The sequence below is a fragment of the Rhizobium sp. PvP014 genome, from assembly GCF_017876855.1.
Taxonomy (GTDB): Bacteria; Pseudomonadota; Alphaproteobacteria; order Rhizobiales; family Rhizobiaceae; genus Neorhizobium; species Neorhizobium soli.
In genome coordinates this window covers 946,126-1,003,796 of sequence record NZ_JAGIOT010000001.1, presented here as the reverse complement: position 1 = coordinate 1,003,796, position 57,671 = coordinate 946,126, and the positions used below count along the sequence as shown (strand labels likewise).

Sequence of the window (57,671 nt, the reverse complement as noted above, 5' to 3'; positions counted from 1 at the left end):
GACGCCAGCATCGTCTTCACCCAGGCCAACGCGGATCCGGGCAATCGTGAGATTAACAAGGCTATAGAGTCTTTCGTCGCAGACAGGTTGGAGCGTCGTCGTCTCGTCTCCTCGCTGGGCTTTGTGCGCTATCTCTCGCTTGCCGAGATGGCTGATGCGGTCATAGGAAATTCGTCCAGCGGCATCATCGAGGTTCCCAGCCTAGGCGTTCCAACAGTCAACATCGGACCGCGCCAAAAAGGTCGGCTGCGGGCGCCGAGCATCATCGACGTCGCTGCCGACAGCGCCTCGATTGCTGAGGGCATACGGCTTTCACTCACGACGGAAATGAAAGCTACCGCAGCGAGGAAGGAAAACCCGCTAGGCGATGGCAATGCTGGAGGCCGAATCGCAGATATCCTATGTGCAGTCGAATTCGGGCAGTTCAAGGCGAAAACCTTTGTTGACTTGCCTTACTGCTGAAGCCTCTCCGACGTATGAGAGGCAAAAAAATTTGTTTTTCGGAAAATGCACCTTGGGGCGTCAAGCCCGAACTAATCGCTAAAAACGGGAGTTAAGCGTCAATGAATTTAGCAGGTAAGAAGATACTCGTCACGGGAGCCGACGGCTTCATCGGCTCTCACCTGACCGAGCATTTAATGAAGGCTGGCTACGATGTTCGCGCATTCGTCTGTTACAACAGCTTTAACTCTTGGGGCTGGATAGACACTTTCGAGCCTGAGTTGCAGAAGTCGCTGGACATTTTCTCCGGCGATATTCGTGACACGAACGGCGTACGAAACGCGATGCGCGATTGTGACGTCGTGCTGCACCTCGCTGCGCTAATTGCAATTCCATTTTCCTATCACTCCCCCGATACCTATATTGAAACAAATATCAAAGGCACACTGAACGTCGTACAGGCCGCACGTGATCTCGGCGTTTCTAAGGTCGTCCACACTTCAACGAGCGAAACATACGGCACCGCGCGCTTCGTTCCGATCACGGAAGAGCACCCGCTTCAAGGACAGTCTCCTTATTCCGCCTCGAAGATCGGCGCGGACATGATTGCGATGTCCTTCCATTCATCGTTCGAAACGCCGGTCGCGACAATCCGTCCATTCAACACCTACGGCCCCCGCCAGTCCGCCCGCGCCGTGATTCCTACCATCATCTCGCAAATCGCATCCGGCGCCACCTCGATCATGCTCGGCGACCTAGCTCCAACTCGCGACTTCAATTATGTTTCCGATACAGTCGCGGGCTTCGTCGCGGTCGCGGAAAGCGACGCGTCCGTAGGACAGGTGATTAATATCGGATCTAACTTCGAGATCTCCATAGGGGAAACGGCGCGTTCCATTGCAGGGCAGATGGGCAAAGAAATCGAGATCCTGCAGGATCCAAAACGGCTGCGCCCTGCCGGTAGCGAGGTAGAGCGGCTGTGGGCAAGCAACGAGAAGGCGCGGCGACTGACCGGCTGGGTTCCGCAATTCGGCGGCCTCGAAGGGTTCGAGAAGGGCCTGACAAAGACTATCGACTGGTTCAGCGACAAGTCCAACTTGGCCCGTTACAAGACCAATGTCTATAACATCTAAGGTATCTGCGATGACACTACGCAACATTCCCCTCGCAGTTCCCAATGTTGGCCTCTTAGAAGAGGCCAACATTGTAGATGCCGTGCGCTCCGGGTGGGTTTCGACGGTCGGACCGGCGGTGGTCGCGTTCGAGAAGCTTTTGGCAAAGGTGTCCGGCGTAAACGCCTGCGCGGCGATCGCGGGAGGAACTATGGCGCTGCACATGGCCCTGCGTGCCATCAATGTCGGCCGCGACGACATCGTGATTATCCCAAGCTACTCGTTCATTGCCACGGCCAATGCCGTTTCGCATGCCGGTGCGCAAGCTTACATGGTCGATGTTTCCCCAGATAGCTGGACCATGGATCCCGAAGCCCTGCGGGCCGCTTTCGAAGTAGATTGCGAACAGCGCGCCGATAAAAGCGGCTTGGTTCTTAAGGCAACAGGGCAGCGCATAGCGGCCGTTATGCCCGTCTATACCAACGGCAATCCTGCGGATATGGATAAGATCATGGCAGTTGCGCGACAGTTCGGTGTCCCGGTGATTGCAGACGCTGCGGCCTCGATCGGCGCGCTGTACAAGGGGCGGCCGCTCGGCGGGGAAGCTGATCTAACGTGCTATTCCTTCAACGGAAACAAGACGATCACCACGGGCGGCGGAGGTGCGGTCGTCGGACAGGACGATAAACTGGTCGCGCGTGTAAAGCACCTGTCGTCGACAGCCCGCGTCGGCACCGGCTACGACCATGACGAGGTCGGCTTCAACTATCGTCTGACCAATCTCCAGGCAGCCTTCGGCCTTGCTCAGATGGAGAGGCTACCGGAATTCCAGAATGCCAAGCAGAAGATTTCGGATTATTACGCGAAGCGGTTCCGCAACGTTGCCGGGATTTCCCTTTTCCCGCAGCCGGCATGGGCAAGCAGGTCGATCTGGTTCACCGGCATCGTGCTTGACGCTGACGGCCCGCTCACCGTAGTTGAGCTGGTAAAAAAACTTAATGAAGGCGGCATAGGCGTGCGGACCTTCTGGAAGCCGCTTCACCGGCAGCGACCGTATATAAACGCCGCCCACGGACCGCTTCCGGTGACGGAGGCGTTGTGGGAACGGGTCCTGCCGCTTCCATGCTCGACGGATCTTTCGAACGACGACATGGAATATGTCGCCGACCAAGTCATTCTTCACCTATCTAAGGCTTGTGGTTAATTGCGGACACTGGCGATCATCCCTGCGCGCGGCGGCTCTGTGCGGCTACCGCGCAAGAACATACTCAACTTCATGGGCAAGCCTCTCATCCAGTGGACGGTCGAGGCCGCACTGGAAAGCGGGGTTATCGATAAGGTCGTCGTTAACACTGACGACCAGGAGATTGCCGACGCCGGCCTGAAGGCTGGAGCTGAAATTCCTTTCCTGAGGCCGCCGCATCTCGCCACAACCGGGGCGACGACCTTCGACGTCGTGAAGCACGCGCTGGAGACGCTAGACGTTGCGCCAGATTACGTCATACTGCTTCAGCCGACCTCCCCTTTGAGAAACGCCAACGATATCCGCGAGGCCTTTTCGCTGGTCGATCGTAGGAACGCACCAGCAGTCGTTTCTGTGTCGAAACACGAGATGCATTGGTCGGTGTTTCGTAACGTCGATGAGCAGGGCGCTTTATATATCCCGACGGAATTGCAGAGCGGGGGTCCCACTCACTGCTTAAACGGCGCAATTTATATTGAGCGGCGGGAGCCTTTCCTTCGAACGCAAAGCTTCACGCCGCCCGGAACGCTGGCGTACGTCATGCCGCAGGAGAGATCCGTAGATATAGATACTGCGATCGACTTTAAGCTGGCGGAGGCTTTGGCTCTGGATATGAAGCATCGTACGGATTGACCGCAAGCCCCATGCTCCGATTGCCATTACCGGCGGTCATTGGTGGACGTGGGGTCTAACCGCCGCGTTGAAGGGCCTCTGCGATCCGGGTCGAAACGCCAGGGCTTAGTGCCACCTCGTTGATCTCTCGGTAGTCGCTTAACGCACCAGAAAGCGCACAGGAACAGGAATCCTGGAAGCGGGCCGCGGCATCCTGCTCTTCAGGATCTACCCACAAACCTGGATAAGGCCCGTTGGAAAAGGCGTCTTCCAGATGCCGCCGCGCCGCGACGAGGATTGCCGGGATTTTCAACGCCTGCGCTAGGATGGCGATATTGCTAGTCGCAGTGATGACGACAGAGGCATGAGTTAACGATTCAGCGCCCGGCTCGACAAGACTTGCGCCACGACCGGGAAGATGGTTGGACACTTCGAAAAGCCAGGCCCGGAAAGCCGCCTGATCCTCACTATGCGGTCCGATCTGGACCTCCGCCTCGGAAGGCAGCATTGAAGCAAGCGCCATTATCTGGCGCATTTCGCGATCAGATGGCTGGGTGGCGATTAGAATTCGTGGAACAGGGAGTACCGAGTGTTTAATCTCCTCGGCGCGCGCTTCGATGAGCATCGATCCGCAGGCGTGAACGCGCGAGCGCGATCCTGCCGACCGCAGTATCGCGGTCTGTCCCGCGTCAAGCACGACGTGGTCATCAGGCTCAAAGACAGGATATCGCCTGAGCCGCGTGATGAGCATGGTCTCGATGGCCACGGTTCGCCCCCCGCCCGCCTGCGCTCCGGAGAGCGCAAACAGGACAGGCAGGCGACCCATGTTGACCGCGATCGTGGCTGTATCTGGACTCCTTCGGGCAACTACCTGGAACAGGCTGGCAATTCTGTTGAGATGCGCAAGCATACCTCCGTCGAAGATGGCGGCAGCCAGCGCGACCGACAGCGATGCAGACCGGTGAAGGCCTGCGCTCCTTAGTCTTCCGTAAAGGGAGGCCACCTTCATCGGGCTCAACTTGGCGATGATTTCTGGATTGCTGTAAGGCGGAACCTTGAGTGTCTCTTGGCCAAGTTTCGTTGAAAGCTCGCCTTTCAGCCGAACGATTGCGCGATTAGCGAAAGGCCGACCTCGCGCGTCGGCCTCTGCGAAGGTCAGAGACGCTAATTCGGGCCACCTCTTTACTGGTTTGGATGATTTCGCAGGGACTGCAGGTGAAGGAGCTCTCAGGGAATAGTCGAGAGCACGGTTTAAAAATCCGCGGAGGCAATAGGCGTTGAACAGTTTGTTAAGAGGAATATAGACACGCGTGATCCCCATCCGCTCAACGAGTTCGCCGATCTCGACATAAGTCCGCAGCCTTGGCGCTATAGCATGCATCATACCGAAAATAGCTTGCTGCTCGTAGTCGGTAGGCGTTAGGCCTGCGGTATTAGCACGCAAATCCACGGCCATGTTCCATGCAAGTTCGTGAACGACCTTGTCTGAATCCAGGGAGAGCATCCGCCGCCTTCCGAGGATGAAACAGGCCTCTGCCGGGTACCCAGCAGAAATGAGTCTGGCAGAACGAGGCGTGTCTGATAGGGCCTGGAATTCGGCGTCGAGCCGGGCGGGGGGGCGGATGAGGGCCCCGCCCAAAAGCTCCGCATCCACGCAAAGACGGGGGCCGCTCTGTGACGAGCGAACCACGACATGAAAAGGGCCGGCGAAGCCAATTCCCCAATTCTTTTCCCGCCTGCTCTGCATCTAAACGCCCCTCTTTGACTTCGCGGATATTCGCTAGTTTCAGAGTTTAGGCAAGCTAGGATGGGCGGCAACAAAAATTTCACCATCGCGGGGGCGATCAGTCTTCAGTGCAAACGTCCACCTTGCTCGAAGGCCAAAGAGAGATGGAGCCGACTTTCGGGACACGCCCGTTCCGGGGCGACTGCTGGCTTCAATCGAATGGTTGCGTGTTTTGCTGTCGCAAAGGTCGGCCGTCAACTATATTGCCTCGAATCGGCTGCGCACGGCCCTGGTCCAAACTATATCTGCATGCGGGCCGGCATATCGACGACATTACGATCAATCTCGTCTAATTTGAAATCGGTTAAAATCGTCTGTAGACGCGGCCGCTGCTTGGTGTCCACTGCCTCTTGCGCACGGCGCAATTCTGGCTCTGTGCCGATGTCGATCCACGATTCCATCAGTGGGAACAGGTTGACCTTGGCGCCGAGTGAAACCAGATGCTGGATGAGTGTCGGCATGTCGATTTTGATGCCGATTTCCAGTTTGTTGAACACGCTGGGCGATAAAACATAAATCGCTGCATTGATGGCGTAGGAGAATGTCGGCTTCTCACGCATTATGAAGCTACCGTATTCGTTCGTTTCGATCACGCCATATGCAAGCGTCACAGGATGCCGCTTTACAGTCACCGTGATGTCCGCTCCAGAGGCGTTATGGTTGTCGATCAGTCGATGGAATTGCAGATCGGTGAAGATGTCGCCGTTGACCACGATAAGAGGTGATTCGATGTCTTTAGTGATCAAAGACAGGCAGCCGCCGGTCCCGAGCGGCTTATCTTCATGGACGTAACGCACAGACACACCGAACGAGCTCCCATCTCCAAAGTGGTCGATCAGAGCATCTTTGCAGTAATGCACGGACATGAAGATGTCACGGATGCCGCTATCGCGAAGATTTTCGAGAAGATGTTGAGCTATTGGCCGGTCGCCTATAGCCAGCATTGGCTTCGGCATGTTCTTGGTCAATTCTCCGAGCCGCCGCCCGAAGCCGCCTGCCATGATCATTCCTTGCGCAGCGACGGGTTCTGCAAAAGACCTACTCTGCAGATAGGTGCCCAATACGCAACCGCCGCTATCCAGCCTAGGGACGAGCTCGACACGCGATGACTTCCTGACGTCTGGAAATTGAAGGTGCAACGGCGAGGCTCCTACGGCCATGATGCTCAGCGCATCGGCGACGATGAACTTCTTTGAGTCATGCTCCCAGATGAACTGCCGCCAAGCGTCGCAACAGATGTCAGCCAGCATGCGGCCGTTCTCATCTGTAATGATAGCGTTCTGAAACGGAGCGGAGAGGAAATAATGAGTGACCGCTTCGCACAGAACACTCTTTAAAAATACACCAATCATCACGTATGTCCCTGTCCGCGCCAAAAAAGGCAGACCAACTGTTATAAACAGTATAACGTTAACTAAAGAAGTGATATGGAGGTCTACGCGTAGAAGCAAGTAGATTTGCAACCCGTCAGATGCAAAACTTGCGAATGCATTCGAGCGGGCCGTATTTTCGGCAGCGACTCATAAATTACAGAAAAGCTCCGACCGTAGAGTGAAACTGACCATCGTTCTATATCGCGAGAGGTTACCTGCACATGAACTTCTGACAAACAGGCGAGAAATCACACCTGACCTGAGCTCCAATTTTCCGGCGGCTTTCGGGGACCAGAGCAGTGGAGGTACAATGTCGTCGCCTCAATAGATATGGCTGCGTTCAGCGCCGCGGCGACGTTCTGCGGTCGATCTAGAAGTTCCCCTTTCTCATTCCGCTTCGAGCTGAACAGCATCGCCCTTTCGATTAATAACCGGCCCAGCGGATGCTGAAAAAAAGCCGCCTTTAGCAGACTTGGATCGAAGCACCTTTGACACCTGCTGCATGCTTTCCGCAACCGGAAGGCTCTTTAGAACCTCAGTGCCTCTTGCGTCCGTCACGGTGATCCCAAAAAAGAGGCGGCACCCGGAAACCGTCTCGTTGATATGCACAACTTTTGCCATATCAACTGCAACCTTAGCGCCGTTTGATGTCGTGAATGTGACCCACATTGTTATAATCCCTCACTGGAAGTTAATGCGTTGCTTCTTATGGCACATTTCCGGAGAAGATGAATACAAATGATATGTTTTAGATAACAGGCAAGGTTACCGCAGAAAGCGCGTCTGAGTGACCGCCGTGATCGCGATGCGCAGCAGCGCCGGGAGGCTGTTGCGAAGCTCTTTGCACAGCAAGTTCCCGGAGCTCATCGTCAAGTGCATCTTTTGCGGCAATCATGATAGCTCGCTCGAATTCGTCGGGCATAACCACAGGCCCGCTCAGGTGTCTCAACCTCGAGGCTGTCGCCGCACGCAAAAAGCTGCTGAAGGCGGTCTGGTCGGCTACCTCGCCCCTGAGGGCCTTTGTGCAGGTGAGGACCGCCTCTTTGTAGGCAGAGTCACGAAAGCCCGGCCACCGCTCGATTAAATATGAGGCAGCATCGCGTGTCGTTGTGATGCGAGCAAAATGGCGGGTCTGTCCGCCCAGCTCGATCGTGACGGTGCTGGTCCAAGTACCGAATGCCATTCCCGCTCTCTAGGTTAACCTGAAGGGCAATATGACGCCGCGCTTGAGCGGAGCTTATCTTGGATAATTGAGACCCGAGGCCATCACTGCTAATCTGCCACTGAGAGAAAAAGGCTTTGCTGTCTCAGACGCTGAATTGAAGGAATTTGGGCTTTGATGATTTTAGAATACTGGTCAACACCTATGACTATACGGCAGCGCTAAAACGACGATAGCTGCTTTCCCCAGGCTAATTTCTGCTTCAGAGCACCCCAAGGTCGATTCGACGTGACCGAAGATCAACGGTTCCGGTGATGCTGTTCAACACTCCACGCCTTTGTCGGTCAACCGATAGGGTTCGTCCGAAGTGCACAGGGCTAAGCTTGCCAGTCCAAGAACGCAGATCGCGTGTTTCGAGGTCAGCCGCCGCGGCAACTGACCCGCGAGCATGCGCAGTGTCTCGATCTCGTCGGGGTCAGGTCGGGCATGAATACCTCTGCAGCTTAAGGTCGATAGGCCAGGCATGCAGTTCTGTCAATCAACATTGGAGTTGCATCATGAGCGACATCGTGAAAGCGGTGTAGCGCGCATTTTCTGTGCGTGGGTATGACCTTGGACCGGCCTCCGCCGACGGCGTTCCAGGGCGCAAGACGACGGGTGCCATCGCCGATTTCCAGCTCGTCGAAAAGCTGCCGATTAAGTATCTCGGCACGATTGGCCCGATCACATCAAAGGCTCTGGGCAATGCGTCTTGTCGTGGCTGACGACGAAGACGTGTCCGCCCCCATCGCGAAACTTGACGCCGACCACGCCCATGAGCGGCTTGGCCTTCGGCACATCAAGGCCGAACTTCAGCCAGTTCAAGGCCCAGTACGGGTTGGCGATCATCGGTTCTTTGAGAAGCGATAACGCGATGCAGGTCTCAAGGAAATCGCCGCACCAGGGCAGCTTCGCCGGATCTCCGAGCGCATGGCCGTCGCTCTTCAGGAAGGCCTTGAGCGACGCATTTTCGCGCGTCTCGTTGAGACCCAACTTCGTTTGAGCAAGCGAATCCACGGCGGCTGCAGTTCTGCTTAGGAGCCCCGATTTTCACGCGCTGGGCGTCAACCAGTCCAATTCGGTCTGCACCGTTAGGATCGCAAAGTCCGAGGTGAAGGGCCTCCGCGTTCCCTCCACCAATCCGATGCCATTGGCGGCGATGCAGCTCACGGCGTTTGCTGGTCCGAGGTCAGGAGCGGAAGCCTGATCACATCTTTGCAGCATGTGGCCGGGGCCTGGCGGGTATTGCCGAATTGCAGCCCTTGCTCATCATGGCGGACTTGGCCTGCACCTGTCCCTTCGAGACGGAAACCTGCGCTTCCTTGTCGCCCCGGAACGTCGAAGACACCGGGACGCCAAGCATGAAGACGCCGACGGCATCGCCGGTTGCGGCGTCGTTTGCCGCTTGGAAACAGCAGCAAGCGACGTCTGCTATTTGAGCATGAAGACATGCGCACTGCTCTGGCAGGTGGTTCAGCCTCGTCGTGCTGCTGGTCTCGACCATCGGCCCGGTGCTGGTGACATTGATTGCAGCCCGGCTCATCGCCGTCCTGAAGGTCGCCGACGAAATGCAGAAACTGGAAATCGAGGCCAGGTTGCGCGACGCGTTGCACCAGTCGGCCGTCAATGGCCTGAAGCTCGCCCTGAGGCGAAGCCGGATCACCGCCGTCGCCTCCAATATCGTCACCCGCGATATGGTCAGCGAGGCCATGACCTAAGTGAAGAGTAAGAACCGGGAAGAGCTGGCGAATCTCGGCGTCGGCACGGATGCCCTGAAAGACATCGTCCAGTCGAAGGCGACCGACCTGCTGGGCCTGGGCGCCAAGGTGAGCCCTTGACGCCGGTCGGTTCAAATGTGGTCTAAATTATCTTAGCGGAACCTGACGATGGTCTTCGGCTAAAAAAACGGGGCATCGAGAGGCAGATGTCTGCATCAGAATGAACCTCTGGAGAACCTTAGAGCTTTGATACGGCTTAAATCAGCACTGACTTCTTGCCAGCCTGTTGGCCGTTGTCCTCGTACCTGATCCGGCCACTCGCATAAGCCATCCTTATCGACATAGCCGATCCATCTGCCGTTGATCATACCCTTGAAGATCAGCAAGACAAGGCGTCCCGGTTGCAGTTTTTCGATTGGATCAAATGCCATGCATGCACTCACGTTCCAGCTGATTGATCCTATTGCTGTACGGCGACTACCTTGCGTCGGTATGGGCAAGCACCTGCTAAACTTAACCTCTGACGATGACGTATGCACGCCGCCGGTGCGTTAGGCTTGATTTTGGAACTCTGCAAGAGTTGGGAGTGGGTCAGCTCGTTGGTATCATTCCAACGTCTTGCCCGTGATGCGCGTTACTGACGTGATAAGGTTCGAGATGCCCGACGACTGGTTCTGCTCGTCATCAAGCTTACACCGAGAGCGTGGCTTTTCCGCGCGGCATGGGCAGCTGTGCCAAGGCTACACCCGGCCTGTCCGGGTGATCCGAGATTTCCTTTTCTGGTCGCACATTCACTCCCGCTTTGTCCCAGTCTGTCCGCCGTCTTCAGGTTGAGGAACGCGGCGAGGGTGCTGGCGAGGTGCTCATCAAGCAGAACCATCGGTTGGCCCCTGAGGTTCACAGCCACAGCAGTGGCCGCATCAATCACCGACCAAGAGCCGTCTTCCTGCTCGACGGCTAAATAATGACGCTCCGCGGCCTGTTTTGACTCCATCATCTCAAACTGGGGTGAGAGTGATAAGTTCTGCGCCACCACCGAAGCAACTACCTGGCCTGCTAAACTACCTTCTTGCGCGCGACGGACGTCACCTACCTGGGACACATCAGACGTCGGGTGGAGACTGCATTCAGTCGGAACGCCAACGTGCCGGCCTTGCCTCCTTCGCATCGTAGTTGCGGCGCTACTATCGAAATGACGCATTGAAAGGACAGTGGCTATAATGCCGAGAACAACCGAAATGCCCAACGGGAACGGCACGTTCGATCCATAGCACAGTAGGCCCGTCGCTCGAAACGGGTGGAGAACCAGGGAAGGACATCGTTGAGCTGCGTTTAAACACGAACACGGGGTTCCAGAGTGTCAACGCCAGTCTGACTCCATTGTCAAACGAGCTGCGCAGCAAGAAAGACGCAATGGCCGGTGATCTGGGCCGCAGCCGGGGTCTGCTTCACCATCCTCGCGACCAGCGGCGCATTTTTCTACAACAGGCTGAGCAAGGCCCGGGATCGCTTGGATGCTACGGTGATGAACAACGCAGTGGCCTGCAGTCAACTCCAGACGAACCGGCCTACCTTGGGCATCAACGAATGCGTGGAACTTGGTGGCCATGCCGCCTCGAGGACCCCCCATGCAAAAAACGACGACAGATGTGGCCGCATTACGTCTAAACAAGCCCACCTTGCCAGCCACCCGTCGAGCCGTCATCTCAGCATTCGCCATGCCAATGATGCAGATCGATGTCCGCACTGCCAAGGTCAAATTCCGACTGCAAAACCAATTCTGTTAAAGTAGTGCTAGGACGCGGACTCATTGGCTGACGCGATCTATATTCAGATAGCTGTAAGCTTGAGTGCGGCCAAAGTAATCGTCCGCGCGTCAGTCGTATCGTGTCGCCAGGCCGCGCAATTGGGGACATGGCCTAGGGCGGCGCAGGAACGTCTCCGGAAGCATCCGTAGGCCCCGCCAATTAAATCTTTCGGGAAAAAATACCTTGCATCGCGATGATTCTGGAGTAGCGACAGCGTTTAATTTAGGTTATTCGCATGATCAATACGTTAAATTTTGAATTACAATTCAGCGACGCCTGGCTTTACCGCTATATTTAATAGTGTTAGAGAGGGCGAGTAAAATCAGCGTAAGACAATTTTATACACTGCGTTGGTATATGGACAGTGGTATCGCCCTGAATGTCGAGTTGGTGGATCGCAAGTCGTCCGTATGCGGAATTTTCCGGCCTCTCAAAGTTTTGAGCGAGAGAAGGAAAAGGTTCTGTCGTAAATGAGAATTCGGCTTGCGACCATGCTTGTTTCGTTAGCGGCCATGCTCGGAGTCGCTGGATGTCAGGTAAATCCCAGCCACGGACCGATGGCGACAAGCATTCTCGCAGATGCGGCATCGTCGGAATCCCACATTCCAAACTATCACCTCGTGGACCTTTCGGAGCGCGTCGGGACCATTCTTGCAAACGCGCCGACTCACAGTCTGCGCGACCGGTTCGGAGTCAAGCCACCCCCTCCTCGCCAGCTGCTAGGCATCGGAGATTCGCTCTCCATCTCGATTTTCGAGAGCGCGCCGGGCGGCCTTTTTTCGCCGCCGGAGCAATCGATTACCTCGGGGTCGCGCCAGGAGGTTCTACCCAATCAGGTTATCGATCAGTCTGGCTACATTAATGTCCCTTATGGTGGGGAGGTCCTCGCCGCTGGCAGCACGCCATCCCAGGTCGCCAAGCGAATCGAGAAAGCGTTAACGGGCCGCGCGATCGAACCAAAGGCGATGGTGACTGCCGTGGAGACCACCGCGAATACCGCGACCGTTCTAGGCGAGGTGGGCAATCCAGGTCGAATCAAGCTAAGCATGGGCGGCGATCGCATATTGACCGTGCTTGCCGAGTCGAGCATGCGCACGTCCGAGACAGAAGCGGTCGTTCGGCTGGTCCGACGCGGTACCGTCCAGACAGTGCCGCTCGTTACGATCGTCAACGTGCCTAGCGAAAATATCTATGTCTACCCCGGCGATATGATCTTTGTCCTTAAGGAGCCGCAAGTCTTTAACACCATGGGCGCCATGGCAAAGCCGGGGCAATATCCTATCGGCTTCTCCAAGCAGACTGTTGCCGGCGCCATTTCGGTTTCGGGCGGGTTGCTTGATTCGACAGCGGATGCTGGTGGCGTCTTCCTTTTCCGCTTCGAGTCGCCAGAAACTGCGCGATTGCTGCTGCCACCAGGCACTGCGCTGAAGCATACCCCTTCCGGCGTCCCGATAGTATACCGTGTGAAATTTTCCGATCCACAGTCGTTTTTCTGGCTTCAACAGATGAAGATCCGCAATAACGACCTGATTTATGCTGCCAACGCACTGACCGCAGAGTTGCAAAAGTTCATCGGCCTCATCTCCAAGACCTATGCGGTGGGTCTGAGAGTTTTATAGGTGCGGGTAGAATTCGGATTTTAGCCTTGCTCCGGACTTATGTCTTCCGCAAAGCAGATGCACAAAGTATGGGTAAGCGTTTGGAAGCCGGCCGCGGGGGATGAGGCTATGGTTTTGTCGGCGGACGGTTAGCGACCTGCACCTATATGGGGATATGAAGTCGTCCCAGTTGGCAAGGCGCGAAGAGGATAAGAAGACATTGCATGGTTGGAATGAGTGGAATACGAGTTTGGCTGATTGGTGCTGGTCCAATGGCCGCGCTGCATGCCGCCGTTTTGGCCCGCATTGGTGTGGATGTGACGGTCGTCGCGACTAGCCCGACACGAGTGGAGCCCCTTGCTGAAAAATATAACATGCGTGTGTATGCAAAAGGGCTCGCGTCGGCCATCGATGAACTGCGCCGACCAGATGCGGCCATTGTCGCGCTTCCGGTCGACAAGCTGGCGGCAGCTGCAACCAGCCTAGCAGCGACCGGCATCAAGCGGATACTACTGGAAAAGCCGGGCTGTTTAACGGCGACAGAAATGGAAGGCGTTGTCGAGGCGGCCGAGCGGAGCGGTTCCCTTGTCGTCATAGCCTATAACCGCCGTTTTTTCGCCTCAGTGATTGAGGCGCGCCGGAGGATCGCGGCGGCAGACAGGATATTATCCGTCAGCTTCGAGTTCTGTGAGGACGCAGACCGAGTGGCCGCGCTCCCAACAGCGTCTCACATCAAAGAGAACTGGGTTCTCGCCAACAGCAGCCACGTGATCGACCTCGCTTTCCACCTGTGCGGAGAGCCGTCAAGATGGAGTCAGGAGACGACAGGCAGTCTTGACTGGCATAGCCGCGGAGCCGACTTCCGTGGCCTTGGGGAAACCGAGCTCGGCGCGAGGTTTTCCTATTTCGCCGACTGGCGCGGACCCGGTCGTTGGGGCATAGAGATCGTTTTGCCGAACGAGCGCCTTATCCTCCGGCCGATGGAAAAGCTCGCTGTCATGCCTAGAGGAAGCTTCGAGGCCCTTCCCGTAGAGATCGACGATACGTTAGACCGAGAATTCAAGGCGGGCCTCTATCTCCAACTGATGGGCTTCTTAGACACCGACATCGATGCGAATTTACCGACGGCGCAACAAAAATTGCTGTCGATTAGGAATGTTTACAATCGTATTGCGAACTACAAGGATGGGGCAGGATAATGGCTAGAATTGCTGTCATTGGCGCAGGTCGAATGGGCTACCGGTTTCTCGATGCGATCCGGGCGTCAGGCAATGAGATTGCGATGATCTTTGACCCACTAGAGACGCCTTTTGCAGTGACAAGCGATCCGGAACTTGCTCGTTTGCACACGCGAAACTTGGACGACGTCGTTTTCGGTAAGGCCGATGTGACGGTTATCTGCACCACAGCCGATGCCCACGTCGATCTCGCCTGCAAGCTCGTCCATGCCGGCAAGAAGCGTATCATTGTGGAGAAGCCGTTGAGCCAGAGCCTCTCGGATGCCGAGGATCTGCAGGCGCTTGCACGCAGAACAGGGGCGCGAATTATCGTCAATCATGGCCGACGCTACTGCGAGAACACCAAGACACTTAAGTCACTAGACAGCAGCCCCGATATGGGCAGTCTTCGTTGCATCGTCATAAAGATCGGAGGTGGATCGTTTGGTTGCACAGGCACCCATTGGATCGACCTATGCAACAACCTCTTTAGGCAGATGCCGGAAAAGGTATTCGCCGTGATGAGCCACAAAACGCCCGACAACAATCGCGGTAGCGAGTTTTTCGATCCGGGCGGCACTGCAATCCTATGCTACGCGGATGGCAAACGCGCGATCATCGATCTCGGAGACGACGTAGGCATCGTAGCTGGCGCAGATTTTATCTTCGAGCGCGGCGTCGTTTCGTGGAAGACGGAAGGTGGCGAGTGGTCCTGTCTCCACCGCCGCTCCGAAGACCGCGAAAAACCACTTACCTTCTACGGACTGCCGCTTGTAGCGGGCGATTTCGACTCCGTGCCGCCAAGCCTTATCGACTACGCGGTTGCCACCATTCGCGACGCCTTGTCTGATGAACCGGCCACCAGCGAAATTGACAATGCTGTTCAGACAATGGAAGTTTACGCCGCCGTTCGATGGTCCGCCTCAGAAGGCAGGCCGGTCACCTTTCCGCTAGAAGCGGAAGCAAAACAGCAAGTATATCGGATTCCATAGGCCGGTTATGGCTGTTACACGAGTAAAGCCGGACAGAAAATCAATTCAACAGTCTGATATTGAGCGTATGAGCGACAAGATTTCAAACTTAGGGGAGGATATAAAAGTTAGTCGCTTGCCGTGGGCGCGCATCTTGTTTCTGTTGCTAACCGTCATCCCAACGTCAGCGATTTTTTTCTATTCGCTGATGACGACGGCGCCGCTCTACAAATCAGAGGCACAATTCACCGTCGTGGATCGCCAACAGAACGCCGGCGCAAATTTTGGCGGGATCATGGCGTCGATCGGAATAGTGAGCGGCGGCGAGCCGAACTCGATGTATTCGCTTAGGCGTTTCATCCAGTCGCCCGATGCACTAAACCAACTGGATAACTCGCTCGGCTTTCGCAAATACTACTCTGCCCCGTATGGCGACTGGCTGACACGCCTCAGCGCGGACGCCAACAGTGACGAGGAGTTCGATTATTACAGTGAGCTGATCACGCTTCATGTCTCTACAACAGAGAGCATTATGACCCTTGAGGTATGGGCTTTCGATCCGGAGATTGCCCAGAAAATCGCGCAGGATCTGATTTCGATGTCGGAGGACTTCGTCAATCGGATGAACAATCGGGCTTTGGAGGATCAGGTCGCCTTTCGCAAGAAGGAACTCCTAAGCGCGCAGGAGCGGCTGCTGAAGGCCCGTATCGCGGTTACGGCCTGGCGGAACGCCAACGGCGCCGTCGACCCTATGGATCAAGTTAAGATGATTCAGGAACTTATCAACGGTACCGAAGGCGAACTCACGAAAGTTCGCGCGGACATTAGCCAGCTCACAGCGGCCGATAACGCAGAGCGTTACCGGCCGCGCATTTCGGTCCTGCAGGAACGGGAAGCGAGTTTGGTACGCCAGATCACAAATACTCGCGAGCGTCTCGCGGGGACTACGGGCGACACCGTCGCCAATCACCTTGCAGACTATGAGAGGCTTCAGGTAGAGACGGACTTTTCGCAGAAGAGCCTTGAAATTTCTATGGCAGCCCTTGAGAATGCCCGCCAAGAAGCTGTTCAGAAACAGAAATATCTCAATTTGATATCTAGTCCCACATTGCCGACTGATCGGATATTCCCTCTTCCCGGTTTCCATACACTGCTCGTCTTCGTCACTTCGTTGCTGCTTTTTGGGATCGCCATGCTGCTGCATTCAATTATCCGCGATTACAGGAGTGTCTAATCGATGAGATGTGGCGCCTCCGCCAAGATGTCCCGTTTATGGGACTCTTTTCGACGTGCCAGCATGCTGGTCGGATCGGTTCTCGTGGCGCTGTTTGCCACAATAGGGGCATCGGAAAGCGCTCAGCGCTGCAGGTCGAAACAGCCCACTTATCCCGTGCGTATGCTCCATGGCCTCGAGACTCAACGTTTCGATGACAATACGCTCGTTATCTATCCCGGCTCGGCCGTCGACAATACCGGATGCGCAATCCTTAACGTTTATCGTTCGATTAAGGTCGACATTGATAGGACCGGGATCGGTGGACGCGACAATGTCGTCACGCCCAATGACGTGAGAGCGGGTAAGGACGCCTTGCAAACGAACGGATTCGGCGGGTTTAACGCCAGTTATGCGAACGGAACGTTTGCCGGGAAGCCGCTCGGCGGATGGTACTATATAGTACTTGCCAAGGAGAGGGGAGAAGGGGCATCCGTGGAGGCCATTCTCACGAGACAACAAAGCTCACAACGCACCGACGGTGCCGGTTCGGCGGGCGTTCCGGAAAATTTTCCCTACCGTCGCACGCTGCCGATATCCTTTTATTACGATCCGCAAAGTGGTTTTCGGCCGATGTATTGCTATGGCTGGCCGAAATCCGTGTGCAACTGGACCCGGATTAAGCCGAGCGAGCGATACCTGATCGCCCGGAGTGAGTCGGCGACGACACCACAGACGATTGACGCGAGCAAATGGGTGCCTGGTTACGGTCGCATCCTACGCCTGGAAATCGTGCTTCATGCCGCCGATCAGGGCGGCGGAGCCTATGTGAGCACTTTGGTAGGTACTGGAGGAGAATTTAAGGCCGGCTACGTCAACCGGGCTGGTGATCGATCAGTCCTTCAGTTGGAGCTCGCCACGACCAGCAAGCAGACATTTGTTATACGCACTGACCCAGGAGTAATCGCGGAAATTTTCGCCGTTGGTTTCTCGATCGAACAGCCGAGCTAAGTTCATGAAAAAATTTATGCACCTCTTCCTTCGTCCGCGCTTACTGTGGCTTTCTCTCGCCTATGTTTCCGGTGTTAAGAAATCGCGCCTCTTCACAGTTAAGCCGAGGCCGAACGCGCCTTACCGGGCCATTGTCATCGGGTTGGATGAAGACTACTGGGCTCATTTCGACGCGGCATATCCGGAATTTGAGAAACTTTTCGCACGTGAAGATGTGCTGCTCTCTGAACTTCGTCTAGCGTTCACGTATGGCGACACAGCCGCAATTGTGTTCCACAGGACAAACAGGCGCAAGCTTGCTGCCTCGGTCGATGGCACAAATACCGTTGTTTTCGAGGGCACTGCAGCGCCTGTTCCGGTCCTGGCGAAAAACGGTGAGTATGCCTACGGATTTGCCCTGGACAGTGCCGGCAAGTGGCTTGCACCCAGACGGCCTACAGAGTTTTCCATCATTTTGGAGAACTTCAATTTCGAGGGACGCCAGGCTTTCTTGGATGAAGCAAGCCTGATCGTCAAAGCATTGAAGATAGAGCCTCCGGCCTCTGAAAAATGCCTAGTTATCACCCATAACAATGATGCGGAGGAGGTCCGGCAGCAAATCAACTCGGAGTTGCTCGAAGTCGCAAAGGCGACAGTTGCCGATGTTCCGCATTCTCTTTTCAGCTCCTCCGACGATGAATGGTGGAAGCCGGAAGTGCAGGGGGCCTTTATCGAGCTAATTCAAAACTGCACAACTGTCGTGACCCATAGCTCTCCGCTTGGAATGATCGCCTTGTTGGCGGGTCGCACAGTAAAAGTGACAGGTAGGCCAGTTTGGGCCGGGTTCGGGCTGGAGGGAGAAAATTCCAGCGTCTATCGCCGACGAAGCCTGACGATGACCGAATTTGCAGCGTTACTTATGTTCGTTTTATCGCGTTACGTAGACGATAGCGGCAATGTTGTTGACCCACTAGACGGGTGGGAACTTCCAATGGCGGCAAAGCCTTCAAAAGGAATTAGTTTGCCCAGTGGTTAAGGAAATTTCCATCCGCGAAGCAAGGAGGTCGGATTTCTTTGCAGAGAAGAGCAATCCCGAAAATCTAACGCTAAAGGTTATTTTTGACCACGTCAAAGTTCCGGGCAACCGGCGCGAAGAGTTAGCCGACGTCATTGATATCCACTTGTGGCAGCGTCAGAATATTCTAATTCTGGTGGAGGCGGATCAGGAATCCGCCGGTCAGATATTCCGGCACTGGCCGGTATCGGGTAACGCCGATGAAAGTGAATTGCTGGAAGCGCAGCCCGCAGTGCACGGCGCCTTAGATGCGGCTGACGACGCTCCGTTTTCTTTGACACTGCACGGGGCCGCAGAGCCTCATAGGTTTCGACCCAGCTTCTGGGATGTTTTCGGCAGTTGGCGAAGCCCGACGGATAGGTCCATCGCTTTCTGGCTGGACCATCAAGATCACAAGAACAAGAGATCGGAGCGAAAACGCGACGCGGTCGAAGCGCTGATCGCGGTCTGCATGCCTGCGGCTCTCGGTTCCACGGAGACAAAGAAGCAAATCTCCGACAATGAAGACGAGATCCTTAACGATCCTAAAATCCCCGAAGATGCGCGTCCCTGGCGTCTGCTATCGGCGATTAGGGGCGTAATCCAATTTACCCGATGCAGAAAGGAAAGTGCGGCTTCCAATCCCAACCGGTTCCGGCCGGCCTTTGCCGATTTCTTCGCGCCCCGACGGGACCCCGCTGACCAGTCTATTGCTTTCTGGCTCGAGCATTGCGGCTACCATCGCAGACATGCCGACCGTGCCTACCCTGCCGTCGACGCTATGATTAAGACGCGCATTTCGTTGGTCCGCAGCGCCTCAAGAACGGTTGATCATCCTGTGGGCGACGTTCCTGCGGGTGTGGCCGACAGGGATGAAGAGTTCACGCATCAATTCTTTCCCCACGTAGGGCAGGCTTTCCCTGATACTACCCATCCCGCCTTGGCTCGAGATCAGTCCGCAGACCTTGAGTTCAGAATGTTTCGACCCAGCTTCTGGGATGTTTTCGGCAGTTGGCGAAGCCCGACGGATAGGTCCATCGCTTTCTGGCTGGACCATCAAGATCACAAGAACAAGAGATCGGAGCGAAAACGCGACGCGGTCGAAGCGCTGATCGCGGTCTGCATGCCTGCGGCTCTCGGTTCCACGGAGACAAAGAAGCAAATCTCCGACAATGAAGACGAGATCCTTAACGATCCTAAAATCCCCGAAGATGCGCGTCCCTGGCGTCTGCTATCGGCGATTAGGGGCGTAATCCAATTTACCCGATGCAGAAAGGAAAGTGCGGCTTCCAATCCCAACCGGTTCCGGCCGGCCTTTGCCGATTTCTTCGCGCCCCGACGGGACCCCGCTGACCAGTCTATTGCTTTCTGGCTCGAGCATTGCGGCTACCATCGCAGACATGCCGACCGTGCCTACCCTGCCGTCGACGCTATGATTAAGACGCGCATTTCGTTGGTCCGCAGCGCCTCAAGAACGGTTGATCATCCTGTGGGCGACGTTCCTGCGGGTGTGGCCGACAGGGATGAAGAGTTCACGCATCAATTCTTTCCCCACGTAGGGCAGGCTTTCCCTGATACTACCCATCCCGCCTTGGCTCGAGATCAGTCCGCAGACCTTGAGTTCAGAATGTTTCGACCCAGCTTCTGGGATGTTTTCGGCAGTTGGCGAAGCCCGACGGATAGGTCCATCGCTTTCTGGCTGGACCATCAAGATCACAAGAACAAGAGATCGGAGCGAAAACGCGACGCGGTCGAAGCGCTGATCGCGGTCTGCATGCCTGCGGCTCTCGGTTCCACGGAGACAAAGAAGCAAATCTCCGACAATGAAGACGAGATCCTTAACGATCCTAAAATCCCCGAAGATGCGCGTCCCTGGCGTCTGCTATCGGCGATTAGGGGCGTAATCCAATTTACCCGATGCAGAAAGGAAAGTGCGGCTTCCAATCCCAACCGGTTCCGGCCGGCCTTTGCCGATTTCTTCGCGCCCCGACGGGACCCCGCTGACCAGTCTATTGCTTTCTGGCTCGAGCATTGCGGCTACCATCGCAGACATGCCGACCGTGCCTACCCTGCCGTCGACGCTATGATTAAGACGCGCATTTCGTTGGTCCGCAGCGCCTCAAGAACGGTTGATCATCCTGTGGGCGACGTTCCTGCGGGTGTGGCCGACAGGGATGAAGAGTTCACGCATCAATTCTTTCCCCACGTAGGGCAGGCTTTCCCTAATACTACCCATCCCGCCTTGGCTCGAGATCAGTCCGCAGACCTTGAGTTCAGAATGTTTCGACCCAGCTTCCGGGATGTTTTCGGCAGTTGGCGAAGCCCGACGGATAGGTCCATCGCTTTCTGGCTGGACCATCAAGAGCACAAGAACAAGAGATCGGAGCGAAAACGCGACGCGGTCGAAGCGCTGATCAGAACGCAAATCTCTGCAGTCCGTGCTACCGAGTACTTCCTAGCAAAAGGGACCGCCCCAGGCAAAACCGACGAAAGCCGGACCAGTCCATTCCCTTTCCTGCGCCTTCGGTCGGCAGCTTACCTCGATACCGGCACCCAACCTTGGACCAAGGGCGACAACTCATGCAAATCGCGACTGACCAATTGGAAAGGGCTTTATGCCAGGGCGCTCGCCGGACGAAAGCGTTTCAGAATCCGGAGGATGCGACTAGGGGACTTCGGACGGGGGGAAACGTCCGGTTCGATATGGTTCTTGCAGAGGCTGCTGGACCATATGTTGCAGGAGCCAACGGCGGCGCTGTCCCCCTGGGGCAGGTATTTCGAGGGGCATAAAATTGGCCAACTGAGCATCTTAGAGGCAAAGGCGCGGGCAACGCGTGCGCCCGAGCATGCGGCCTTGATCGTCTTGGGCCTAACCTACGATGCGTTGTTGACCGGCGATTTACGGATGCTTTCCAGAGCGTTACCAATATTAGCAGGTCTGGCTCTCCATGCTGATTTCGTGGCTGCGCTTAACCTTGCAAGAAAGAATAGATCGCGTCAATACATTGAACTGATGGCTCTGGACGTGTTTGTTAAGGCGCTTACTGTCCAGGACTACGACGTCGATCTTGGAGCATATTCCGATGTAACCGTACATGGCCTGCCGTTGCTGTCGCTTGTGACGTATAGGCCGCGGGGGTGGGCACCCATTCCGGCCACGAGGCGGCTAGTTGCCGAGGGAAAAGTACCTCTGTCGATCCTCAGCCAAGGCAGTGCCAAGGACGATCTGGAAATCATAACGATTGGCCCAACGCTGATCACCGGCGACAACTCTGAGGCGTTCGATCACTGCTCGGCGTCAGGCCGCATCGGTTGCGTCGTTGACGCAAAGGCGCTGAGGATAGCCCAATACAGTGCGGATGAGGAGGCATTTAGCAAGCAAACGGCTAATGTTGCCAGCGCCCTCATCGCAGGCATCAAGGACCTCCTCGGTTCAAGCGAAGCGCGGACGTGGGTAAAGGCTCTGGAACTGCCTGTCGACGACCTTGTCTTCAAAGCTGCCTCCGAATTCTGGGGCGTAGTCTGCCACATTCGCAATAGCCCTGAAGATGGGCTCACGATCGTGACTGCGAGAAACAATCTACAGGCCGCGTTCTTCACGGCTCTTAAAGCGGGCGCTCATCCCAAGGCCGTGAGAATAGCTTCGCTCAATGGAGGCTTCAAGCCATCAGCGAACGACAGGGAATTGATCCGTCAGATCGCCGATATATTCTTTCACGACCCAGAGCCTATGGATCATGCATCCGCGCGCCTCGCCGTCTTCAAGGCTTTGGACAAGGGACTGGAAATAGCATTGCCGGCCGTCGCTGCCGGATCTGCGATGATTACAGGTCGCTTGCTCGACCGAAACTACAGTACCGACATCAAAGAGCTTGGCCGGGAGCTCCGCAAGAGTAATCGTGTGTTCTTCCTTCCAACGGTACGGCAACCGCTCTCGGACCAGATATCCAGCATCGTAGACTTCACGGTCGCCGACTGGCATGACGACATCATCAAGCAACCTGCTGACAGCCAATTTAATCCCATGGACAAGCTCCGGCCGCAACGGTGGCCTGCAATGCTGCCCTATCTCGTCGAGTTCGCGGTCCGCAACAATCTTCTGGATCTTGCCGGAATGGCGTTGCTTGTCGCGGCTGGGAAGAGGCTCGACGACTTCTTTCGTTCTAACATCTACAACTACATGCAAGCCGGGGCCGAAGCCGCGACAAGCGTGAGCACCATTGCGCCCGCCTTCGTTGTACTTCTCCCCGGCCGGGATTTTATTTCTCAAGTTGCCTGCTTGGTCGGCCGAGAGAAGGGTGTCCCGAGTTTCGATGTACAGACCGTTTTTGTTGGTCCCCGCTCGCGCTACAAGCCCACCATGGCGGACATACAGTTCACGATCGAAACGCAATCACAGGAACTCTTCACTAGCTATTTCGGTCTGCCTATCGAAAAGATAATGCTCTCCGGTTGTTCCAAAGTCGGCGTGGTGCAGGATGCGGCACGCCAGCTGGATCGAGGGCAAGTTCGACGCTCTGCACGAATGGAAGACAAGTTCTTGCTGGTGTTTGCCGGGTCGCCCTTCCTTGAGGAGGATCAAGCCATCATCTCGACCATAGCCGATCTGGCGGCCACCCTATCAGAGGTCCATCTCGGGATTCGACTGCATCCTACGGCCGACAAGAATTTTCCGGAGTTCTGCTCCGAGCTGAGCAAGGCTAATTCGTCAGTGTCGGTCTTGAACTCTCTCGACCTACCCGAGACGCTCACTGTAGCAGATATCTTAATCACGCGCTTTTCAAACGTTGGTCTCGAGGCGGCCCTCGCAGGGCGCGATGTCATTGCCTGCAATTTCAACAGCGCCGCGCCGCCTATTAGCTTGGATCACATGGGGGTCGCAACCATAGCCAGATCGCCGGAAGAGTTGTGCAGCTGTATCGAAGATTTCCGCATACGAGGAACGCGATGGAATGCACTGCAAGAAAGCAGGAGAACTTACCTGGGAAAAAACGCTCATTTTTTCGCAGGCGCACCGGCCGCTAATATGAGCAGGCTGATCGCCGATCACTTGCGATCTTTTCGACGCTGAAGCAATATTTTTCAGCATGTGGACCCGACTGACCGATCTTCTCGCGGAGGAAGGCACGATCCTAAACACGTCCCGTCACGGTCGGAAAGTTTACGTTGCAGCAAAACTCTTGGCTTAATTCCACTTCTATGTGGGGATTGACCAAGTGGCTGGAATTTAGGGCGTTTTGTTGCCGCCGTTGCAGCGTGGGGATAGAATGTCGATCGTCTTCACATCCTGCCGGGTCAACTTCGATGGACGATATCCGATTCGACGAGATTTTCACGAGCCACTCGTTGATGCCTCGATCATGCAGTCCGTCGAATTGGTCGGCCGTCCAATTCCGGCTTCGCAATGCAGTTGTCGAAGCGCTGACCGCCGTCCGCTCGCAGGTTCTCGCCGAGCGGCGCATCTTGCCCCAACCGAATGAGAAAGCCGGAAGTCTGGCTTACTGTATAGTTAACGGACTCCTCCGGTGGAAAAGTCACGGCCGCTACTTTCGCTTATGCCACCTTCAGATGTTGCAACGGACGACGTTGCCTGCTCACTGACCGGCGAAGGCGTCGAAAGGTCGTCCAGAATTTCCTGCTTTACCTACTTCGGGTTTTCCTATCGTGGACCATATGAGATTAGTACTAATCCGGCCGCACAGATGGTCGACCTGCTTTTCACGCGACATCGTCTCCCGGAGGAGTGGGCCGATGCGGTGTTCAGGGAGCTTGTCACGCGGCCGGCGTCGGAATTCGAGTTTCGGCATTCCTTATTCGACTGCGATTTCGAATGACGGCTCCAACGGTGGAATACCGCGTCTTCGGTAACGTAGCTGTCACCGAGAGAAATAGTAACGGCGGCGCCACTGAACCGCTCGAAGCTGACATCGCGATCGTTACGCTTAGCTGGGAAACACGGTTCGCGGCTTTAGGTGATCATCTGGATCTGAAGGTGAAAAAATTGTCGTTCTCGACTTTGCCTTCAAAGATGCTGACCTGAGACCCAATCTCCCTCCAGTTTTCGGGAGAGTCTTGGATTTTTAATCTGGCCTCATGCGGCCTGTTTTTCCATGGCCATTTTCATTGCGAATTCGCTGGGGGTGATATTGCCCAGCGACGAGTGCGGTCTGTTTCTGTTGTAATCCTCCTTCCATGCAGTGATTGCGGCGCGGGCCTGAGCGAGCGACGAGAACAGCGTCTCGTTCAGGCACTCGTCGCGGAAGCTGCCGTTGAAGCTTTCGACGAAGCCGTTTTGCATCGGCTTGCCGGGGGCGATGTAATGCCATTCGACCTTGCTCTCCTGGCACCATTTGAGGATGGCCATGCTGGTCATCTCCGTCCCGTTGTCCGAGACAATCGTCCTCGGTTTTCCGCGTCTGGCGATGAGACTATCCAGTTCACGGGCAAGCCTTGCGCCTGACAGGGATGTATCGGCGACCAGGCATAGGCATTCGCGGGTGAAGTCGTCAACGACGGCCAGGACCCGAAAGCGGCGACCGTCGGTGAAGGCATCGCTGACGAAGTCCAGGCTCCAGCGCTCATTGGGACGCGAGGGCAGAGCCAGAGGACGCCTTGTCCCCAAGGCTCGCTTCCGGCCGCCGCGCTTGCGCACCGTCAGCTTCTCCTCCCGATAAAGACGCCGAAGCTTCTTCAGGTTCATGACGATCCCCTGCCGGTCGAGCATGACGTGGATACGGCGATAACCGAAGCGGCGTCGTTCAGATGCCACCTTCTTCATCGCCTCACGAATGGCCGCATCGTCAGGCCGCACGCTGCGATATCGCATGCTCGACCGATCCACCGACAGAACCTCGCACGCCCGACGCTGGCTCACCCCATGCTGCGCACAGACATGAGCCACCGCATCCCGCTTCACATCGGGCGTCACCATTTTTTTGCAGCGACATCCTTCAGGATCGCATTGTCCAGCATGGCTTCGGCGAGCAGTTTCTTCAGCTTGGCATTCTCGTCCTCAAGCGCCTTCAGCTTGCGCGCATCGGACACGTCCATGCCGCCATACTTCGCCTTGTATTTGTAGAAGGTTGCGTCCGAGATGCCGTGCTTGCGGCAGACGTCCGCCGTCTTCGCGCCCGCCTCCTGCTCCTTCAATATCCCGATGATCTGTTCTTCCGTGAACCGTGAACGCTTCATTCGTCCGTCTCCTTGATGTGACGGACTCTACCAAAATCTGGAGGAAGGTCAGGGGCTCAGGACAGACTTTGTCGAGGAACTGGGTGGCTCGCGTGTCGCCTATTGCACCCTTGGCGACCGGGAGATCGCGGCGACCCTGCCACCTGGAGACCAGCAACTGGAAGGCCGGTCCGTCTGGCTGACCCTGCCGCCAGAGGCACTGCACCTCTACGACCGGATCACAGGACAACGCGTCGACGTGCCGGTCCATGCCGCCAGGAGCAGCATCCCGAGCGCTTTCGAGCTGTCCATGTGATGTGATGCATGGAGGCAGCTTAATGTCGCCCGCTTGGTCCTGCGATCGGTTGCCACTCGACAGGAGGTGAAGGCGTCAGAGATCCCGAATCGTTGGATCACCGCCGGCCAAGCCGTGCAAAATCCCGGCAAGTATCGCGTTCGCAAGCGGGTTGTCGACCCACCAGCGAACGCACAAGCGCGGCTATTTGCAGAGATAGGCGCGTGACATTTAGAGCGTAGGGAGCGTTCCAACAACTCTGAGGGATAGACCCTCGTAGGGCTCGAGATTGATAGTCAAGGCGCCATCTTCTGTAAGGTCGCCTTCGATCGACTCCGCAATCATGTCGACGACAGGTCCTGGCCTGACGTTCTGCAAGATCACGACTTCGGAGATCGCCGAGGAGCTGAAATTCAGGGCGGTCACCTGCGTGCCTCGTAGATCCGGAAGTTCGTGGACCATGATGAGCAAACCTGGGGCGGTGGTATCAGGTATCGAGACTTGTCGACTGGCCGCGATCCCATGAGCTTCCCGAACGGCCAGCAGGCGTTTGAGCTGCGAGGCAAACGAGTCCGGCTGCGCGAGCTGCTCGCTAATCGGGCCGTATAGGGCGCGGGCACGCGGCATGCCGTCGGCGGAAAACTCCTCGCCAGAGTTCTGACCCGTCAGATCATAGGCGCCGCGTTCGATCCAGCGGGTGTCGCCGTCGGCCATCAGGTGCTGCACCTGAGCCGGCGTTAATGGCAAAGCGCCGACCAGATCCCATCCGGAAAGCGCGAATACGCCCGGCTGAAAAGCGTTGTACATCACCAGCAGAAGGTGAATTTTCTGAATCAGCTTCGTCGTCTCGTCATCGATGCTTTCCAGGTCGGCAATGTCGAGGGCTGCGGCAATGACGCTCGCTGTCGTGCAGGCGATTCCGTTCGTGACAAAGGGAAGGTTATAGGGGGCGTTAGGTCCCGAAAGGCGCTCGCGTATTACGTCGCGAATATGCATGCGCAGCGTACGCCCCTGCCAAGTCTGGCCGGCAAAGGTGTAAATATCGTCTGCATGCAATGTCCAGAAATGCACGAGTTCCGTCGTCAGTTCATCGTGATTCTGAAGCGCATGAATAAGCGACGCAGGATCGATGCCAAATTCATGGACCATCCGCAGCATCATGCGCAAGAACTCGGTATTGCCTGTCAACAGCGCGTGATGATAGGCCGGGCGCGTGATAAAATCGTAGGACAGATCCGCTCCACCCTTCGACATCGCGGCAATATCATCGATCGTCAGGTTAAGCTCCTGAAACGAAAACCCGCCGGCCTTGCGGATCATGCCAGCGAGCAGTGCGTTGCCCGTCACGGAAAGCGGATGGCTTTCCGACCATGCCGGCCCCTCCACTCGGCGCTCGACGCCGAGAAATCCATTCGCGTCCAACCGCAGGCCACGGGCGCCCATCTGGTCGATCGAATGCAACGCATCGCCGATGATCATCTGTTGCGCGGCAAATGATGGATCCAGCCAGTTCAGGCTCGGCTGCCCCTCCTTGAAGTAGTGCAGGTAAACCCAGCGGCGCTCCTTGCCGTCGACGCCGGTAATAGGGCCGGTCGCACTCCAGTCCGTCTCTTTGACGCCGGGCTCGAAGAAAATGACCCGCTGGAGCTGGCCGACAATCAAGCCACGATCCCTCAGGTAGTCAACGGTATCGGCAGGCAGGTTGACCGCCTCCCGGCCCTCAGGCACGTCCGGAAGACGCTGCCATTCTTCCTCTGGAATTTCGACCATGTGATAGAGACCAGGGTAGGTCGAATGATTCATTTCGGCGAGCCGAAAATCCGGACCCTTGCCCGTGTGTGAAGGAATGACATCGTCAATGACAATGGCGTTGTGTGCCGCCGCCATGCGGCTGATGGCAACGAATTCCTCGTTCGTGCCGAAAGTCGGATCGATGTCGAAGCTTATTCTGTCGAAATTGCCGTCGATCGTCGGGCTGTAGACGCCGTCTTTCATACTGCCGGCACGTTTCATCGGTCCCGTGTGAATACCGCGTACGCCGATCGCCGAAAGGGCTGACCACAGATGTGCGTCGCCAAGGGTCTTGAGAACGGATTCGCCGGGCAACGGGATTACCGAAGGGGGATAGGCCGTCATCCATACCGATGCGATCGATGAAGCGACACGAGGCCGCGCCTCTGCATAGGGCCGCTGCCATAGGCGCGACTGCCCTCCGTATGCCTCGGCAAATGTACGTGCTTGTTGCAACATCGACAAAGCGACGAGCTCTTCGATTGATTCATTGCTTGGTAGCGTCATTAATGCCTCGAAGCCGGAGCGGGAGTACAGGGATTATTGCAGGCCGGTTCAGGTAGCAAGCCTCCCGAAAAGAGCCTGCCTATTGGAAACTGCATCCTCACTTACCCCGGAGTTGTCGGTTCTACCAACAGACTTCTTGCTTTCCTCACACCCAAAGCGTCCGAACACCGATAGCGCGACATCCTTAAATCCAGGTTTCGCGGTGCCCAGTAAAGAGCGGAGCTGCCGGCACACCCACTCGGCAAACCGCGTAAGTACCGAGTCGATGGTTCCTATCGGTTCAAGGAAACCGAACATCCTCGATCAATTTGGCCAATTCGATTATTTGCTCCTCGCCAACACAGTCAAGTCGAAGACCCGTCGCACTTGACAACGCAGTGCTGCCTGTATTTTACTCAAGCTCGCGGAATAGGCATGCGCCGCCGCATCACATGACTTTGATTGTCTCCAGGCAGTTTCGCCTCACATCGCCCCGCCCCGTGCGGGATCTGCGTTGTGGGGTTTTTTGGTTTTGGTGCACCCGCATGAACGACCCGATCAAGATTGGCATTCTCTTTTCGACAACCGGCCCCTATGGGTCGATGGGTCGGGACGCGCGCGACGGTGCCGATCTCGCGATTGCCGAATTCGGCGACGCGTCTGATGGCGGCGTCGATGCTGTGTTCTTCGATCCACACGCGGATCTTGCCGCCTATCTGGATGGTGCCCGCAATCTGCTACGACAGGGATGCCGCCACATCGTCGGCACCATCACCTCGGCTGCCCGCAAGGAAGTCCTGCCGCTGATCGAAAAGCATGACGGTCTTCTCTGGTACATGTGCCCCTACGAGGGGTTCGAGGCCAATGAGAGCGTCATCTATCTCGGCGGCTGTCCGAACCAGCACCTCCTGCCGCTGTTCGAGTATCTGATCCCCCGCTATGGCAAGCGGCCCTATCTGGTCGGCGCCAACTATGTCTGGGGCTGGGAAATGAACCGGCTTGCGCGAGAACTGGTGGGCAATGCCGGCGGCGAGGTTCTCGGTGAGCGTTACCTGCCGCTTGATGAAACCGCCGTCGAACGGATCATCGCGGAGATCGAGCAGCGGCGTCCGAGCTTCATTCTGAACAATCTCATCGGGCCGTCCAGCTATGCGTTTCTGGCCGCCATGCGGGCGCTGGCTGACAGGGATCCTGCGTTTCGACCCGAGGTCTGCCCGGTCGTCAGCTGTGACCTGATGGAATGCGAACTTGCCGATATCGCGCCGGGTGCTGCCACCGGGCAGCTGTGCGCCGCCTCCTATTTCGATACGCTGGCGACGTCCGAAAACCGTCGCTTCAAGCAGAATGTTCATGCGAGGTTCGGCGAGCGCCGGGTGTCGAGCGTCTTTGCGAGCGCCTATACGGCGGTCAAACTGGCGCTTGCGGCGATTGCTGCCGCTAAAACCGACGACCCGCGGGCCGTGCGACAGCAGCTCAGCCGGCAGCCCTGGCCGAGCCTGTTTGGGCCGCTTGCCATCGATGCGGAAACCAACCATGCGGCGCTGCCCTTCCATCTCGGCCGCATCAACAGTTCCAACAGTTTCGACGTGATCGCTTCGCGGCCGCCGCTTGCGGCAGATCCTTATCTCACCGGCGGCAACCGTCTGCAGCCGAGACTGCGGGTGGTGTCATGAGGCAGACCCCGACTTTCGCCGGCTCAAAGGTGACGATTCTCCACCGCGAGGACGGCAATACCGAAAAGCTCGTGCGCCAGCTTCGGCTGCTCGGTGTCGAGGCAAATGTCCAGTGGGCGCCGCTGTCTTCAGGCGATCTGCCCGACATCGTCATGGTCGATGCGGACCAAGGCTGGGACGATCTCCTGCCGTTCGACAGGCAGGCGCCGCTTCGCCCTGTCGTGGCACTGCTCGGATCGGAAGCTCCCGGTCGCATTGCCTGGGCGCTGTCGCAAGGGGCGGGCGCCATCATCGCCAAGCCCGTCGCCAGTTCCGCCGTCTATCCCGCGCTTGTCATGGCGCTGTCCATCCAACAGGAGCGCGAGGAAGCACAGGATCGCATTCGGCATCTGGAGGAGCGCTCGCGCCTGAGGCCGCTGGTCTATGCGGCGGTCGAGCGTCTGATGGTCTCGCATGCAATCGGCGAGGATCAGGCCTATCGGACGCTGCGCGAATGCGCGATGCGCCGCCGGTTGCCGATGGAGCAGATCGCTGCCTTTATCGTCGCAGGCGCCGAACCGCTCCCGGAGGCAATCTGATGCGGGTGATGAAAGAGCTTCTGAGGCAGCCGGTCGCGTTGTTCGGCATTCTCATCGTCTTGACGGTCGTCATTGCAGCGCTCGCCGCGCCGATGATCGCGCCGTTCGATCCTGACAACCAGATGTTCGACGGGCTTTCGCTCGAAGGTGCGCCGCTGCCGCCGGGCGGACCGTTCCTGCTCGGCACCGACACGCTTGGCCGGGACCTGTTCTCGCGTCTTCTCTACGGCGCCCGCACATCGCTGATCATCGGGCTCGTCGCCAATGGCGTAGCTGTTACCATCGGGCTGTTCGTCGGCATCGTCGCAGGCTATGTGCGCGGCTTCTTCGGCAAGCTCTTGATGCGCTTTACCGATCTGATGATGGCGTTTCCGGCGCTGCTGCTGGCGATCGTGCTGGCCGCCCTGCTTCGCCCGAGCCTCTGGATCGTCGCGATGGTGATCGCGCTGGTCAACTGGGTGCAGGTGGCCCGCATCGTCTATACCGAAACCCGCGGGCTGGTGGAGCGTGACTTTATCATGGCCGAACGCTCGCTCGGTGCCGGTCACGGGCGGATCCTGTTCCTGCATATCCTGCCGCATCTGATGCCGACGGCGATCGTCTGGGGGACGCTCGGCATCGCAACGACCGTGCTTCTTGAAGCGACGCTGTCCTTCCTCGGAATCGGCGTACAGCCGCCGCAGCCGTCCTGGGGCAATATCATCTTCGAGAGCCAGAGCTATTTCCAGGCGGCACCGTGGCTGGTGTTTTTCCCCGGCGCGATCATCCTTTTGACGGCACTCTCCTTCAACCTCGTCGGTGACGCCCTTCGCGACATTCTCGATCCGACGCAGCGGGGGCGAGGCTGATGGCGATGCTCTTTCTCCGGCGCCTCGTGCAGATGGCGCTGATCCTGCTCGGGGTCGCGGCGATCACCTTCGTGCTGCTCTACGCCCTGCCGGCAGATCCGGCCCGGATGATTGCCGGCCGCAGCGCAACGGCGCAGACGGTCGCCAACATTCGCCGGGAACTCGGCCTCGACCAGTCGTTGCCGGTGCAGTTCTGGTCCTATCTCTCCAACTTGCTGCAGGGCAATCTCGGTCGTTCCTATGCGCAGAAGACGGAAGTTGCGACGCTGATCGTGGCGCGGCTGCCGGCCACCCTGACGCTGATGTTTTCCGGCATCGTCGTCGAAGTGGTGCTCGGGCTGACGCTTGGAACGATCGCTGCCGTCCGCCGCGGCGGGTTCGTCGACCGGGTGGTGATGATGGCATCCTTTGTCGGCGTGTCGGCGCCGCAATTCGTGGTGGCGCTGCTGCTGCTTTATGTGTTTGCCGCGACGCTCGGCTGGTTTCCGATGAGCGGCTACGGCACGTTCTCCCATGTGGTTCTGCCGGCCGCCACGCTCGGCGTGCTCGGTGCCGGCTGGTATGCCCGCATGGTCCGCTCCGCCATGATCGACGTGCTGAACCAGGATTACGTGCGAACGGCGCGCGCCAAAGGGTTGTCGTCGCGCCGCATCACCTTGCGCCATGCGCTGCCGAACGCCGTGCTGCCGGTCATCGCCATGATCGGCATCGACATCGGTCAGTTCATGGGCGGTGTCGTCGTTGTCGAGGCCGTCTATGGCTGGCCGGGCATCGGCCAGCTGGCGTGGCAGGCGATCCAGCAGGTGGATATCCCGATCATCATGGGCGTGACGCTCACTTCCGCGCTCGCCATCATTCTCGGCAACCTCGTTGCAGACCTTATCGCGCCGGTCATCGACCCGCGCATTAGAACCCGCTGACAGCAACAAAAAGGGGAACGACATGTTCAAACGCTGGCTTCGAAACACAACCGTTGCAACCATGGTGGCAATCACCCCCGTGGGCACCATGTCCGCAATGGCGCAGGGCGCACCGCAGCAGGGCGGCGATATCGTCGTCACCTACAAGGACGACATCACCACGCTCGATCCCGCGATCGGCTACGACTGGGTCAACTGGTCGATGATCAAGAGCCTTTATTCGCGCCTGATGGATTACGAGCCGGGCACGCCGAACCCGGTGCCGTCGCTCGCCGAAAGCTTCGAGGTCGCTCCGGACGGGCTGACCTACACGTTCAAGCTTCGCAAGGGCGTGAAATTCTCCAACGGTCGCGAAGTCGTCGCCTCCGATGTCAAATACTCGATCGAGCGTGCCGTCGATCCGAAGACGCAAGGCCCCGGTGCCGGCTTCTTCGGCGCCATCAATGGCTTCGAGGACGTGACGGGCGGCAAGTCGACGACATTGTCGGGCATCGAGACGCCGGATGCCGGCACGGTCGTGTTCAAGCTGTCGCGCCCGGATGCGACCTTCCTGCACGTGCTCGCCATCAACTTTGCCTCGGTCGTGCCGAAAGAAGCCGTCGAGGCAGCCGGTGGTGATTTCGGCAAGAGTCCTGTCGGCTCCGGCACCTTCACCCTCAAGGAATGGACGATCGGCCAGCGTCTCGTGTTCGAGAAGAACCCGGCCTATTACGTCAAGGACATGCCGCATATCGACAAGTTCACCGTCGAAGTCGGCCAGGAACCGCTGGTCGCCCTGCTGCGCCTGCAAAAGGGCGAAGTGGATATCGCCGGTGACGGCATCCCGCCGGCAAAGTTCCTGGAAATCAAGAACTCGCCCGACGGCGCCCAGATGATCGTCGACGGCGCGCAGCTGCATACCGGCTACATCACGCTCAACACCAAGATGAAGCCGTTCGACAACGTCAAGGTGCGCCAGGCCCTCAACATGGCGGTCAACAAGGATCGCGTCGCACGTATCCTCAACGGTCGCGCCACGCCCGCCAACCAGCCGCTGCCGCCGCTGATGCCCGGTTACGACAAGTCGTTTACCGGCTATGCCTACGACGTTGCCAAAGCCAAGGCGCTGCTTGCGGAAGCGGGCTTTGCCGACGGTTTCGAGACGGTGCTCTACTCGACGAACACCGATCCGCAGCCGCGCATTGCGCAGGCTATCCAGCAGGATCTGGCGGCAATCGGCGTTAAAGCCGAAATCCGGGCGCTTGCCCAGGCCAACGTGATTGCTGCCGGCGGAACCGAAGGCGAAGCGCCGATGATCTGGTCGGGCGGCATGGCGTGGATCGCCGACTTCCCGGATGCGTCGAACTTCTACGGCCCGATCCTCGGCTGCGCGGGCGCGGTACAGGGCGGCTGGAACTGGTCCTGGTACTGCAACAAGGATCTCGATGCCCGCGCCGTTGCGGCAGATTCGATGTCCGATCCTGCAAAGGCTGCCGAGCGTACCGCTGCCTGGGGCAAGGTCTTCACCGACATCATGGCCGATGCGCCATGGGTTCCGGTCATCAATGAGCGCCGCGTCGTCGCCAAGTCGCTGCGCATGGGCGGTGCCGACAACATCTACATCGATCCGACCCGCGTCATCAATTACGACGCGATCTTCGTGAAGCAGTAAGCCTTCTCGGAGTTACCCTCCCGGCCATGCAGCCGGGAGGGTTTCCGTAGGAATGAAGGGAGAGACCCTATGTGCATAGCCTGTACCCACACCATTCATCGCGCCCAGCATAATTTCGGCTGGAACAAGGATTTCGAACCGGCGGTGGTCGCGAAACCGGGCGAGACGATCCATTTCGAGTGCCTGGACTCTTCCGGCGGCCAGCTCGGTCGCGATGCGACGCTGGAGACGCTGAACAGTCTCGATTTCGGAAAGATCAATCCGGTTTCCGGACCTGTTTATGTGGAAGGCGCCAAGCCCGGCGACGCGCTAAAGGTCACGCTGCGCAAGTTTATTCCGTCAGGCGTCGGCTGGACGGCCAACATTCCGGGCTTCGGTCTTCTCGCCGACCAGTTCAAGGATCCGGCGCTGCATGTCTGGACCTATGATACCGCAACCATGGCGCCGTCGCTGTTCGGCCCCGGTGGTCGGGTGCCGCTGAAGCCGTTTGCCGGGACGATCGGTGTCGCTCCTGCCGAACCGGGCACCCATTCGGTCGTGCCGCCGCGCCGGGTCGGGGGCAATCTCGATATTCGCGACCTGTCGGCCGGCGTCACGCTCTACCTCCCGGTTGAAGTCGAGGGTGCGCTGTTCTCGATCGGCGATACGCATGCCGCCCAGGGCGACGGCGAGGTCTGCGGCACGGCGATCGAAAGCCAGATGAATGTCGAGGCGACGATCGAGCTGGTCAAGGATGCGAAGCTCCAGTCCCCGCGCTTCACCGTGACCGAGCCGGTGACCCGCCATCTCGACGGCGCCGGATACGAAGTCACGACCGGCATCGGGCCGGACCTGATGACCGGTGCGCGCGAAAGCGTCATGCGAATGATCGATCTGCTGACCGTCGAACACGGGTTGAACCCAGTCGATGCCTATATGCTCTGCTCGGTCTGCGGCGATCTCAGGATCAGCGAGATCGTCGATGCGCCGAACTGGGTGGTGTCGTTCTATTTCCCGCGGATCGTCTTCGCGTGAACGAGCATTCCGCAACAGCTGCGATGCCGATCCTCAGCGTCCGCGATCTCGATGTCGATGCGCGGACGCCCGAGGGGCGCAAGCCCGTTCTGCGAAACGTGAGCTTCGATCTAGCGGCGGGCGAAACGCTCTGCATCGCCGGCGAATCCGGGTCGGGTAAATCCGTCACCTCACTGTCGATCATGGGATTGTTGCCGAAGGCCTCGCTGACGGTGACCGCGGGTAAGATCCTGCTCGGCGATCGCGACCTGACATTGCTTTCCGATCGGGCGATGCGCGCGGTGCGGGGCGGCGATATCGCCATGATCTTCCAAGAGCCGATGACCTCGCTCAATCCCGTGATCTCGATCGGCACGCAGCTGACCGAAGCGATCCGCGAGCATCAGGGCCGAGACAATGCGGACGCCGTGGCGCTGCAGATGCTCGATGCGGTGCATATGACCGAACCGGCACGTCGCATGAAGCAGTTTCCGCACGAGCTTTCCGGCGGCATGCGGCAGCGGGTGATGATCGCCATGGCGCTGTCCTGCCGGCCGAAAGTGCTGATCGCCGACGAGCCGACGACCGCGCTCGACGTGACGGTACAGGCGCAGATCCTGAAGCTGATGCGCGAATTGAAGCGCGAGTTCGACACCTCGATCATCATGATCACCCACGACATGGGCGTGGTGGCGGAAATGGCCGACCGCGTCGTGATCCTGCAGAACGGCAGCATCGTCGAGCAGGGCGGCGTCATCGATATCTTCCACCGGCCGCAGGCGGCCTATACGCAGCAATTGCTGGCCGCCGTGCCGATCCTCGGTGCGCATGCGGGAACCGACGGTCCGCCGCGTGTCTCGGCCGAGCCGAAGCAGCCGCTTGCCTCGCCGGATCGGTCGCCGGTCCTCAATGTCCGCGATCTCGGCGTCAGCTATGGCAGCGTTGCCGGCCGGATTTTCAAAGGCAAGCCGCCGGTGAATGCGGTCAGCGACGTCGCCTTCGATATCCTGCCCGGCGAGACGCTGGGTCTGGTCGGCGAAAGCGGATCGGGCAAATCGACCACCGGAAAGGCCGTCCTCGGGCTTATTCCCTTCACCGGCCAGGTGATGATCGACGGCCGCGAGATCGGCATGCTCAGCCAGCGCGATATGCAGGCTGTGCGCCGCTCGGCGCAGATGATCTTCCAGGATCCCTATGCCTCGCTCGATCCGCGCATGGCGGTCGGTCGGGCGATCGCCGAACCCTTGGTCATCCACGGTATCGGCAACAGAACCGAGCGGAAGGACCGGGTCGCAGACCTGCTTCGCCGCGTCGGGCTGCCGCCGGAGGCTGCCAGCCGGTATCCGCACGAGTTTTCAGGCGGCCAGCGCCAGCGCATCTGCATCGCCCGGGCGCTGGCTCTCGAACCCAAGCTCATCGTCGCCGACGAAAGCGTTGCGGCGCTCGACGTCTCCGTGCGGGCGCGCGTGCTGGACCTGATGCTGGAATTGCAGGAGACGATGGGGATCGCCTATCTGTTCATCAGCCACGACATGGCAGTGATCGAGCGCATGTCCCACAATGTCGCGGTGATGCGCGGCGGGTCGATCGTCGAGATGGGCCGCCGCCGCGACGTCTTCGAACAGCCGAAGAACGACTATACGCGGGCGTTGATGGCTGCCGTCCCGATCCCCGATCCCGCTGCGCGTCGCCATCACAGTTAAGGCGACGCGTATTCGTGGATTGCCTGACCTCGATGCGGGTCCGTTGCCAACCCTTGACGGAGCAACCAGGCAATCGCCTCATCTAACCTCGACTTTCGCATATTTGCTGATCCGCGCACCAACGCCCTACGGTCTCAGAAGTCGCTTTGAACCGCCGGCGCTTCTCCCGCTCCATTCTCTCCTGTTCCGACATGGGGCGGTTCGCGGAGGCCTCTTTTTCGAGACGACTGCGTTCGCGGGCCTTGTCGCGGAAGATCGCGACGGTTGAGGCCATCGCGCCGATTTCGTCTGATCTGCCTTCGCTATATATCAAGAAATCGACGTTGCGGTGCGCAAGCGAGCGTATTGCCTTTGCAATCGCGTTGAGGGGGACGGTGACGCTGGCGATGACGGCCCAGATTGAGAGGGCGGCGAGAACCAGTGCAGATCCAAGTCCGATCATCTGCAGGTAGGGAAAGCTGCCGGCAGCCTCCGAGACATCAGCACCGATCGTCTTGTTCTGTGTCTCCTGTTAGTCGATGAAGCGGTTGATTGCGGCCAGCCATTCCACGAAGTATGGGCGGGCCTTTTGCATCAGCAGGACTTGAGCGTCTGCACTGTTCCCGTTGCGGACAATAGAGATTATCTGAGCGACGACCGGGTTTGTTTTAGCCTGTATGTGAGCAATGTCGTTGATAATAACCTTCTCATCAGCTGATGTGTCGGCGCGCTCGCCCAGCATCTTGTTGAAATGCGCCGGCGGCTGCGGCGCAGGTTGAATGTTTGTTGAGACGGCCGATTGCGAGGACCAGCCATGTCGCCCTTCCGCCCTTGTAAATTACCGTCGCTGATGCATCCTGGCACGGACTGGAGGACATCATGGCTACACTTACTTATCCCGTTCCAGACCCATGCCTGCCCGGGCAGGAGAGTGTCTGGTCTTTCCCGAGGCCGAGCATCGCCCAGCCTGTGCGCAATCATTTGAAAATCATCTACAACGGCCGCGTTCTCGCGGAGACGACGGCCGCAGTGCGCACGATCGAAACAAGCCATCCGCCGACCTATTATTTTCCGCCCGCCGACGTAGATCTCTCTATGCTGCTTGAGAGCAGCAGCAGGTCGATCTGCGAGTGGAAAGGACAGGCGCGCTATTTCGATATTCAATCAGGCGACAAAACGAGCAGGAACGCAGCCTGGGCCTATGCGCATCCCACGACATCCTTTGCCCTGATTAAGGATTTCATAGCCTTCTACCCAAAGGCTATGGACTTGTGCCTCGTAGACGACGAGGCCGTTGTGCCCCAGGCCGGGACGTTCTACGGCGGATGGATCACCTCAGCCGTTGCTGGGCCGTTCAAAGGTCCGCCTGGGACAGAGCGTTGGTGAATGGGGCCAGACAACGTTCAATGGGCTTGCGATGTACCAGCGACGCTGCAGACCGATAGACGGCAGAGTTAGCTTAGAAGACCTTGGGCCTTCCGTTCAACGTCTCCGGAATTCCTCGTCGAAGTCGAGGTGACGGCGGCCACGGTGGTCTGACCGGCTGCGTTCTCTCAGAAGTTTTCCATCTCGCGGCGGACCCTGGCCATGAAGGCGGAGCGGGTTTGTTCGGTGCAGTTGTTCATGTCGTAGTGGGCGAGATATCTGACTGGGGCGCCGATCTTGATCTGGGCGCGGATGACGCGATTGACGATCTTCTTCGGCGGATTGCCGGCGAGGAAGGCCCGCATCGGGGTGGCACCATAGGTCATGACGGCTGCGAGTTTCCTGATGTGGCGTAACGTCGGGGTGAGCCTGCCATCCGCGAGGTCAAAGGAGACGCCGGGCAGCCAGACGCGGTCGAAATAGCCCTTCAGCATGGCCGGGAAACCGAAGTTCCAGACGGGGGTGACGATGACAAGTGCTTCTGCTTGTCTCAGGCGCTCGACATAGGGCTGAACGAGGGAGAGATTGTCGGGAATGTCGTGATAGACGCGGCGGTCATGGGCGGAGAGGACAGGATCGAAACCCTCCGCGTAGAGATTGCAGCCGTCCACCTCGTGGCCGGCATTTTCCAGGCTCTCGCAGGTGAGCTTGTAGAGCGCCCGGCCGAAGCTTTCTTCGAGGGGATGGGAGTGGAGGACGAGTACGCGCATGTCAAAGCTCCAAGTCGTTGCCCGCCGCATCAGCGGTCGGGGTTCCAGTTCGAAAACTTCCGCGCCGTTTGTCCCAGCATCCTGATCCCTTGGCTCCTAATTTACGAGCCGATCTTAGCCAAAGCGGCTTGGTTGGTCGAAAGGGAATGAAGAAATGCTGGTAACAGAACCAGGATATGCCGAGCCGGAGCTGACACTTGCCGATCGAACCTATGTTCGGCTGCGCGAAGAGATCATCACCGCGCAACTGCCTCCCGGCACGTTGCTGCGTGAGGCCGAGCTGATAGAGAGTCTTGAAAGCGGCAGGACCCCTGTCCGGGAGGCCCTGCAACGATTACAGCACGACGGGTTCGTGGTCGTCAGTGCTCGCCGGGGCACGTTTGTCAGCAATGTCGATATTACCGATCTCACCGCAGTCTATGAGGCACGGGCACGCATTGAATCCTACGCCACCCGGCTGGCAGCAGAACGTCTGCGCGAATATGAGCGCGTAGAGGCCCTAGCGCTGGTCGATGAGTTGCAGCGTACGGAAGGTCCGATGGAGCTGAGCGACATCCTCGCTCTTGACCGCCGGGTGCACCCTTTAATCTATCGGGCGGCGAAAAATCCATATCTTCTCACGACACTCGAGCACTATCACAACCTGTTCCTGCGAATACTCTACGTCGCAATGAAACGCTTCCTCGTTCTCGTGCCACGCCTGGAGGACGCTCTGCGCGAGCAGATCGCAATGCTCCAAGCCGTCTGCGCCGGCCATGGCGAGGATGCCGAAAAGCTGTCAATGAACCACGTCCTGAGTTTCGAGGTCGAAGTGCGCAACATCATATGATGGGAAGGGAGAGAGGAATCACCATGTGAATTCATCCACAGCAAAAGATTCCGGTTGAACGGCGTATCAACGATTTGCGCCGGTTTCACATGGTGTTTCGGGTTCAGATCCGTTCAGGCAATACATCAGCTTGTCGAGTGTCTGCGATCCTTGTCCCACCGGACAGTCGAGTTTGAATGGCTTTGCATCCTGGACGCCTTCGAAGTTGCAGTCACGGATATCTGGGTGGACTGCGAGAAATGTGGCTGACGTCTGCTCCATTCTTTCAGCCCCCATGACGTTCGCACGTCCTGTCCAGGAGGGCGAACGTCAAAGCCAAGGGATGGCGCCAGCCGCCATGTAAAGGAGCGCTCCCGTGATGCCGAGCGCGATGGCCGTCATACTAAGCCCAACAAGAACCACGAGCCCGTCGCGCTCGATCAGACCGATGGCGATCGCACAGAGTGCCGCAACGGGGGCAAGGTTTCCAAACGGGATTGGCAGAGCGACGGCGACTGCAAGGCAGAAGACCGGAAGCGCAAGCAGGTAGGGCATGCGTGGTCCGGCAAATGCCTTCATCCGACCCGGCCGGACAAATTGTTCGATCCGTCGGACCAACGGCGATGCATACCGCTCCAACGCTTCGAATGCCTTTGCCGATATGCGTCGATTGGCTAGCAGCGACGGAAGCCATAGGGATTCCAGTCCGATCGCGAATTGAAGCGAAACAATTGCGAGCGCGGAGCCGAATATCATCCCGAAAGGACCGGGGATCGGGATCAGCGCCGGCAGTGCCAGAAGAAGCATCACGAAACCGAAGCCGGACCTCCCTATGAGCTCGAGAGCGTCGGCAATCGTCAGGCCGTCCCGGGTGCGTGCGTTTGCTACAAGATGTGACAAGGTCTTGGACGCTGTGCCGGTATCGTGCTCGCCGTCGGGCCCTGCCAGGGTCAACCTTCCGCCTCGCGCGTATTTTTAATGCTGATCAGTGCGCGCAACGCGCCGCAGCTCGGATCGGCACCATCAAACACCCGTTCAGGTGACATCCACCCAATCGAGATGCCGATCGCTGTAGCCGTCGCCCAGCCCGGCTCATTGCCGGCCTTGTCGATGAGGCGTGGAACCTCAATAGCGAGGCATTGGCGCGACTGCTGCACAAGCTCTACCGGCGCGTTAGCGTTATCGAGATGTTGCCGCATCTCGGCATGCAGCGGATCGATAACGAATAGCGTAAAAATCCATGCGGCAATGTCTGCGATCATCATCCTGGTCCCGTGTCTTACGGCATCTGTCGGTATGGGGTCCGACATCGTGAAAGCGCCGAAGACTTTCACCAGAGGGGCCCGGACCAGCGGGTCGAACATGATTTGGGAAGAGGAGTGGGAGTGTTCAAGGCTGTGGGGCCTTGACGGCGCAAGTCGGCCTGGTCGATCACACTGCAATCGCGTGAACAGAAAGCAATGCTGCATGCCATATTACCTCGTCACCCAGACGTCGCTCGTGGAGGGTGCGGATGAAGTTGAAGCCGCTCGGAAAGTCCTCACGAAGTTGAAGTCGGATTCCGCCGTGAGATTCACCGTCAAACACGATGAAGAGACGATCCGGCAGGTGACGGTTGCCAACGTCCCTGCATGGGGAGCCGCGCAACCGACTGCGCAAGATCCTCGATCATCCCCGAAACGGATCCAGCAAGACATCGTGCTTGAGGCCTCAGGCGTCAATCAAGCCGATGCAAATGTCTCCAAGCGGCCTGTCCTGTCAGCCAGGAGTGTTATTCTAGGATTGAGCCTGTTTGCAGCCGGCGTAACAGCGGGGCTGGTCATCATGGCTTTATTTGATCGCACTCATGGATGAGCCAAGGGAAACTTCCGGAAGACAGTTGAGAAGAGCTGCTACTGTTCCTTGAGGGGATCGTTCGGACTGGAAGCGTCACCGCCGCAACCGTTGAATTAGCCATGCGCCACAGCGCTTTCAGCAAGCAGCTTTTTTTTGCTGCAAGCATGGTTAGGCATCCTGCCCTTCGAAGAAAATCGCAGAGGGATGATTTCGACAGCCGATGTCGGTCGCCTTGCGGAAGTGCTCGGTGGTGCTTTGACGGGATTCACGATGCGTTGGAAGTGACTGTCGCTGTTCCTCGTGTCGCTGGCGGTCTTCTTCATCACGGAGTTGTTGCCCGGCGATACCTCACAAGAACTGCTTGGCCAAGCCGTGACGACGGAAGCCGCATCCCAGCTTCGCGAAACGCTCGGTCTCGATCGTCCGGCAATCCTGCGTTATTTCGAGTGGATTTTTGGGCTGCTGACCGGCGACCTCGGTTACTCGCATGTCTCTGACCGGCCGGTTGCCAACCTCGTCGCCGAACGCCTGCCGAACTCGCTCACACTCGCTGCCATCACCATGGCGATCACCATTCCGCTGGCGCTCGGTCTCGGTATCGTCGCCGCCATCTGGAGAGGTTCAATTTTCGACCGGGCGATCTCGTCAGCTGCGATCATGCTCGTGTCGCCAAACGAGACAGCTATCTTGCACCGGAAAGGGCTTGGGGTACGCCGGGAGTGAAAATAGGCTTTTGTCGCCATATCCGGCCCTGTTCCATGCGATCGTAACCGATCTTGAACACCGCCCTCATGTACACATTGCCGAAGGGTTGACTGAAATTGTAGGGGACAGGGGCGTCAATGACTGCCATGTGGAAGTTTACTCCGGTACGCCTGCAATACTCGTAGGCCGCGTAGAGAGACTGCCGTGTCTGACATTTAACCAAGCTTGCGTAAGCCCGCGTCACTACGGGTACGGTCGAATTGGACGTGACAGAAAACTCAGGCATCAGTGTATTGTTGATTAAGAAATACATGTCCGCCCCGCGAATGACTGCGGGCAACGAGACATTCGTATCCGACAACATCGCTTCGGGAACAGTCACGATCTGGGAAGACGGGGCTCCATCTGAATGAAGCTCGGAAATCGTTCGACCATCGATCGTAGCAATGATCTTTACCGCTGGAAAAGCGCCGGGAATACTGGCAGATGCCACCAATACATTGCGGAACAGATTAAGCGCATCCGGGCGCGAGCTGGCGGCAATCGCGCCCATGTCCCAGAGCATGCCGCGCTGAGTATCGAGATTGGTTGTCAGGACAAAAAGATCTCTGCCTTTTCGGTATTCCACCGCAATTCGGTCGAGTACTTCTTGCGTTACGTGTTGCTCGACCATGTTCATTAAAGGCTTCTGGTAGTATAGGCTCTCGCCGAGAAGCCCAGAAATAATTGGTCTGCGTTGGAGCAGATCTTCAGCGACTCCACTCGTGTATAGATGCTCCAGCGTATCGTCGTAGTCAGGGCCGAGAAACGCAAACGGGGCGATGAGTGCTCCCGTGCTGACGCCACTGACAACGTCGAATGTTGGACGGTCGCCGCGTTGCGACCACGCTTTGAGAGCGCCCACAGAGAACGCACCGCCAGCGCCGCCGCCAGAAATTGCCAGATATTTATGCCGCAATGGAGATGGTGTCCGCGGTACTCTTTTCTTGGCAAATAGTCCGACTTCGCCGTCCAAAGGCTTGCGCACGTTCGCAAATCCGGGGATCTCGGCGCCACGCGCATCGTCTCGAGAGTAAGGCTCTCTTGCCGATGTACAGCCGAACAAACCCAGAGCGATGATGAGGCTGCTAAGCACGCCTCTTAAGCAGAACGTTGGCAGCGGTATCAAAGCCGCACGGAAGGGTGACGCCAATTTTGCAGGCCTTGATTAGCGCTTCAACGTTATCCTGATCGCGAAAGCTCTTCGCGATCAGGACGGCTCTCACACTACGCGTTAGCTGTAGGGTGACATGCAATGCGCGCGTATTCCTGCTCGCGGAACATAGCTGTTGTCAGATGCGACATAGGATCGGTAACGCTTCGCGCACCAAGCGAAATGTTCCGGTGGCAAATCCTGACGCATGCGGTGGCCAGGTGGTCTGTATCCTGGTGGTGGCGGCTCGTAACCCGGAGGTGGAGGTGGCGGACCATCATCCTGCGCGGCGATCGCTCCGCCAACTATCGAGCCGGCCGCAAACGCCGACAGTGGGTACCACCATCCATCGGGGCCACGACGTAAACCGCCTCTAGGCTCAGGTTCGCCGCGATAGCCGTTCAAAAAACCGGGCCCATTCTGCGCGACAATGATGGATTTGGGGGCCTCATTAACAGGCGGGAAGAATTGTGCCCAGGCCGGCGAGGCGATGACGACGGACACTGCCACAAGTGCAATCGATATTCTATTCATGTTTGTTCTCTCGTTAACGCGAGAACCAAAGTCGGCACACTATGGCAAAAATCGAGCGATTACTGTGTGATGGCGTCTTATTTACTCTGCTTTACTGAAGTCGTAATTATCTTAACAACAGATTAGACAACTCGGGGAATAAGCGCTCTGGTGCAGGTCTCGACCGGCCAGGACGAGTTCGGCGCCGCGGTGCAACTCGTCTATCTTACCCGCCAACAGTTGCCGCGAAATGTCCGCGCTCTGATGGATTTTGTCGTCGAGGCTTTTTTGAATGAAAACGCTTTGTGAACCGCACCGGGTTTTCCGGAGGCCATTTCGTTTAAGTTATGCGGCCATTGCTGGTGCGTCCAGGCTGGCGGTATGTTGCCTATGGGCTCCAGAAGACGGCGGTTGTTGAACCAATCGACCCATTCGAGTGTGGCGAACTCCACAGCTTCGAAGTTGCGCCATGGTCCTCGCCGATGAATGACCTCTGCCTTGTAAAGACCGTTGATAGTTTCAGCGAGAGCATTGTCATAGCTGTCGCCAACAGTTCCGACGGAGGGCTCGATGCCCGCCTCCGCCAGTCGCTCGGAATAGCGAATGGACACGTATTGCACACCCCTATCGGAATGGTGGATGAGCCCACCGCGATGGACGGACCGCCGATCATGAAGCGCCTGGTCCAAGGCATCGAGGACGAAGCCCGCATGGGCGTGCGGCTTGCCCGCCAACCGACAATGCGGCGTGCAAAGGCATCGATGACGAAGGCTACATAGACTAAGCCCTGCCAAGTTGCCACGTAGGTGAAATCGGATAACCACAGCATGTTCGGCGCGGAAGCAAAGAACTGCCGGTTCACGCGGTCGAGTGGGCATGGGGCGGCCTTGCCGCTGATCGTCGTTCGGATCGGCTTGCCACGGATGATACCCTGCAGCCCCATTGCCATCATGAGCCGAGCAACAGTGCAGCGGGCGATTTCGAAGCCCTCCCGCAGTAACTGCCGCCAGACCTTGCGCACGCCATAGACCTCGCAGTTCTCATAGAACACACGGCGTATCTCGATCTTCAGGCCGATATCGCTGCGGGCTCGGACCGACAGGCGATCCGCATCCAGACGCATGGCGACGTTCTCGAAGTAGGTTGACGGGGCAATCGGCAAAAGCCTGCAGATCGGCCCAATAGTCGGCATTTGCCCGAACACCCCACGGTGTTCGTCAATGAACGAGATCATCGTTTGAAGGGGCGGTCGAGCTCCGCCATCGCGAAATAAGCAGATGCCTTGCGCAGAATCTCGTTGGCCTGACGAAGCTCGCGGTTCTCCCGATCCAGAGCCTTCATCTTCTCGGCGACATCGCTCGGCAGGCCTGCTCGCTTACCACTGTCGACCTCGGTCTTCTTGACCCATTCGTGCAGGGTGGCTGGCGAGCAGCCAGTCTTGGCAGCGATAGATGAAACGGCAGCCCAGCGTGATGGATGCTCGGCTTCGTGGTCCAGCACCATACCGATGGCACGGTTGCGGACTTCAGGTGAAAATTGGTTTGTCGTCTTGCTCATGATGGCTCCACTTTCTCAGAAGTTGGAGCCTCCGGCAAACCCGGCGCGGTTCAGTTCCATGATTTGCTTACCCCACAAAAGGGCTATTTTTAGCCTCTCGACGCGGTCTTTATGCAAGTCTCCGTGCAATCAGGCCCCCGCAACCAAATCATCGCGAAACACCCGTAGCCATAAGCTGCGGGTGTTTTTCGTTAAGTGTTACCTTGCTTGCTAGGCTAGAGCGAGGTCTCCAGCCATACCTGCACTCGTGATCCTCTTCCCCGAGCCGTCAGACAATGCCGAGCGCTTTCATCTTCGGATCAAGCGTTGTCGGCTTCATGTCCAGCAGTTCGGCGCCGCCTACCTTCCCGGAGACCTTGGCGCCGCTGTGCTGCAGGGCATTGCTGATATTGTCCCGGCCGCGCTGGCGCGTCTCGGCTTCCGTGAGGACCGCTCCAGCCGCATCGGACGGTCAAGGCTGCGCCTTGCGGGGTGCGGTTGCGTCCGGGAGGTGGAAATCCATGCGGCCCTGTCGCGACAAAATGGAGGCCCATTCGATCGCGTTCTAAAACTCGCGGACATTGCCAGGCCAGGCATATTGCTGCAGCGTCTGGAGTTGTCGTTCGACAGCGTCAACTCGCGCCGGTTGGCGACGCTCTGGCGTCCCACGAAATTCTGAGCGAGGGGAATGTCTTCCCAGCGGTCCCGCAGCGGCACCGACTCGATTGGGAAGGCCGCCAGAAGGAAATAGAGATCCTCCCGAAACTCACGGTTCTGCACGGTCCGTTTGAGATCGAGATTGGTGGCTAGGTGAATCCGGAGAATGCGAGATCGGCCTCAAGCCTTATGTTCGCAATGAAGCCCCGGCATCAGATGGTCGGCCAGTTCCGCGAGGGCGGCCACGACTTCTTCGTGCTGCCATAATGCGTCGACTGTAGAGGAAGCGACGCAAGATGACATTTCTGTCATGCCTTGCTAGCAACAGAGAACACGGTCTGGATAAATCCATTTGGGCGTGACGTCGTTGATATAATTGAACGAAATTGTTGCTGCGACGAAAGCTGTCAAGGTGCCGCTAATACATTATCTGGGAGATATACACTTCGACTGGACGCCGCCTTCGCCGATGTGGACATCGTTGACTGCATCGTAGCTCAGCCGATACCGGGCGGCGCACCATGTAATATGTCGGACTTCGCTCGGCGACAGCTTGGAGGAATTCGCGGTCGCCGAACCTTGTCCATTCTCGGCATATGCCGAGACCGAGTTCCCACCGAAAGCTTCTGCGTTCGCCTGGGGCTCAGGGAACTGAAACGCATTGGCAGGGGCCACGAAAGCGGCAAACATGAGACTGCTGAAGGAGACGATGGAGGCGAGCTTGGCGACGTTGCGCATCTGAGAACCGATCTTCTATTCACTTGAAGAACGGCTGTTGCGCGATTTTAGTTCCTTTCGTCGGTGCTGCCGGCTTTTCAAGAGGCTTTCGGCCACCACAAAGCGGGATCAGACGGTGGAAATTGAGAAGACAAGCCTCGCTCAGGAAAAGCATCCACTAGGTCCTGGGAGCGGTCGAGACACACCGCCCTCGACGACCTTCGATCGTGGTTGCGCCTGCTTGAAGTCGATCACCCGCTTACTGCCAGACGGCGTGATCATCGCGAAATGGTCGTTCACATCCGACTTCCAGCAAACGGGTATTCATCAGACCACTCCCACCTATCCCAAGTGGCAGCCTTGCCCGCACCAGAAGATAAGAAGACAGGATTAGCGCGCAGGCAGCATGGCTCGGCCGGCATTTCTAATTGTGAGCGCTGAGTCCGCCATGGGTGCGATAAGGCCGCTTGCTATCGCTGAAGCGAGGGCCTCTGTGAATTCGGCACCTTCGAGGCCATGCTTCTTCGAAAAGTTTTGCACAGCACCGCGTGTCGAAGTCGGTGATACGCCAAACTTGTTATTCTTAAAAGCGTTGACGATAATTTGGTTTGTTTCGTCCAGGGTCATGATCATTCCTATGTGATGCAACGTGCTACCAGCAACCGGATCACCTTCATAGCACCTAAACCGTCGAGCGTGTCCTTTCGTCCTCAGAGCGAGAGATTGATCGCAGGAGGCGTGTGTATGACATTGGTTTATCGCAAACTCATTTTCGCCATCCTGCCTTTCCCTCCCGCGGACAACACCATCTTCCTCAATGTCGCGCGATGCGGTCGGGTCAAAACGGTGAATTACTGGTCGCTCCTTCTGAAAGGCTGGGAAGCAATCTTTCGCATCGGCCGATCGTCTAAGAGCTCCTGGCTTTCATGAAATCGATGAATGCCCGAACAGATGCGGCCATGTGAGAGCGTTCGGAGTAGTAGAGATAGAAGCCGGGGAAAAGCTTGCAATCCGGTTCGAGCACTCGCTTGAGTTCGTTGGTTTTCAAATAGGGTTCCACCAGGTCCTCGATGAGGTAAGCCAGTCCAAGTCCCTCGCGAGCTGCTGAAAGGAGTAGCTCCGTATCGTTGACGGTAACGACGTTCTCGACATCAACATCGAGGACGCCATCTGCACCTTCGAACCGCCATGGGTACAGGGCTCCCGTGCTTTTCCACTTGTACGTGAGGCAGAGGTGGTCCTTGAGGTCGGCTGGCGCCTGAGGCGGCGGCCGATTGGCAAAATAAGAGGGGGCGCCCACAACCGCCATACGCAGATCGGGCGTGATCCGGACAGCGATCATATCCCGGCTGATTTGCCCGCCAATCCGAACGCCCGCGTCAAAACCTTCCGCAACGACATCCGTGATATCGTTGTCTATCACCAGATCAAGGCGGACCTCAGGATAGGCAAGACGGAACTGGCGCAGTCTTGGCAGAACCGCAATCTGCGCGGCAATGCTCGGCAGATTGACACGAACCACGCCCTTCGGCTCACTCTGGTAGGCTCCGACGGCCGAAACGGCGTCATCCATCCCTATCATCATCGGCTTGATGCGATCGTAGAGCACGCTTCCCGCTTCCGTCAGCCCGACACTGCGGGTGGTTCGATTGAGGAGGCGTATCCCGAGACGGCTCTCTAACGCGCGGACGATGCGGCTCAAAGCAGAAGGCGATATCGCCAGCCGTTTTGCAGCACGGCCGAACGCCCGCTCATCGCAGACTGCGACAAAGGCCTTGAGTTGGGAAAATTCCGCACCGTCCATTATGATCCTCAAAGGCAATACGTCATGCCGAATTGATACCATATTCAACCACAATCGCCATGCTGCATAACTGTGACAGAAGACAGGGTGAACGGACCGATGAACTATCGGGTCGCAGTCGTCTTCCGAAACGAGCGGAGATGCGACGATGAAGCGCTGGGAAATTGACGTGGTTGGCAGGCAGCACCTGAAACTGAACGATGTCGAAGTGCCAAAACCTGGTCCGAAAGAGGTCTTGATAAAAGTGAACGCGGTTGCGCTGAATTACCGCGACAAGATGGTTGTCGAGACAGGACGAGGACTTCCTCTGACCTTCCCTTTCACGCCGGGCTCGGACCTCGCCGGAGAAGTCGTCGGTCTCGGACAGGGCGCTTCCCGATTGAGGTTGGGCTCGAACGTCATCTCGACGGCAACGCCGGACTGGATCGACGGTCTGCGCGACGGCACTGCCCGAACGCCCGCCTATCAAACATTAGGTGGCTTTTATCCGGGTGTGCTGGCTGAATACGTCGCGATGCCGGAAGACTGGTTTGTCGTGGCACCTGAGACACTCACCGCTCGGCAGGCTTGCACACTCCCAGTCGCTGGTCTTACGGCCTGGTTTGCGCTCGTCGAGCGGGCGGGCGTTCGAGCTGGCGATACGGTGCTCATCCCGAGCACCGGCGGCGTTGCTCTGTTCGGACTGCAGATCGCAAAAGCTCACGGTGCAAGGGTGATCGTTTGTGGTCGACCTGAAAACGAAGACTACGCGAAGGCCCAGGGCGCGGACCATTTCATCGACGCAAGCACCGACTGGATGGAAACGGTTTACCAGTTGACGTCGGACCGAGGCGTTAACGTCGCCCTGGAGGTTATTGGCGGCAAGCATTTCGGCAAATCCATCCAGGTCACGACGGTGGGTGGTCATGTCTGTCAGATCGGCGCGCTCGACGGTTGGGACATCAGTTCCGCAGCTATGCCGCTGATGCTCAAGGACATAACAGTTCATGGTATTGGAACTGGGAGCAGGACGGCGCTGGAAAGGTTCGTTAGAGCGATCGATCAGACGCGTATCGTTCCTGTTGTGAACTCCTCCTATTCTCTGGCCGATCTTCCAGCGGCCTTCGACCATTTGGATCGAGGAGCATTTGGGAAAATCGTCATCGACGTAGCCGAATAGAAGATGCCGCAGTCAGCAGTCGGATCACCTGTATCAACGCCTCAAAAACCGATCGTAGCGGCACGCCGCTACGATCGCCGGTAGACGCTTCGGGCCGCATGCGGGAATAATTTTCGCACCGCGCCCCGCCAATCGGTCATTCGCGACCTTGGACCTAAATCCCGTAACCAGTCGTTCGCTGCGCATTCGATGACAAGCCGCCAACAGCTTTGTGAAACACTTGTCTCAGCTTCTGAAACGGGGAGACTACGCTGTCGGATCCAGTGAAGGGTTCAAATCTTGATCCCTCGAGCTGACTGGATTTGTAATGCTGTTTGATTTGCATTTGATTGCTGCTGAATTTCGATGAGTTGGCTGGCATCCCTATCGCTCATGGGCAGTCCGAACAGGTATCCCTTGATCAGACGCGGCTTGAGGGCAGCAAGAACAGCCATCTCCTATTGGGTCTCGACGCTTTCGAGCACGCACCGCAAAATCAGCTTTGAGCATAGGGCAATGATGTCGGCGACGATTTCCCGCGATGTGATGCTATGGGTAGCGAAACTCCGGTTAGGAGCGGTTTGATGTACCAAATGGTCCGACGTTTTCTTGGTTCTTTGTCCCACACAGGCACGTTCATCGCGCTTGTTTTCTTTGCTGCCTCTCTCACTCCAAGTCTCTTGCCTCGGTCTTACCTGGTGCAAGGAGCGCTTTCGGGCGTCTGCGCCGCCGTGGGCTATATGGCGGGCGTGGCAGTGGCTTGGCTTTGGCGATACCTGGAACTTCCTCGCGCGTCGAGCAGGGAACGACCCCTGAAGGTCGCATTCCTCATCGCTGCCATTGCCATCCTGGGTGTTTTTCTCTGGCACGCGGTCGAATGGCAAAATTCCATTCGCTCACTTTGGGGCATGGATGCGCTCGATAGCGCTGAACCTTTGAAACTGGCGGCCGTTGCCATCCTCGCCTTCGCCGTGCTGCTCTTTACAGGACGTGTCTTTCAGCTTGCGGCTCGCGGTCTTTCGGGGTGGATCAACAGGTACGTTCCTCGACGGGTGGCGAACGCCCTAGGCGTGACCCTGGCCGCCCTGTTGTTCTGGACTGCCGGGCAGGGGCTGCTGCTGCGATGGGCGCTGGACGCAACGGATGCCTCGTTCCAGCAAGTTGATGCCCTGATTGACGACGACACTCCTGCACCGACCGACCAGGCGAAAACCGGGAGTGCATCTTCACTGGTTTCGTGGGAGGGCCTTGGACTGCAAGGGCGCCGTTTTGTCAGCTCTGGCCCCACTGCGCCCGACGTCGGCGCGTTCTGGCAGCAGACAGCCGAAAAGCCGATCCGCGCCTATGTCGGGCTCAACAACGGCGAGACGCTGGAAGCAAGAGCCGCGCTCGCCCTGAGAGAGCTTCAGCGACAGGGCGGTTTCGATCGGTCGATCCTCGTCATTATCGTCCCGACAGGAACCGGATGGGTTGATCCAGCCGCCATGGACACGCTCGAGTTTCTTCACCGCGGCGATGTGGCCAGCGTCGCGCTCCAATATTCCTATCTTGCGAGCTGGTTGTCTTTGATGGTGGAGCCGGACAATGGTCAGGCTGCGGCGAGGGCATTGTTCACCGAAGTCTACAGCCACTGGAAAACGCTTCCGCGTGAACGGCGGCCGAAGCTTTATCTGTATGGCTTGAGCCTCGGTGCGCTCAATTCGCAGCTATCGACGGACATCTATGATGTTGTGGCCGATCCGTTCCAGGGAGCACTTTGGACCGGTCCCCCATTCCGCAGTCAAAGATGGCGCACAATCACAGATCAGCGGCAAGACCTTTCGCCTGCGTGGCTTCCCAGGTTTCGCGATGGTTCCTTGGTGCGCTTTGCGAACCAAGCATCCCCTCCTGTCCAGTTTGATGCGTCCTGGGGACCGATACGGTTTGTCTACTTGCAATATGCCAGTGACCCGATCGTCTTTTTTGAAACTGCTTCGTTGTTCAAGGAGCCGGATTGGATGAAGGGGGAAAGAGGCCCGGATGTCTCGCCGCGGCTCAGGTGGTTTCCCGTAGTGACCATGCTGCAACTGACATTTGACATGGCGATCGGCACAACATCGCCAATGGGGTTTGGCCACGTCTATGCACCGGAGGACTACATTGACAGTTGGATCGCATTGACCGATCCGCCCAATATGGATCACTCGGTGGTCGAGCAACTCAAGGCGCGGTTTGCCAAGTGACCGATTTCGGCGTGATCCAATAATCTCCGTGGGAGGGGACGGCCAGAGGACGAACTGATCTACGCAGCAATGTTCTTGTTCAACTGCCCATCCTTCATGATCACAAGGAAGTTTTTCGCCGGGTCCTCGATTAAGGCGATGTCCGCAATCGGGTCGCCGTCGACCAGCAGTAAGTCGGCGAGTGCGCCTTCCTGAACCACGCCCAGCTTCCCTTCGTAAGGGCTCCGAAGGCCGGAGAGCGCGAGTAGCTGGCCATTGTCCCCCGTCGCCATCTTCAGGATTTCGGCAGGCTTGTACCAGCGGGTGAGTTTTGTGAGTTGTGCACCCTGCCGCGCGGCTGCCTTATCATCGAACAGCGTGTCGGTACCCCAGGCCGTCTTGACCTTGTGCTTCTTGGCAAGCGCGTAGGCGGCGTCGGTGCCGGAAAACATCTGCAGTTGCTTGCGTCTGTTTGGCGACCCCTCGGCAAAGGGCGTTGCGTCCTGATCGTCCAGAAAGGGCTGTAGGCACCACCAGATACCTTTTTCCGCGAGCAGGGCCACCGTCTCGTCGTCGAGCAGGTTGCCATGCTCTATGCACCGAACGCCAGCGGCGACCGCCTGGGCGACTGCTTTTGGCGTATAGGCATGAACCGTCGCGTAGGTCCCCCAGTTCTCCGAAGCGCCGACGCCCGCTTCCATTTCCTCAAGCGTGAACTGCGTCACATCGAGCGGGTCGAACGCGGATGACACGCCTCCACCCGCCATGATCTTGATCTGCGACGCGCCGAGTGCCAGTTGTTCGCGGGCGCGCTTTCGGACCGTGCCGGGATCGTCGGCAATGGCGGAGCCGCCCACACGCTCACTGTAGGTGAAATCGTCCGGCCGCGCGGGGAGGTCGATCGGAAGCCTGAAGTCGCCGTGGCCACCCGTTTGCGAAATGAACGCACCCGATGGCCAGATCCTGGGCCCGGGAACGAGCCCGGCATCGATGCCGCGCTTCAACCCGAAGCAGGGGCCGCCCATATCGCGAATTGTGGTGAACCCCCTCATCAAGGTGTCGTTGGCCGCCTTCACTGCCGCGACATTGATGAAGCCGATATCAGACGTCAGGACGGCCAATTGGGGAACCGTCGCAAACATGATGTGGGTATGCGCGTCGATCATGCCCGGCATCAGCGTTCGCCCGCCGCCCGCTATTCGCGTGACGGAAAGGTCGGCTGGAATCTGGATCGGTGACGGTGAAATCGACGTTATCCGGTTTCCGATCACCAGCACATTGGATGGATTGGACAATGTTTCCGACATACCGTCGAATATGCGCACATTTTCGAACAACACGGCTTTTGTCGGCGTTGCTTGAGCCTGCACGGCGCTCGGCAGACCCGCCAGCCCGAACCCCGCCAGCATCGCAGCGGCGCCGACGAAAAATCCGCGGCGCCGGAGATCGGCATTCATTCGGTGCGTGAGCGTCTGCAATACGGGATCGCAACATTTGCACGGCAGGTCGCTGGTGAGATGATCGTACTTGGTGCCAAACCGAAATCTCATGCTTCCCCCCTCCGCGAGCATCACGACACAAGCATACGCCCGCATTCAGTTTTCCACGAAAAGTCGAAATAGGTTACGCGTGAATAACCACTGCTTGCAAGCAAAAACTATAGTGATATCGTGGAAGTACGCACAGGTTCCGATGGGAGAAACCTATGTTTTACAACATCGTTCTCGCGGCCGGACTTACGCTCGCATTGTCGCTTCCGGCATCCGCCGAAGATCAGGCGACTGATCTACTTGCTGACCGTGAATGGAGCATCATCGTCAGTCCCTATGTCTGGGCTGCGTCCCTGGATGGCGATGCGTCGCTGGCAGGTTTGGATAGCAATGTCGATATTCCGTTTTCGGATATTTTCAAACACCTCGATCTTGCGGCCATGGGCAATGTCGAAGTGACGAACGGACTTTTCGGCTTCTACTTTGATGGACAGTACGTTCAGACGAGCCAGGACGAGGATCTCGCCGACTTCGAGGTCGGCTTGAAGATCAAGACGACTATTCTGGCAGCCGGCGCTTACTACCGCGTCTACGACCTCGCACTTGGGGGCGACACGGTGTTTGGTGAACCGCGGCATTTCACCGTCGAGCCTACGGTCGGCATCCGTTGGACAAAACTCGAAGCGCATGCTGATGCAGGCTTCACCTCGGCAAACAAGTCTGCGGACTGGCTTGACCCGTTCGTGGGCATGCGTCTGAGCACAGACCTTTCCGACCGGTGGAACCTGGCCGGCGAAGCCGACATTGGCGGGTTAGATATTGGTTCGAAGCTCGCAGTAAATGCCCAGGCCTATCTCGGATACCGGACCTACATGTTCAATCATCCAACGATTTTGCGCGTTGGGTATCGTGTGCTTTCGCAAGACTACGAAACGGACGATTTCACCGGAAACAAATTTCGCTGGGACGTTACCCAGCATGGCCCGGTGTTGGGCTTTTCCATGCGTTTCTGACAGTGTCTCGATCCCAGTGATCTGCATCTGCAATCAAGTCAGCGAGGACGTCAGGATGTCCAGCAGACAGCGTGCGATCCCGAAATGAACGTGGATAGCGCCAGCGCGGGCATCCGCTTCTGGAGCTGACGGTCCAGCGATGTTCTCGTGGAGCGCTGTTCCGACTTCAACCTCGGCCGTGGTCCTCGGAAGTTAGGCTTCGCTGGTGGCTGCTTTCTGCGAGAGAAGTCCCTATAGCTGATAGTCTTCTCACGGCCCATTCCGTCCGTTCCGGAGCTCAGTCGTTGCCCAACTAAAGAACAACAATGCCTCAAAGTTAGTGAACTCCGGGGTAGCCGGTCCGATTCCGTTCAAGGTGGTCGATTTTACAAGTCACGGTGCACTCGGGCCCCGCAACCAAATCATCTCAAAACACCCGTAGCGATAAGCTGCGGGTGTTTTGCGTTGCGGCGGACCTCCCCCGAAAGCGGGTGAATTGGTGCTGACCGGGGGAGACGTCGCCTCAGGCGCGTGGCGGGACAAAACCCCAGGAGACCTAGTAAACCAGGGGATTGGCAAGCGCACATGTCGTCATCCCCCAATGTGAGGGAGATACGTCTTCTCCAGTTCGTTCATTCCGTCGTGTCCATTTGGGTACTGCAGTGCACCAAAGCCGCGAGCGCCGCATGAGCACCGTCCTGTGGAGGGCAGCGATCTCGAAATGGTTCACCACACTGCCATTTGAGACCGCAGGCAACCTGCGGTTCTTCTGAAGACTTCTTTGTTTTGTCCATCAACCTGGGGAGGCGACAGTGGATTAAGCGATTGAGGATGAGAACACCTTGTCGGCAGGATGTCAGATGGCTCCCGCCGCGCCGATCCCCGCCGTCACTCGGCGGGTTTGCCCTCCGACCGGCTCTGTCGAAGGGAAAGAAACTCGAAAAGACGAGCGACGGCCTCCGCGCCGGGGTCGATGTGACCTTCGAGCTGCCGGGCATTCAGGTAAGCCGCCCGGCCTGCGCGTGCGCTGAGATAGGTTGCGGTCAGGTTGGCGCCGGCGCGGGCTGCACTGGCCGCTGCTGCAAAACCCTTGTCATAGGCGTCCAGTGCAGGCGAGAGCGCATCGACCATGGTGCGGTCGCCGAGCTCTGCGCCGCCGATTTCCTGCATGCGGGCAAGGCCGGCTTTGAGCGCGTCGCGCATGCCAAGCCCACTCGAGGCCCCATCGCCTGCCGCGGCAAAGAAGATGGCGAGCAAGACGCCGGAAGAGCCGCCCATGGTCTGGCTGAGTTCCTGGCCCATGGCGCGAAAGAGCTGGGTGTGATCTGCAAGCGGTAGCCGATCGAGGGCCTCGATCAGGGCACGCGCGGCGCTTGCAAGGGTCGAGCCGGTGTCACCGTCGCCGGATTTGGCATCGAGCGCGTTAAGGTGTTTTTCCGCCTCGATCAGGAGCTTGCAGCACTCTGTGAGGAATTGACGGGTGGGCAGATGCTGCGAGGCAAGCGGCGCGATCGGGGTCAGTCCATCGGGCAGGGCGATGACGTTGACGGGTCGCATCGCCGTCACGCCTGGCCATGCTGCAAGGCCGACCGGCTTGGCCAGCAAGTCGAGATCGGCCATTTCCGCCGGCAATACGGAAATCGAAAAGCCCTGCATGTCGAGCGAGGTCATCATCGCAGCAGGCCCGACGATATGCGAGAGGCGCGCGCCGATCGCCGATTGAACCAGTTCGTTGACGACCACGGCCATTTCCAGCACGGAGGTGCCGCCGAGATTGTTGACAAGTACGACATGCGGCTTGTCCTCCATGCCCGCCGCAAGCCGGTCCACCATGGCGGCCACGGCGCCGCGCACGCCGTCATACTCGATCTGCTCCACACCCGCCTCACCGTGGATGCCAAGGCCGAGTTCGGCGTGACCTTCGGGAATGCGTTTTTCCTTCGGCGAGCCCGGCACGGTACAGGTGTCGAGTGCAATGCCGATCGAGCGGGTATTGGCGATCACCCGCCGCGCAGTGTCGATGACGTCATCAAGACTTGCGCCGTTTTCCGCCATCGCACCGGCGATCTTGTGGACGAAGAGCGTGCCCGCCACACCGCGGGACTGCGGCAGATCGGGGAGCGCGATGTCATCGTCCACGATCACCATGCCGACATTCAGCCCAAAGGCACGGGCGCGTTCGGCCGCAAGGCCGAAGTTCAGCCGGTCGCCTGTATAGTTCTTGACGATCAGCAGGCAACCGAGCGGGCCAGTCACCGCGAGGATTGCGGTCAGGATAGCGTCAACGCTCGGCGAAGCGAAGACATCACCACAGACGGCGGCTGTCAGCATGCCGCGTCCGACGAAACCGGCATGGGCCGGCTCATGGCCGGATCCGCCGCCCGAGACAATCGCGACCTTCGATTTGTCCCAGTCGGATCGCAACACGACGCGGATGTGCGGATAGCCGTCGAGGCGGCTCAGCGCTCCAGCCGAGGCCATGAGCATGCCATCGATCGCCTCGGTGACGGCATTTTCGCGGCTGTTGAGGAATTGAGACATGAGACCCTCCCTTAGACGAGACGCATTCCGGCCGCATCGAAATAGATCGGCTGGTGCGGCTGGATTTTGATGATGTCGCCGCCCTTGAGGGCGGTGTGGGCATCGGTGACGGTGATGATCGGATATTCTCCAAGTGTGAGATGAAGACGCGTCTGGTCGCCGAGATGTTCCACCCGGACCACCTTGGCTTCCTGCCCTTCTCCCTGGAGAATATGCTCGGGCCGAAGCCCGATCGTATGGGCCCCCGCCACTGCTCCGGGGAAGAGGTGTGCGGGGAGCACGTTGATGCGCGGCTGGCCAAGCCGGGTCGCGGCATAGATGCTGACCGGCGCTTCGTAGATCTCGCGCGGCGAACCGAACTGCACGAGGCGTCCTTCCTTGAGCACGCCGACATGGGTTGCCATGGTCATCGCCTCGATCTGGTCATGCGTCACGTAGAGGAAGGTGGCGCCGGACCGGGCCTGGATGTTCTTCAGTTCGACCCGAAGGTCGGCGCGGAGTTTCGCATCGAGCGAGCTCAGCGGCTCATCCATGAGATAGATCTGCGGATTGCGGACCAGCGCCCGGCCGATCGACACGCGCTGCATCTCGCCGCCCGAAAGGGCCGTTGCCCGGTTGTCCAGCTTGTGGGCGATCTGCAGGACCTCGGCGATTGCCTTCACCTTCTGGTCGATCACCGCCTGCGGCGTGCGCAACAGCGGCGACTTCAGCGGAAATTCGAGGTTCTGCCGCACCGTCATGTGCGGGTAGAGGGAATATTGCTGGAAGACCATCGCGACATTGCGCTGTGCCGGCGTCAGCCCGGCCATGGACTGTCCGGCAATCCTGATGTCGCCGCTGTCCTGCGTGTCGAGGCCCGAGACCAGGCGCAGCAGCGTGCTCTTGCCGGCTCCGGTCGGACCGAGAAGCACCACGAAGGCGCCGTCCGGTACGGTCATCACCACGTCGTCGAGCGCGCGGGTGGCGCCAAACGACTTGCGGA

The 57,671-nt window shown here is 58.0% G+C and carries 50 protein-coding genes, 2 pseudogenes and 1 other annotated feature (2 of these 53 only partly in view); of the genes and pseudogenes, 29 read left to right on the top strand and 23 right to left on the bottom strand.

Annotation, left to right across the window (positions count from 1 at the left end; translation table 11 throughout):
- The 4 genes from neuC to J3A65_RS04490 form a co-directional block, all read left to right on the top strand.
- A protein-coding gene (gene neuC, locus J3A65_RS04505; protein ID WP_209899806.1) for a UDP-N-acetylglucosamine 2-epimerase crosses the window boundary here: on the top strand, positions 1-462 show its 3' end. It extends 720 nt beyond the left edge of the window; only the last 462 of its 1,182 coding nucleotides appear in the window; its start codon lies off the left edge, out of view; the stop codon is at positions 460-462.
- 101 nt (positions 463-563) lie between these two features.
- Positions 564-1,574, top strand: coding sequence for an NAD-dependent 4,6-dehydratase LegB (locus J3A65_RS04500; RefSeq protein ID WP_209899803.1), 1,011 nt, complete (start codon positions 564-566; stop codon positions 1,572-1,574).
- 10 nt (positions 1,575-1,584) lie between these two features.
- A complete protein-coding gene (locus tag J3A65_RS04495; protein ID WP_209899800.1) occupies positions 1,585-2,757 on the top strand; it encodes an aminotransferase class I/II-fold pyridoxal phosphate-dependent enzyme in 1,173 nt (390 codons plus the stop codon).
- Positions 2,758-3,429 (top strand): acylneuraminate cytidylyltransferase family protein, encoded by a 672-nt coding sequence (locus J3A65_RS04490; protein ID WP_209899797.1) that lies wholly within the window; start codon positions 2,758-2,760, stop codon positions 3,427-3,429.
- Between the two features lie 55 nt (positions 3,430-3,484).
- Here J3A65_RS04490 and J3A65_RS04485 read toward each other — a convergent pair whose 3' ends face one another.
- From J3A65_RS04485 to J3A65_RS04465, 5 genes are all read right to left on the bottom strand, one after another.
- Positions 3,485-4,912, bottom strand: coding sequence for a hypothetical protein (locus J3A65_RS04485; protein ID WP_209899794.1), 1,428 nt, complete (start codon positions 4,910-4,912; stop codon positions 3,485-3,487).
- A gap of 521 nt (positions 4,913-5,433) precedes the next feature.
- Positions 5,434-6,546, bottom strand: a complete 1,113-nt coding sequence (locus tag J3A65_RS04480) for a sugar phosphate nucleotidyltransferase (RefSeq protein WP_209899791.1) — start codon at positions 6,544-6,546, stop codon at positions 5,434-5,436.
- A 408-nt stretch (positions 6,547-6,954) separates the two neighbouring features.
- Complete coding sequence (locus J3A65_RS04475; RefSeq protein ID WP_209899789.1) at positions 6,955-7,236, bottom strand: hypothetical protein; 282 nt, start codon at positions 7,234-7,236, stop codon at positions 6,955-6,957.
- A 79-nt stretch (positions 7,237-7,315) separates the two neighbouring features.
- On the bottom strand, positions 7,316-7,750 hold the full coding sequence (locus tag J3A65_RS04470; protein WP_209899787.1) for a DUF982 domain-containing protein: 435 nt from the start codon (positions 7,748-7,750) through the stop codon (positions 7,316-7,318).
- Positions 7,751-8,452: 702 nt separating this feature from the next.
- Complete coding sequence (locus tag J3A65_RS04465; protein WP_209899785.1) at positions 8,453-8,785, bottom strand: hypothetical protein; 333 nt, start codon at positions 8,783-8,785, stop codon at positions 8,453-8,455.
- 467 nt (positions 8,786-9,252) lie between these two features.
- On the opposite strand from J3A65_RS04465, the gene J3A65_RS04460 reads away from it, so the two are divergent.
- Complete coding sequence (locus J3A65_RS04460; RefSeq protein ID WP_209899782.1) at positions 9,253-9,486, top strand: hypothetical protein; 234 nt, start codon at positions 9,253-9,255, stop codon at positions 9,484-9,486.
- Positions 9,487-9,701: 215 nt separating this feature from the next.
- Here J3A65_RS04460 and J3A65_RS04455 read toward each other — a convergent pair whose 3' ends face one another.
- Positions 9,702-9,917, bottom strand: coding sequence for a hypothetical protein (locus tag J3A65_RS04455; RefSeq protein ID WP_209899780.1), 216 nt, complete (start codon positions 9,915-9,917; stop codon positions 9,702-9,704).
- 1,109 nt (positions 9,918-11,026) lie between these two features.
- Positions 11,027-11,119, bottom strand: a pseudogene (locus tag J3A65_RS04450) (IS5/IS1182 family transposase); the annotation flags it as partial.
- Positions 11,120-11,851: 732 nt separating this feature from the next.
- Here J3A65_RS04450 and J3A65_RS04445 point away from each other — a divergent pair.
- The 8 genes from J3A65_RS04445 (at position 11,852) to J3A65_RS04410 (ending at position 24,377) form a co-directional block, all read left to right on the top strand.
- Entirely contained in the window at positions 11,852-12,913 is a 1,062-nt protein-coding gene (locus J3A65_RS04445) for a polysaccharide biosynthesis/export family protein (RefSeq protein ID WP_209899778.1), read from the top strand.
- Positions 12,914-13,116: 203 nt separating this feature from the next.
- Positions 13,117-14,091: a Gfo/Idh/MocA family oxidoreductase gene (locus tag J3A65_RS04440; protein ID WP_209899776.1), complete on the top strand. Its 975-nt coding sequence runs from the start codon at positions 13,117-13,119 to the stop codon at positions 14,089-14,091.
- The gene (locus J3A65_RS04435; protein WP_209899774.1) at positions 14,091-15,101 is read left to right on the top strand and encodes a Gfo/Idh/MocA family oxidoreductase; all 1,011 of its coding nucleotides are present in this window, start codon (positions 14,091-14,093) and stop codon (positions 15,099-15,101) included. The genes J3A65_RS04440 and J3A65_RS04435 overlap by 1 nt, the downstream gene beginning before the upstream one ends.
- A 67-nt stretch (positions 15,102-15,168) precedes the next feature.
- Positions 15,169-16,314, top strand: a complete 1,146-nt coding sequence (locus J3A65_RS04430; RefSeq protein WP_209899772.1) for a hypothetical protein — start codon at positions 15,169-15,171, stop codon at positions 16,312-16,314.
- 63 nt (positions 16,315-16,377) lie between these two features.
- On the top strand, positions 16,378-17,304 hold the full coding sequence (locus J3A65_RS04425) for a hypothetical protein (RefSeq protein ID WP_209899770.1): 927 nt from the start codon (positions 16,378-16,380) through the stop codon (positions 17,302-17,304).
- 4 nt (positions 17,305-17,308) lie between these two features.
- Positions 17,309-18,319: a hypothetical protein gene (locus tag J3A65_RS04420; RefSeq protein WP_209899768.1), complete on the top strand. Its 1,011-nt coding sequence runs from the start codon at positions 17,309-17,311 to the stop codon at positions 18,317-18,319.
- Positions 18,312-23,408 carry a hypothetical protein gene (locus tag J3A65_RS04415; protein WP_209899766.1) on the top strand — a complete coding sequence of 1,699 codons (5,097 nt, stop codon included), beginning with the start codon at positions 18,312-18,314 and terminating at the stop codon, positions 23,406-23,408. The genes J3A65_RS04420 and J3A65_RS04415 overlap by 8 nt, the downstream gene beginning before the upstream one ends.
- 759 nt (positions 23,409-24,167) lie before the next feature.
- Positions 24,168-24,377 (top strand): hypothetical protein, encoded by a 210-nt coding sequence (locus J3A65_RS04410; RefSeq protein ID WP_209899764.1) that lies wholly within the window; start codon positions 24,168-24,170, stop codon positions 24,375-24,377.
- A 51-nt stretch (positions 24,378-24,428) separates the two neighbouring features.
- Here J3A65_RS04410 and J3A65_RS04405 read toward each other — a convergent pair.
- Positions 24,429-25,528, bottom strand: a protein-coding gene (locus J3A65_RS04405) for an IS3 family transposase (RefSeq protein WP_209899056.1) whose coding sequence is annotated in 2 segments (ribosomal slippage) — positions 24,429-25,276 and positions 25,276-25,528 — 1,101 coding nt in all. Because the reading frame shifts where the segments join, the coding sequence is not laid out codon by codon here.
- Positions 25,529-26,033: 505 nt separating this feature from the next.
- Positions 26,034-28,100 (bottom strand): maltose alpha-D-glucosyltransferase, encoded by a 2,067-nt coding sequence (gene treS / locus J3A65_RS04400; RefSeq protein ID WP_209899760.1) that lies wholly within the window; start codon positions 28,098-28,100, stop codon positions 26,034-26,036.
- 524 nt (positions 28,101-28,624) lie between these two features.
- Between treS and J3A65_RS04395 the strand changes: the two genes are divergently transcribed.
- From J3A65_RS04395 to J3A65_RS04365, 7 genes are all read left to right on the top strand, one after another.
- Positions 28,625-29,752, top strand: coding sequence for a transporter substrate-binding protein (locus J3A65_RS04395; RefSeq protein ID WP_209899757.1), 1,128 nt, complete (start codon positions 28,625-28,627; stop codon positions 29,750-29,752).
- Positions 29,749-30,330: an ANTAR domain-containing protein gene (locus J3A65_RS04390; protein WP_062577661.1), complete on the top strand. Its 582-nt coding sequence runs from the start codon at positions 29,749-29,751 to the stop codon at positions 30,328-30,330. Before J3A65_RS04395 ends, J3A65_RS04390 begins: the two co-directional genes overlap by 4 nt.
- Complete coding sequence (locus J3A65_RS04385) at positions 30,330-31,178, top strand: ABC transporter permease (RefSeq protein WP_209899754.1); 849 nt, start codon at positions 30,330-30,332, stop codon at positions 31,176-31,178. Before J3A65_RS04390 ends, J3A65_RS04385 begins: the two co-directional genes overlap by 1 nt.
- Positions 31,178-32,098, top strand: a complete 921-nt coding sequence (locus J3A65_RS04380) for an ABC transporter permease (protein WP_209899750.1) — start codon at positions 31,178-31,180, stop codon at positions 32,096-32,098. The genes J3A65_RS04385 and J3A65_RS04380 overlap by 1 nt, the downstream gene beginning before the upstream one ends.
- A gap of 22 nt (positions 32,099-32,120) precedes the next feature.
- Positions 32,121-33,749 carry an ABC transporter substrate-binding protein gene (locus J3A65_RS04375; protein WP_209899747.1) on the top strand — a complete coding sequence of 543 codons (1,629 nt, stop codon included), beginning with the start codon at positions 32,121-32,123 and terminating at the stop codon, positions 33,747-33,749.
- Positions 33,750-33,818: 69 nt separating this feature from the next.
- Positions 33,819-34,763, top strand: coding sequence for an acetamidase/formamidase family protein (locus tag J3A65_RS04370; RefSeq protein ID WP_062460040.1), 945 nt, complete (start codon positions 33,819-33,821; stop codon positions 34,761-34,763).
- Positions 34,760-36,445, top strand: coding sequence for an ABC transporter ATP-binding protein (locus J3A65_RS04365; protein WP_209899744.1), 1,686 nt, complete (start codon positions 34,760-34,762; stop codon positions 36,443-36,445). The genes J3A65_RS04370 and J3A65_RS04365 overlap by 4 nt, the downstream gene beginning before the upstream one ends.
- Before the next feature lie 511 nt (positions 36,446-36,956).
- On the opposite strand, the gene J3A65_RS04360 is transcribed toward J3A65_RS04365, so the two are convergent.
- Positions 36,957-37,166, bottom strand: coding sequence for a hypothetical protein (locus tag J3A65_RS04360; RefSeq protein WP_209899741.1), 210 nt, complete (start codon positions 37,164-37,166; stop codon positions 36,957-36,959).
- Positions 37,167-37,303: 137 nt separating this feature from the next.
- Between J3A65_RS04360 and J3A65_RS04355 the strand changes: the two genes are divergently transcribed.
- A complete protein-coding gene (locus J3A65_RS04355; RefSeq protein ID WP_062577673.1) occupies positions 37,304-37,810 on the top strand; it encodes a DUF427 domain-containing protein in 507 nt (168 codons plus the stop codon).
- A 167-nt stretch (positions 37,811-37,977) separates the two neighbouring features.
- Here the strand turns inward: J3A65_RS04355 and J3A65_RS04350 are convergent, their stop codons facing one another.
- Positions 37,978-38,559, bottom strand: a complete 582-nt coding sequence (locus J3A65_RS04350; protein WP_209899738.1) for an NAD(P)H-dependent oxidoreductase — start codon at positions 38,557-38,559, stop codon at positions 37,978-37,980.
- Between the two features lie 154 nt (positions 38,560-38,713).
- Between J3A65_RS04350 and J3A65_RS04345 the strand changes: the two genes are divergently transcribed.
- Positions 38,714-39,388: a GntR family transcriptional regulator gene (locus J3A65_RS04345; protein ID WP_209899733.1), complete on the top strand. Its 675-nt coding sequence runs from the start codon at positions 38,714-38,716 to the stop codon at positions 39,386-39,388.
- A 309-nt stretch (positions 39,389-39,697) separates the two neighbouring features.
- Here J3A65_RS04345 and J3A65_RS04340 read toward each other — a convergent pair whose 3' ends face one another.
- Complete coding sequence (locus J3A65_RS04340) at positions 39,698-40,321, bottom strand: exopolysaccharide biosynthesis protein (protein WP_062577675.1); 624 nt, start codon at positions 40,319-40,321, stop codon at positions 39,698-39,700.
- A complete protein-coding gene (locus J3A65_RS04335) occupies positions 40,318-40,632 on the bottom strand; it encodes a hypothetical protein (RefSeq protein ID WP_245341439.1) in 315 nt (104 codons plus the stop codon). The genes J3A65_RS04340 and J3A65_RS04335 overlap by 4 nt, the downstream gene beginning before the upstream one ends.
- Before the next feature lie 202 nt (positions 40,633-40,834).
- Between J3A65_RS04335 and J3A65_RS04330 the strand changes: the two genes are divergently transcribed.
- Together J3A65_RS04330 and J3A65_RS04325 are read left to right on the top strand one after the other, a co-directional pair.
- On the top strand, positions 40,835-41,221 hold the full coding sequence (locus J3A65_RS04330) for a hypothetical protein (RefSeq protein ID WP_062463197.1): 387 nt from the start codon (positions 40,835-40,837) through the stop codon (positions 41,219-41,221).
- A 282-nt stretch (positions 41,222-41,503) separates the two neighbouring features.
- Positions 41,504-41,926 (top strand): ABC transporter permease, encoded by a 423-nt coding sequence (locus tag J3A65_RS04325; protein ID WP_062463200.1) that lies wholly within the window; start codon positions 41,504-41,506, stop codon positions 41,924-41,926.
- Here the strand turns inward: J3A65_RS04325 and J3A65_RS04320 are convergent.
- Positions 41,886-42,935 (bottom strand): patatin-like phospholipase family protein, encoded by a 1,050-nt coding sequence (locus J3A65_RS04320; protein WP_348635239.1) that lies wholly within the window; start codon positions 42,933-42,935, stop codon positions 41,886-41,888. The two genes, J3A65_RS04325 and J3A65_RS04320, sit on opposite strands and share 41 nt — an antisense overlap.
- Positions 42,936-43,181: 246 nt before the next feature.
- Positions 43,182-43,310, bottom strand: coding sequence for a BA14K family protein (locus J3A65_RS23305; protein ID WP_245341474.1), 129 nt, complete (start codon positions 43,308-43,310; stop codon positions 43,182-43,184).
- A 474-nt stretch (positions 43,311-43,784) separates the two neighbouring features.
- On the opposite strand from J3A65_RS23305, the gene J3A65_RS23540 reads away from it, so the two are divergent.
- A complete protein-coding gene (locus J3A65_RS23540) occupies positions 43,785-43,922 on the top strand; it encodes a hypothetical protein (protein WP_209899974.1) in 138 nt (45 codons plus the stop codon).
- Positions 43,923-43,984: 62 nt separating this feature from the next.
- Here the strand turns inward: J3A65_RS23540 and J3A65_RS04305 are convergent.
- Positions 43,985-45,170 (bottom strand): annotated as a pseudogene (locus tag J3A65_RS04305) (IS3 family transposase); the annotation flags it as partial.
- Positions 44,761-44,889 (bottom strand) — a sequence feature (AL1L pseudoknot). Its footprint overlaps the pseudogene before it by 129 nt.
- Before the next feature lie 247 nt (positions 45,171-45,417).
- Between J3A65_RS04305 and J3A65_RS04300 the strand changes: the two are divergent.
- Complete coding sequence (locus J3A65_RS04300) at positions 45,418-45,828, top strand: hypothetical protein (protein ID WP_209899727.1); 411 nt, start codon at positions 45,418-45,420, stop codon at positions 45,826-45,828.
- A gap of 404 nt (positions 45,829-46,232) precedes the next feature.
- Here J3A65_RS04300 and J3A65_RS04295 read toward each other — a convergent pair whose 3' ends face one another.
- The 3 genes from J3A65_RS04295 to J3A65_RS04285 all read right to left on the bottom strand — a co-directional run bounded on the left by J3A65_RS04295 (position 46,233) and on the right by J3A65_RS04285 (position 48,327).
- Positions 46,233-46,544, bottom strand: a complete 312-nt coding sequence (locus J3A65_RS04295; RefSeq protein ID WP_174196950.1) for a hypothetical protein — start codon at positions 46,542-46,544, stop codon at positions 46,233-46,235.
- 369 nt (positions 46,545-46,913) lie between these two features.
- A complete protein-coding gene (locus J3A65_RS04290; protein ID WP_139283871.1) occupies positions 46,914-47,150 on the bottom strand; it encodes a hypothetical protein in 237 nt (78 codons plus the stop codon).
- Between the two features lie 280 nt (positions 47,151-47,430).
- Positions 47,431-48,327: a LysR family transcriptional regulator gene (locus J3A65_RS04285; RefSeq protein ID WP_209899722.1), complete on the bottom strand. Its 897-nt coding sequence runs from the start codon at positions 48,325-48,327 to the stop codon at positions 47,431-47,433.
- A 148-nt stretch (positions 48,328-48,475) separates the two neighbouring features.
- Between J3A65_RS04285 and J3A65_RS04280 the strand changes: the two genes are divergently transcribed.
- Positions 48,476-49,486, top strand: coding sequence for an NAD(P)-dependent alcohol dehydrogenase (locus J3A65_RS04280; protein ID WP_209899719.1), 1,011 nt, complete (start codon positions 48,476-48,478; stop codon positions 49,484-49,486).
- Positions 49,487-49,758: 272 nt separating this feature from the next.
- Here J3A65_RS04280 and J3A65_RS04275 read toward each other — a convergent pair whose 3' ends face one another.
- Positions 49,759-49,920, bottom strand: a complete 162-nt coding sequence (locus J3A65_RS04275; RefSeq protein WP_192087747.1) for a hypothetical protein — start codon at positions 49,918-49,920, stop codon at positions 49,759-49,761.
- A gap of 129 nt (positions 49,921-50,049) precedes the next feature.
- On the opposite strand from J3A65_RS04275, the gene J3A65_RS04270 reads away from it, so the two are divergent.
- Complete coding sequence (locus J3A65_RS04270) at positions 50,050-51,687, top strand: alpha/beta-hydrolase family protein (RefSeq protein ID WP_209899716.1); 1,638 nt, start codon at positions 50,050-50,052, stop codon at positions 51,685-51,687.
- 59 nt (positions 51,688-51,746) lie between these two features.
- Here J3A65_RS04270 and J3A65_RS04265 read toward each other — a convergent pair whose 3' ends face one another.
- Positions 51,747-53,237, bottom strand: coding sequence for an amidohydrolase family protein (locus J3A65_RS04265; RefSeq protein ID WP_245341473.1), 1,491 nt, complete (start codon positions 53,235-53,237; stop codon positions 51,747-51,749).
- A gap of 176 nt (positions 53,238-53,413) precedes the next feature.
- Between J3A65_RS04265 and J3A65_RS04260 the strand changes: the two genes are divergently transcribed.
- The gene (locus J3A65_RS04260) at positions 53,414-54,169 is read left to right on the top strand and encodes a hypothetical protein (protein ID WP_245341438.1); all 756 of its coding nucleotides are present in this window, start codon (positions 53,414-53,416) and stop codon (positions 54,167-54,169) included.
- A gap of 867 nt (positions 54,170-55,036) precedes the next feature.
- Here the strand turns inward: J3A65_RS04260 and J3A65_RS04255 are convergent.
- Together J3A65_RS04255 and J3A65_RS04250 are read right to left on the bottom strand one after the other, a co-directional pair.
- A complete protein-coding gene (locus tag J3A65_RS04255) occupies positions 55,037-56,689 on the bottom strand; it encodes a dihydroxyacetone kinase subunit DhaK (protein WP_209899708.1) in 1,653 nt (550 codons plus the stop codon).
- Positions 56,690-56,700: 11 nt separating this feature from the next.
- Positions 56,701-57,671, bottom strand: partial view of an ABC transporter ATP-binding protein gene (locus tag J3A65_RS04250; RefSeq protein ID WP_209899705.1) — the 3' portion only. 25 nt of this gene lie beyond the right edge of the window; only the last 971 of its 996 coding nucleotides appear in the window; the start codon falls outside the window, past its right edge — the gene reads right to left on this strand; the stop codon is at positions 56,701-56,703.

What these genes read in the sequence shown, in the direction of transcription:
- J3A65_RS04390 (WP_062577661.1), top strand. Translation starts at nt 29,749, where the DNA reads ATGAGGCAGACCCCGACTTTCGCCGGCTCAAAGGTGACGATTCTCCAC.
- J3A65_RS04500 (WP_209899803.1), top strand. Translation starts at nt 564, where the DNA reads ATGAATTTAGCAGGTAAGAAGATACTCGTCACGGGAGCCGACGGCTTC.
- J3A65_RS04330 (WP_062463197.1), top strand. Translation starts at nt 40,835, where the DNA reads ATGCCATATTACCTCGTCACCCAGACGTCGCTCGTGGAGGGTGCGGAT.
- J3A65_RS04265 (WP_245341473.1), bottom strand. Translation starts at nt 53,237, where the DNA reads ATGCTCGCGGAGGGGGGAAGCATGAGATTTCGGTTTGGCACCAAGTAC.
- J3A65_RS04420 (WP_209899768.1), top strand. Translation starts at nt 17,309, where the DNA reads ATGAAAAAATTTATGCACCTCTTCCTTCGTCCGCGCTTACTGTGGCTT.
- J3A65_RS04475 (WP_209899789.1), bottom strand. Translation starts at nt 7,236, where the DNA reads ATGTGGGTCACATTCACGACATCAAACGGCGCTAAGGTTGCAGTTGAT.
- J3A65_RS04285 (WP_209899722.1), bottom strand. Translation starts at nt 48,327, where the DNA reads ATGGACGGTGCGGAATTTTCCCAACTCAAGGCCTTTGTCGCAGTCTGC.
- J3A65_RS04345 (WP_209899733.1), top strand. Translation starts at nt 38,714, where the DNA reads ATGCTGGTAACAGAACCAGGATATGCCGAGCCGGAGCTGACACTTGCC.
- J3A65_RS04445 (WP_209899778.1), top strand. Translation starts at nt 11,852, where the DNA reads ATGGCGACAAGCATTCTCGCAGATGCGGCATCGTCGGAATCCCACATT.
- J3A65_RS04440 (WP_209899776.1), top strand. Translation starts at nt 13,117, where the DNA reads ATGGTTGGAATGAGTGGAATACGAGTTTGGCTGATTGGTGCTGGTCCA.
- J3A65_RS04370 (WP_062460040.1), top strand. Translation starts at nt 33,819, where the DNA reads ATGTGCATAGCCTGTACCCACACCATTCATCGCGCCCAGCATAATTTC.
- J3A65_RS04335 (WP_245341439.1), bottom strand. Translation starts at nt 40,632, where the DNA reads ATGATGATCGCAGACATTGCCGCATGGATTTTTACGCTATTCGTTATC.
- J3A65_RS04255 (WP_209899708.1), bottom strand. Translation starts at nt 56,689, where the DNA reads ATGTCTCAATTCCTCAACAGCCGCGAAAATGCCGTCACCGAGGCGATC.
- J3A65_RS04360 (WP_209899741.1), bottom strand. Translation starts at nt 37,166, where the DNA reads ATGCTGGGCGAGCGCGCCGACACATCAGCTGATGAGAAGGTTATTATC.
- J3A65_RS04485 (WP_209899794.1), bottom strand. Translation starts at nt 4,912, where the DNA reads ATGCTCTCCCTGGATTCAGACAAGGTCGTTCACGAACTTGCATGGAAC.
- J3A65_RS04470 (WP_209899787.1), bottom strand. Translation starts at nt 7,750, where the DNA reads ATGGCATTCGGTACTTGGACCAGCACCGTCACGATCGAGCTGGGCGGA.
- J3A65_RS04435 (WP_209899774.1), top strand. Translation starts at nt 14,091, where the DNA reads ATGGCTAGAATTGCTGTCATTGGCGCAGGTCGAATGGGCTACCGGTTT.
- J3A65_RS04480 (WP_209899791.1), bottom strand. Translation starts at nt 6,546, where the DNA reads ATGATTGGTGTATTTTTAAAGAGTGTTCTGTGCGAAGCGGTCACTCAT.
- treS (WP_209899760.1), bottom strand. Translation starts at nt 28,100, where the DNA reads ATGACGCTACCAAGCAATGAATCAATCGAAGAGCTCGTCGCTTTGTCG.
- J3A65_RS04280 (WP_209899719.1), top strand. Translation starts at nt 48,476, where the DNA reads ATGAAGCGCTGGGAAATTGACGTGGTTGGCAGGCAGCACCTGAAACTG.
- J3A65_RS04380 (WP_209899750.1), top strand. Translation starts at nt 31,178, where the DNA reads ATGGCGATGCTCTTTCTCCGGCGCCTCGTGCAGATGGCGCTGATCCTG.
- J3A65_RS04455 (WP_209899780.1), bottom strand. Translation starts at nt 9,917, where the DNA reads ATGGCATTTGATCCAATCGAAAAACTGCAACCGGGACGCCTTGTCTTG.
- J3A65_RS04270 (WP_209899716.1), top strand. Translation starts at nt 50,050, where the DNA reads ATGTACCAAATGGTCCGACGTTTTCTTGGTTCTTTGTCCCACACAGGC.
- J3A65_RS04495 (WP_209899800.1), top strand. Translation starts at nt 1,585, where the DNA reads ATGACACTACGCAACATTCCCCTCGCAGTTCCCAATGTTGGCCTCTTA.
- J3A65_RS04385 (WP_209899754.1), top strand. Translation starts at nt 30,330, where the DNA reads ATGCGGGTGATGAAAGAGCTTCTGAGGCAGCCGGTCGCGTTGTTCGGC.
- J3A65_RS23305 (WP_245341474.1), bottom strand. Translation starts at nt 43,310, where the DNA reads ATGCGTCAGGATTTGCCACCGGAACATTTCGCTTGGTGCGCGAAGCGT.
- J3A65_RS04410 (WP_209899764.1), top strand. Translation starts at nt 24,168, where the DNA reads ATGACGGCTCCAACGGTGGAATACCGCGTCTTCGGTAACGTAGCTGTC.
- J3A65_RS04430 (WP_209899772.1), top strand. Translation starts at nt 15,169, where the DNA reads ATGAGCGACAAGATTTCAAACTTAGGGGAGGATATAAAAGTTAGTCGC.
- J3A65_RS04375 (WP_209899747.1), top strand. Translation starts at nt 32,121, where the DNA reads ATGTTCAAACGCTGGCTTCGAAACACAACCGTTGCAACCATGGTGGCA.
- J3A65_RS04395 (WP_209899757.1), top strand. Translation starts at nt 28,625, where the DNA reads ATGAACGACCCGATCAAGATTGGCATTCTCTTTTCGACAACCGGCCCC.
- J3A65_RS04350 (WP_209899738.1), bottom strand. Translation starts at nt 38,559, where the DNA reads ATGCGCGTACTCGTCCTCCACTCCCATCCCCTCGAAGAAAGCTTCGGC.
- J3A65_RS04290 (WP_139283871.1), bottom strand. Translation starts at nt 47,150, where the DNA reads ATGACCCTGGACGAAACAAACCAAATTATCGTCAACGCTTTTAAGAAT.
- J3A65_RS04355 (WP_062577673.1), top strand. Translation starts at nt 37,304, where the DNA reads ATGGCTACACTTACTTATCCCGTTCCAGACCCATGCCTGCCCGGGCAG.
- J3A65_RS04275 (WP_192087747.1), bottom strand. Translation starts at nt 49,920, where the DNA reads ATGGCTGTTCTTGCTGCCCTCAAGCCGCGTCTGATCAAGGGATACCTG.
- J3A65_RS04425 (WP_209899770.1), top strand. Translation starts at nt 16,378, where the DNA reads ATGCTGGTCGGATCGGTTCTCGTGGCGCTGTTTGCCACAATAGGGGCA.
- J3A65_RS04295 (WP_174196950.1), bottom strand. Translation starts at nt 46,544, where the DNA reads ATGCGCAACGTCGCCAAGCTCGCCTCCATCGTCTCCTTCAGCAGTCTC.